The sequence below is a fragment of the Pseudomonas sp. PSB11 genome (assembly GCF_014596605.1).
GTDB classification, from domain to species: Bacteria; Pseudomonadota; Gammaproteobacteria; order Pseudomonadales; family Pseudomonadaceae; genus Aquipseudomonas; species Aquipseudomonas umsongensis.
The window spans coordinates 1-57,671 of record NZ_NOIO01000021.1 but is presented as its reverse complement, the minus strand read 5'-3'; the positions used below and the strand labels follow the sequence as shown (position 1 = coordinate 57,671).

43 protein-coding genes and 2 pseudogenes (1 of these 45 running past the window's edge) are annotated in these 57,671 nt (G+C 59.3%); 17 read left to right on the top strand and 28 right to left on the bottom strand.

Going from position 1 to position 57,671, the window contains the following annotated elements; all coding sequences use genetic code 11:
- The 3 genes in view from CGA21_RS21670 to CGA21_RS21660 are tightly spaced (at most 15 nt apart) and all read right to left on the bottom strand, a layout consistent with a single transcriptional unit that may run on beyond the window.
- A protein-coding gene (locus CGA21_RS21670; protein WP_110754614.1) for an ABC transporter permease crosses the window boundary here: on the bottom strand, positions 1-10 show its 5' portion. The gene continues 833 nt to the left of window position 1, outside the view; only the first 10 of its 843 coding nucleotides appear in the window; its start codon is at positions 8-10; the stop codon falls past the left edge of the window.
- Positions 7-1,074, bottom strand: coding sequence for an ABC transporter ATP-binding protein (locus CGA21_RS21665; protein ID WP_110754616.1), 1,068 nt, complete (start codon positions 1,072-1,074; stop codon positions 7-9). The genes CGA21_RS21670 and CGA21_RS21665 overlap by 4 nt, the downstream gene beginning before the upstream one ends.
- Before the next feature lie 15 nt (positions 1,075-1,089).
- Positions 1,090-2,139 carry an ABC transporter substrate-binding protein gene (locus CGA21_RS21660; protein WP_110754618.1) on the bottom strand — a complete coding sequence of 350 codons (1,050 nt, stop codon included), beginning with the start codon at positions 2,137-2,139 and terminating at the stop codon, positions 1,090-1,092.
- 117 nt (positions 2,140-2,256) lie between these two features.
- On the opposite strand from CGA21_RS21660, the gene CGA21_RS21655 reads away from it, so the two are divergent.
- The gene (locus tag CGA21_RS21655) at positions 2,257-3,288 is read left to right on the top strand and encodes a GlxA family transcriptional regulator (RefSeq protein WP_177411680.1); all 1,032 of its coding nucleotides are present in this window, start codon (positions 2,257-2,259) and stop codon (positions 3,286-3,288) included.
- A 25-nt stretch (positions 3,289-3,313) separates the two neighbouring features.
- On the opposite strand, the pseudogene CGA21_RS21650 reads toward CGA21_RS21655, so the two are convergent.
- From CGA21_RS21650 to CGA21_RS21620, 7 genes and pseudogenes are all read right to left on the bottom strand, one after another.
- Positions 3,314-3,562: pseudogene (locus CGA21_RS21650) on the bottom strand (GFA family protein); the annotation flags it as partial.
- Between the two features lie 183 nt (positions 3,563-3,745).
- Positions 3,746-4,981: a hypothetical protein gene (locus CGA21_RS30015; RefSeq protein ID WP_223194219.1), complete on the bottom strand. Its 1,236-nt coding sequence runs from the start codon at positions 4,979-4,981 to the stop codon at positions 3,746-3,748.
- A 117-nt stretch (positions 4,982-5,098) separates the two neighbouring features.
- Positions 5,099-6,892 carry an alpha/beta fold hydrolase gene (locus tag CGA21_RS21640; protein WP_188265004.1) on the bottom strand — a complete coding sequence of 598 codons (1,794 nt, stop codon included), beginning with the start codon at positions 6,890-6,892 and terminating at the stop codon, positions 5,099-5,101.
- 256 nt (positions 6,893-7,148) lie between these two features.
- Positions 7,149-7,751: a protocatechuate 3,4-dioxygenase subunit alpha gene (pcaG, locus tag CGA21_RS21635; RefSeq protein ID WP_033043919.1), complete on the bottom strand. Its 603-nt coding sequence runs from the start codon at positions 7,749-7,751 to the stop codon at positions 7,149-7,151.
- A gap of 12 nt (positions 7,752-7,763) precedes the next feature.
- Positions 7,764-8,483, bottom strand: coding sequence for a protocatechuate 3,4-dioxygenase subunit beta (pcaH, locus tag CGA21_RS21630; protein ID WP_020801257.1), 720 nt, complete (start codon positions 8,481-8,483; stop codon positions 7,764-7,766).
- A 121-nt stretch (positions 8,484-8,604) separates the two neighbouring features.
- A complete protein-coding gene (gene pcaQ, locus CGA21_RS21625; protein WP_110754625.1) occupies positions 8,605-9,534 on the bottom strand; it encodes a pca operon transcription factor PcaQ in 930 nt (309 codons plus the stop codon).
- A gap of 265 nt (positions 9,535-9,799) precedes the next feature.
- A complete protein-coding gene (locus tag CGA21_RS21620; RefSeq protein WP_188265003.1) occupies positions 9,800-11,137 on the bottom strand; it encodes an MFS transporter in 1,338 nt (445 codons plus the stop codon).
- Positions 11,138-11,381: 244 nt separating this feature from the next.
- Here CGA21_RS21620 and CGA21_RS21615 point away from each other — a divergent pair, with 244 nt between their 5' ends.
- Both CGA21_RS21615 and CGA21_RS21610 read left to right on the top strand, forming a co-directional pair.
- The gene (locus CGA21_RS21615) at positions 11,382-12,440 is read left to right on the top strand and encodes an aromatic ring-hydroxylating oxygenase subunit alpha (protein WP_020795364.1); all 1,059 of its coding nucleotides are present in this window, start codon (positions 11,382-11,384) and stop codon (positions 12,438-12,440) included.
- Positions 12,441-12,528: 88 nt separating this feature from the next.
- Complete coding sequence (locus CGA21_RS21610; RefSeq protein ID WP_188265002.1) at positions 12,529-13,479, top strand: PDR/VanB family oxidoreductase; 951 nt, start codon at positions 12,529-12,531, stop codon at positions 13,477-13,479.
- 9 nt (positions 13,480-13,488) lie between these two features.
- Here the strand turns inward: CGA21_RS21610 and CGA21_RS21605 are convergent, their stop codons facing one another.
- Together CGA21_RS21605 and CGA21_RS21600 are read right to left on the bottom strand one after the other, a co-directional pair.
- Positions 13,489-14,202 carry a GntR family transcriptional regulator gene (locus CGA21_RS21605; protein ID WP_110754631.1) on the bottom strand — a complete coding sequence of 238 codons (714 nt, stop codon included), beginning with the start codon at positions 14,200-14,202 and terminating at the stop codon, positions 13,489-13,491.
- Positions 14,203-14,287: 85 nt separating this feature from the next.
- On the bottom strand, positions 14,288-15,493 hold the full coding sequence (locus CGA21_RS21600; RefSeq protein ID WP_411157086.1) for an OprD family porin: 1,206 nt from the start codon (positions 15,491-15,493) through the stop codon (positions 14,288-14,290).
- A 290-nt stretch (positions 15,494-15,783) separates the two neighbouring features.
- Here CGA21_RS21600 and CGA21_RS21595 point away from each other — a divergent pair, with 290 nt between their 5' ends.
- The 4 genes from CGA21_RS21595 to gmtX are packed head-to-tail and all read left to right on the top strand — an operon-like array spanning position 15,784 to position 21,826.
- A complete protein-coding gene (locus CGA21_RS21595) occupies positions 15,784-16,650 on the top strand; it encodes a DNA/RNA non-specific endonuclease (protein WP_188265000.1) in 867 nt (288 codons plus the stop codon).
- 27 nt (positions 16,651-16,677) lie between these two features.
- Positions 16,678-18,060 (top strand): gamma-mobile-trio recombinase GmtY, encoded by a 1,383-nt coding sequence (gmtY, locus tag CGA21_RS21590; protein WP_160388723.1) that lies wholly within the window; start codon positions 16,678-16,680, stop codon positions 18,058-18,060.
- Positions 18,057-21,143 (top strand): VPA1269 family protein, encoded by a 3,087-nt coding sequence (locus CGA21_RS21585; protein WP_160388724.1) that lies wholly within the window; start codon positions 18,057-18,059, stop codon positions 21,141-21,143. Before gmtY ends, CGA21_RS21585 begins: the two co-directional genes overlap by 4 nt.
- On the top strand, positions 21,143-21,826 hold the full coding sequence (gene gmtX, locus CGA21_RS21580) for a gamma-mobile-trio protein GmtX (RefSeq protein WP_160388725.1): 684 nt from the start codon (positions 21,143-21,145) through the stop codon (positions 21,824-21,826). The genes CGA21_RS21585 and gmtX overlap by 1 nt, the downstream gene beginning before the upstream one ends.
- A gap of 282 nt (positions 21,827-22,108) precedes the next feature.
- Here gmtX and CGA21_RS21575 read toward each other — a convergent pair whose 3' ends face one another.
- The 5 genes from CGA21_RS21575 to CGA21_RS21555 all read right to left on the bottom strand — a co-directional run bounded on the left by CGA21_RS21575 (position 22,109) and on the right by CGA21_RS21555 (position 31,829).
- Complete coding sequence (locus CGA21_RS21575) at positions 22,109-25,981, bottom strand: hypothetical protein (RefSeq protein WP_188264999.1); 3,873 nt, start codon at positions 25,979-25,981, stop codon at positions 22,109-22,111.
- A 605-nt stretch (positions 25,982-26,586) separates the two neighbouring features.
- Complete coding sequence (locus CGA21_RS21570; RefSeq protein ID WP_160388728.1) at positions 26,587-27,597, bottom strand: YeiH family protein; 1,011 nt, start codon at positions 27,595-27,597, stop codon at positions 26,587-26,589.
- 58 nt (positions 27,598-27,655) lie between these two features.
- Positions 27,656-28,972, bottom strand: a complete 1,317-nt coding sequence (locus CGA21_RS21565) for an MFS transporter (protein WP_160388729.1) — start codon at positions 28,970-28,972, stop codon at positions 27,656-27,658.
- A 141-nt stretch (positions 28,973-29,113) separates the two neighbouring features.
- Positions 29,114-30,769 carry a 3-(methylthio)propionyl-CoA ligase gene (locus tag CGA21_RS21560; RefSeq protein ID WP_305989803.1) on the bottom strand — a complete coding sequence of 552 codons (1,656 nt, stop codon included), beginning with the start codon at positions 30,767-30,769 and terminating at the stop codon, positions 29,114-29,116.
- Between the two features lie 37 nt (positions 30,770-30,806).
- On the bottom strand, positions 30,807-31,829 hold the full coding sequence (locus CGA21_RS21555; protein ID WP_223194218.1) for an alpha/beta fold hydrolase: 1,023 nt from the start codon (positions 31,827-31,829) through the stop codon (positions 30,807-30,809).
- A 107-nt stretch (positions 31,830-31,936) separates the two neighbouring features.
- On the opposite strand from CGA21_RS21555, the gene CGA21_RS21550 reads away from it, so the two are divergent.
- The 9 genes from CGA21_RS21550 (at position 31,937) to CGA21_RS21510 (ending at position 46,055) form a co-directional block, all read left to right on the top strand.
- Entirely contained in the window at positions 31,937-32,989 is a 1,053-nt protein-coding gene (locus CGA21_RS21550; protein WP_160388730.1) for an AraC family transcriptional regulator, read from the top strand.
- 271 nt (positions 32,990-33,260) lie between these two features.
- Positions 33,261-34,130 carry a TauD/TfdA dioxygenase family protein gene (locus CGA21_RS21545; RefSeq protein WP_223524318.1) on the top strand — a complete coding sequence of 290 codons (870 nt, stop codon included), beginning with the start codon at positions 33,261-33,263 and terminating at the stop codon, positions 34,128-34,130.
- Between the two features lie 114 nt (positions 34,131-34,244).
- Entirely contained in the window at positions 34,245-34,721 is a 477-nt protein-coding gene (locus CGA21_RS21540; RefSeq protein WP_095964963.1) for a 2,4'-dihydroxyacetophenone dioxygenase family protein, read from the top strand.
- Between the two features lie 250 nt (positions 34,722-34,971).
- Positions 34,972-36,978, top strand: coding sequence for a DUF1302 domain-containing protein (locus CGA21_RS21535; protein WP_160388732.1), 2,007 nt, complete (start codon positions 34,972-34,974; stop codon positions 36,976-36,978).
- Between the two features lie 36 nt (positions 36,979-37,014).
- Positions 37,015-38,373, top strand: a complete 1,359-nt coding sequence (locus tag CGA21_RS21530) for a DUF1329 domain-containing protein (protein ID WP_160388733.1) — start codon at positions 37,015-37,017, stop codon at positions 38,371-38,373.
- 108 nt (positions 38,374-38,481) lie between these two features.
- Complete coding sequence (locus tag CGA21_RS21525) at positions 38,482-39,555, top strand: WD40/YVTN/BNR-like repeat-containing protein (RefSeq protein WP_160388734.1); 1,074 nt, start codon at positions 38,482-38,484, stop codon at positions 39,553-39,555.
- Positions 39,556-39,583: 28 nt separating this feature from the next.
- On the top strand, positions 39,584-42,076 hold the full coding sequence (locus CGA21_RS21520) for an efflux RND transporter permease subunit (RefSeq protein WP_160388735.1): 2,493 nt from the start codon (positions 39,584-39,586) through the stop codon (positions 42,074-42,076).
- 7 nt (positions 42,077-42,083) lie between these two features.
- On the top strand, positions 42,084-43,862 hold the full coding sequence (locus CGA21_RS21515; protein ID WP_160388736.1) for an acyl-CoA dehydrogenase C-terminal domain-containing protein: 1,779 nt from the start codon (positions 42,084-42,086) through the stop codon (positions 43,860-43,862).
- A 72-nt stretch (positions 43,863-43,934) separates the two neighbouring features.
- A complete protein-coding gene (locus tag CGA21_RS21510) occupies positions 43,935-46,055 on the top strand; it encodes a 3-hydroxyacyl-CoA dehydrogenase NAD-binding domain-containing protein (RefSeq protein ID WP_160388737.1) in 2,121 nt (706 codons plus the stop codon).
- Between the two features lie 327 nt (positions 46,056-46,382).
- Here CGA21_RS21510 and CGA21_RS21505 read toward each other — a convergent pair whose 3' ends face one another.
- From CGA21_RS21505 to CGA21_RS21495, 3 genes are all read right to left on the bottom strand, one after another.
- On the bottom strand, positions 46,383-47,729 hold the full coding sequence (locus CGA21_RS21505; RefSeq protein WP_411157084.1) for an MFS transporter: 1,347 nt from the start codon (positions 47,727-47,729) through the stop codon (positions 46,383-46,385).
- 367 nt (positions 47,730-48,096) lie between these two features.
- Positions 48,097-48,378: a hypothetical protein gene (locus CGA21_RS21500; RefSeq protein ID WP_110754637.1), complete on the bottom strand. Its 282-nt coding sequence runs from the start codon at positions 48,376-48,378 to the stop codon at positions 48,097-48,099.
- A 125-nt stretch (positions 48,379-48,503) separates the two neighbouring features.
- Positions 48,504-48,959, bottom strand: a complete 456-nt coding sequence (locus CGA21_RS21495; RefSeq protein WP_110754639.1) for a DUF4157 domain-containing protein — start codon at positions 48,957-48,959, stop codon at positions 48,504-48,506.
- Between the two features lie 391 nt (positions 48,960-49,350).
- Here CGA21_RS21495 and CGA21_RS21490 point away from each other — a divergent pair, with 391 nt between their 5' ends.
- Positions 49,351-51,477 carry a TonB-dependent siderophore receptor gene (locus CGA21_RS21490; RefSeq protein ID WP_110754642.1) on the top strand — a complete coding sequence of 709 codons (2,127 nt, stop codon included), beginning with the start codon at positions 49,351-49,353 and terminating at the stop codon, positions 51,475-51,477.
- Positions 51,478-51,540: 63 nt separating this feature from the next.
- On the opposite strand, the gene CGA21_RS21485 is transcribed toward CGA21_RS21490, so the two are convergent.
- From CGA21_RS21485 to CGA21_RS21455, 8 genes and pseudogenes are all read right to left on the bottom strand, one after another.
- Positions 51,541-51,720 (bottom strand): DUF1289 domain-containing protein, encoded by a 180-nt coding sequence (locus tag CGA21_RS21485; protein WP_110754644.1) that lies wholly within the window; start codon positions 51,718-51,720, stop codon positions 51,541-51,543.
- A gap of 2 nt (positions 51,721-51,722) precedes the next feature.
- The gene (locus tag CGA21_RS21480; RefSeq protein WP_110754646.1) at positions 51,723-52,082 is read right to left on the bottom strand and encodes a hypothetical protein; all 360 of its coding nucleotides are present in this window, start codon (positions 52,080-52,082) and stop codon (positions 51,723-51,725) included.
- 46 nt (positions 52,083-52,128) lie between these two features.
- Positions 52,129-53,070, bottom strand: a complete 942-nt coding sequence (dmeF, locus tag CGA21_RS21475; RefSeq protein ID WP_188264998.1) for a CDF family Co(II)/Ni(II) efflux transporter DmeF — start codon at positions 53,068-53,070, stop codon at positions 52,129-52,131.
- A 19-nt stretch (positions 53,071-53,089) separates the two neighbouring features.
- On the bottom strand, positions 53,090-53,365 hold the full coding sequence (locus CGA21_RS21470; protein ID WP_188264997.1) for a metal/formaldehyde-sensitive transcriptional repressor: 276 nt from the start codon (positions 53,363-53,365) through the stop codon (positions 53,090-53,092).
- Between the two features lie 110 nt (positions 53,366-53,475).
- Positions 53,476-55,431 (bottom strand): acetate--CoA ligase, encoded by a 1,956-nt coding sequence (acs, locus tag CGA21_RS21465; RefSeq protein WP_188264996.1) that lies wholly within the window; start codon positions 55,429-55,431, stop codon positions 53,476-53,478.
- Positions 55,432-55,489: 58 nt separating this feature from the next.
- Entirely contained in the window at positions 55,490-56,245 is a 756-nt protein-coding gene (locus CGA21_RS30460) for a methyl-accepting chemotaxis protein (protein WP_411157085.1), read from the bottom strand.
- Positions 56,246-56,347: 102 nt separating this feature from the next.
- Positions 56,348-57,373: pseudogene (locus CGA21_RS30455) on the bottom strand (cache domain-containing protein); the annotation flags it as partial.
- A gap of 169 nt (positions 57,374-57,542) precedes the next feature.
- The coding region (locus CGA21_RS21455; RefSeq protein WP_073664670.1) for an aldehyde dehydrogenase family protein at positions 57,543-57,671 on the bottom strand (129 nt) is incomplete at its 5' end.

Genomic DNA, 57,671 nt, shown 5'->3' with positions numbered 1-57,671 from the left:
TGCGTTTCATACCGGCTCTCCGATCAGGTGCAGGTGCTCGGGATTGAAGCCCAGGCGCACGGATTTTCCGGCAATCAGGTCGGCCCGAGGCAAGCCCATGGTGCGGGCCACGATGGGCTGCCCGTCGATCAAGGAGTGGACCAGGGTGTGGCTGCCGACGCTGACGACATCGGTCACTGTGCCGTGGATTTCATGGCAACCGGCCGTTGCCGGGGTCGATGCATCAAGCACCAGCACATGCTCGGGGCGCAGCACGGCCACTCCCCGTGGCAGCAGGTTTTTTTCCGTGCGTGAGATCGGTTCCTGCCGGATCGCCAGGCGAATCTCGCCGCTATCGCTGGCCTGATAGCCGATCAGGTTGGCCTCGCCGATGAAGTCCGCGACAAAGCGCGACGCGGGCTTGCTGTAGATCTCGCTGCTGTTTCCGACCTGTTCGATGCGTCCGGCATTCATCACCACGATGCGATCGGCGATGGTCATCGCTTCTTCCTGGTCGTGGGTGACAAAGATGAACGCGATACCCAGCTTGGCCTGAAGGTGCTTGAGTTCAAGCTGCATGCGTTTGCGCAGTTTCATGTCCAGCGCCGAAAGGGGCTCGTCGAGCAACAGCAGTTTCGGTTGGTTGACGATGGCGCGGGCCAGGGCCACGCGCTGCTGCTGTCCACCTGACATGCCACGGGGATAGCGGTCTTCCAGGGCTTCGAGGCCGACCATCGCCAAGGCTTCCCGGGCCTTGAGCCGTGACTCGCTGCGATTGACACCCTGGCGTCGCGGTCCGTAGGCAACGTTTTCCAGTACGGTCATGTGGGGAAACAGCGCATAGTTCTGGAACACGGTATTGAGCGGGCGACGGTAAGGCGGCAAACGACTCACATCCTGGCCGTCGATGGCGATGGTGCCGGAATCGGGCTGCATGAAACCGGCGATCGAGCGCAGCAAGGTGGTCTTGCCACAACCGCTGGGCCCGAGCAGGACGATGAACTCGCCTTGCTCGATGTTCAGGTGAATGTTGTCCAGCGCCTGGAACGACCCGAAGTGTTTACAGACGCTGTCGATGCTCAACAAAACTGACATTGCAGACCTCTTGAGCTAGTTGGCGGTGACTTTTCGGTTCCAGTCGTTGGTGACACTGGCGCGTTGCGCGTTGATCTGGCTCCAGTCGAACAGGCGCAGGCTATCGATCGAACCACCCGCGCCCCATGGCAGTTTGCGGGCCACCTCTTCAGCAACCTCGACACCTTTGACCGCCGGACCCAGGTACAGCTTGGCGGCGAGGCAGGACGCGGCTTCCTGGGTCAGCGCGGTGTTGATGAACTGTTCGCCGGCCTTGCTGTTTTTCGCCCCCTTGATCAGGTGCAGGCGCGCATCGGTGGCCCAGGCACCTTCCTTGGGAATGGTGAAACCGATGGGCGCGCCTTTGTCGATCAGGTCCCAGGCACCCACATTGAAATGCGCGCCGATGATGGCTTCGCCGCTCTGGAAGGCGTTGGTGGCGGCGCCCGAGCTGTCGAAGAACAGCGCGGTGTCCAGTGCGCCCAGCTTGGCGTAGACCTGCTCCAGGTTGGCGCGGTCGATGCCCCAGACATCCGCCATGAAAAACACGAACGGCACACCGGAAGAGTTGGCGGGCGAGGGCAGGGCGATGGCGCCGGCGTAGTCAGGCTTCCACAGGTCTTTCCAGCTGGCGGGCACCTCTTTGATTTCCTTGGTGTTGTAGGTCAGGCCCAGGGAATAGAAGCCGCTGCTGACAGCAAAGGTATGGCCATCTTGGGTGTATACGGCTTTTTCCTGCACGTTCTTGAGGTTCGTAATGGCCGCAGGATCAAGATCGGCGACAACCCCGGCGGCATAGGCCATTTCACTGATGCCGCCGTCCATCCAGGCTACATCGATGGTCGGGCTGGACTTCTGTTGCTGGAGTTTGGCCAGGGTGGTGGTCGAGGTGCCGACCTCGGGTGCAACGGCGATCCCGGTCGCTTGCGTGAAAGGTTCTGCAACACATTTGAGGAAGGCTTCACCCCAATTACCGCCATACAACGCAACGGTCAGCTTTTGCTGTTCAGCCAGGGCGGCCTGTGAGGATATGCAGCCGGTAACTAAAAGAGCGACGGTGATCTTCTTACCTGTCTTCAGTTTCATCGTGTGTCCTCTGGGGCGTTGTTGGACTTGTTCCCCTTGCCTGCATCTTGCTCGTATCGTTGAGGCGAGCGCTTGCACTTCGGGGTCTTAAAGTTGAATAGTTAGGTCATGCCAAAAATGACTCAGCTAAATCGAGATTGCCATCTGCCTGACGCCCTCGACCCCGGGGCGGGAAACCGTCCGCAGCTGTCGGTGGGGCTGGTCCTTCTGGATCAATTCACACTGGCGGCGTTTTCAGGGTTTATCGATGTGTTGCGCTTGTCCGCCGACCTGGGGGGTGGCAGCCGGCAGATCCATACGGCGTGGCGTGTGATGAGTGTCGACGGCTTGCCGCGCACCTCCAGTGCCGGGATCGCCCTGGAAGTGTCCTCGGGACTGGCGCAAGACTTGGACGCGTTCGACTACGTGGCTATCTGCGGTGGCAACGATTATCTCAACACCCATCTGCCGGCCCATTTTCGCGACTGGCTGCAGCGCGTAGCGAAGAGTCGTACGCGGTTGCTGGGCATCTGCACCGGCACGTTCGCCCTGGCGCAGGCGGGCGTGGTCGGCAATCGCTCGGTGTGCGTGCACTGGAATGTGCTGGATGCCTTTCGTGCACGATTTCCCAAGACCCCGGCGGCGGTGGATCACCTGTTCATCGATGAGGGCGACCTGATCACCTGCGCCGGTTCGACGGCAGCCATCGACCTGGGTTTGTACCTGGTGGCCCGGCATTGCGGACGGGAGAAAGCCCAGCAGGCGGTGCGGCACATGATGCTGCAGGGAATACGCCAGGGGCGGCAACCCCAGGCGCATTTCTATGCCAACCTGGCGGACATCAAGGATGAGCGCGTGCGCCAGGCTGCGCACTATATCGAGCAACGCATGGACAGCCTGCCCACCCTGGATGCCATTGCGCGTTATGTCGGGCTCGGGCGGCGCCAGCTGACGCGTGCGTTCCAGCAGGCGCTGGGGCTTTCACCCATGGAATTCCAACGCTCGCTGCGGGTCGAGTACGGTGCCTGGCTGTTGCTCAACAGCCAGAGCAGCATCACGCAGATCGCCATGGATTGTGGCTTCTCCGACGGTGCTCATTTCTCCCGTGAGTTTCGTGCGAGGTTTGGAGTATGTCCGCGGCAGTATCAGCGTCAGGAAGGGGCGGGCTGATTTAAGGGTGAAGCGTAAACCTCGCTCAAGACTGGGGCCACCGATCCTGAATTTCAAACCAGGACGCCTTGGACGCCACTTCGAGATGCCGCTGTTTTTCAGACGTGAAGCACGTGTCCAGGGTACCCAGCGCAATGGAGATCCAGTCAGCGTATTGGCTTTTTGACCAGAACAACGACGAGCCGCATTGGCTGCAAAACTGACGAAGTACGGAGTCGCAGGAGCTGTAGGTCGTGATTTGCCCTGCACCTTCGATGAGATGCAAATCGGCGCGGTGTCGACCGCGCCTGGCCGGTTACTGACTGAAAGACGTATTTACCGTTGTAGGAGCAGGCTCGCTCCCCCGAGGGCAGCCTTACCGCGCCATGGCACAGGTGCCAGGGACAGGGCAGAGGGGCAGGGGGTTGCCCGAGCGCTGCCCAACCCATTGATGTTATAAGCCAACTGCGTAAGAGGGTTACCGTTGGTGTTTGAGCGGAACACCGATTGCGGGGTAAGTTACCGTTGCTCGATTGGATTTGTTGTCGCTAGGGTCTTTAGCCGTCACACCGAAGGTATACCGTTGACCTGAGTCCAGGCCGGTAATAGCAAATTCTACCTCTTTCGTGGTGCCCAGATAATCGCCATCTTGATCGACATCATAAAAAACTTGTCCAGCACTGTCGTAAGACTCATCCCACTTCAGAGTCAAGGTAAGGTGCGAAGTTGACAGATTAGTCGGGTCAGTGGGTGCGGTAAAGTCATCAAAATCCACGGTGTGAGTAATCTTTTCAGAAAGATTAGACTGATCATCCATGGTTTGAACGGAGTAGACATGCGAGCAGCCCTGTTGAGGCGTTGTGTCGATATAGGGAGGCCGATCTTTTATGCCAAGTAGCTTTCCGTCTCTTTCTATTCGATAGCGGGGGGTCCCCCCATCGACACCTCCGCTATTCCAATACAAGGATACCCGATCAGACGACTGATCATAGGCTTCAAGAAAGGTAGGGGGGGTCGGCAGGTCCCTGGGAATAGTAAAAGTAAAATCGTTCCATTCCGATTGGGTCTCGAGCCTGAGCTTGCACTTGACCATTTGGCCCGGTTCGAGTGACTGAATGACTTTGTAAGCGGGTAAACTATGAGTCGTTTGTATCCCGTCAACGTCTACTAGAACTCTCTTCCCATCAGCATCCCAATTCAACTTGAATGATGTTTTGGTGACCTCGGTCTCCCAGATCGGAAATGTAGTACTTCTTGTTTTGATCGTAAGCGTGGGCCCGTTTTCGCTCCATTGATCATTGTGCCTCATCCCTGCAATATAAAATCTATACGTCGTATCAGGTTGCAATCCAGTTATGGTTGTCTCGCGTGCAGATGTTTTAAAAGGCCAGCCTGGGGCTCCATGAAACTGATATCGTTTGAATTCGTCAGCGCCTGGCCAGGCAACATGTATGGCATAAGGCTCTGCCCAGCTTTCGTGAAGAGTAAGTGCTGTCTCATCACTTTTTAAATCATTCGTGCAGCTGTTCATCTTCCACTCCTGAATAATTAAAAAGATAAAGTGATCGCAGTTATTTCGTTCACTTGAAATGCACGGGTATTCACGCACATGCCAGAAGAAAAATACACTATCAGATCTGATAGTGGTTTTATCGCGATGATTAAAGCAAAATAACAACGCCAAAATAAAGATATAAGAAGTTGTGCGACTCATTTCTCATTCAGACGGCCCGTATAACCGTTGACGCCCATCGCGAGCAGGCTCGCTCCCACAAGGGGCAGGCTGAAACCCACGGTGTCGTGGGCTCAGCTCAAGGCCAAAAAGGCAGCCTCAACGCTCCATGACATAGGTGCCAGGTGCGGGGCAGAGGGGCGGGTATTTGCGCGAGCCGGGCTTCTTCGGCGCCGGCCGGCTTTCGCCCGAGCGCTGGCCGATCCATTCGCGCCAATGTGGCCACCAGCTGCCTTGCTGGCGCTCACCGGCGTTCTGCAGCCAGGTTTCCGGGGTCTCGGCGGCGGCCGGTGCGGCGTAGTAGAACGACTTCGGGTTGCCCGGCGGGTTCACCAGGCTTTGCAGGTGACCGGCGTTGGACAGTACGTAGGTGGCGTCCTCGCCAAACAGCCGGGCGGTGCCGTAGCAGCCCTGCCAGGGCGTGATGTGGTCGGTGGTGCCGCCGATCACATAGGCGCCGACCTTCACCTGGGTCATGTCGATCGACTCGCCGGCAATCTCCAGGGTGCCCGGGTTGCTGTAGGGGTTCAGCTGGACCAGGTCGAGGTAGTCCGCGTGCAGTTGGGCGGGTAGTCGCGTGGTGTCGTTGTTCCAGGCCAGGATGTCGAAGGCCGGCGGCTTGTTGCCCAGCAGGTAGTTGTTGACCCAGTAGTTCCAGATCAGGTCGTTGGGCCGCATCCAGGCGAACATGCGGGCCATGCCCTGGCCGCTCAGCACGCCCTTGCGCCGGGAACTGGCCTTGGCCGCGCGCAGGGCGGACGCAGTGGTGAACAGTCCCAGGGTGGTGTCGTCCAGTGCCGAAGGCATGTCCAGTACGCACACGGCCCAGCTGGTGTTGGCCACCTTGTGGCCTTCGCCACGGGCCGCCAGCCAGCCCAGATACGCCGCCAGGGTGATGCCGCCCGAACAGGAGCCCCACATGTTCACGTCCGGGCTGCCGGTGATCTGGCGTGCCACGTCCACGGCCTGGTCGAGACACAGCGCGTACTCGGCCAAGCCCCAGTCGCGGTGCTCGCGGGTGGGGTTGCGCCAGCTGATGACGAAGAGTGTCACGCCGCTGTCCTGGATCCACTTGATCAGGCTTTTCTCCGGCGACAGGTCGATGGCGTAGTACTTGTTGATCTGCGGCGGCGACATCACCAAGGGTCGGGCATGGACATTTTCGGTGGTGGGGGCGAACTGCAGAAGCTCGAACATCTCGTTGCGAAACACCACTTGGCCCTTGGCCGTGGCGATGTTTTCGCCAACCGTGAACGGCGTGCTGTCGACCTGTCTTGGGAGCCCACGGTTGTTCAGCATGTCATCGCCGAACTGGCGGAGGCCCCTGGCCAGGCTCATGCCCCCGGTGTCCACCAGCTTGCGCAGTGCCGCCGGATTGGTCAGCGGCGAATTACTCGGTGCCACTGCATCGGCCAGCAGTTCCGCGACGAATCGGGCGCGGCTCTTTTCAAGTGGGGCAAGGTCGGTGGATTCGATGAAGCGGGTCAGCTCGCTTTGGCCGGCCAGGTAGCTTTGCAGCAGCGCGCGCAGGAAGGCGTTGGATTGCCAGGCTGGATCGGCAAAGCGCTTGTCCTTGGGATTCGGCGCGATGCTGGAATTGCCGCCGACGATGCCGCGCAGCTCCTTCAGGTAGCCACCCAGATGAGCGCCAGCCTTGAGCGGCGACAAGCCCACGGCCTTGAGCAGGTAACCGGCCGAGCTGGCCAGGTCCGCCGTGCGCACGCTGACCAGTGGATTGGCTGCCAGGGTCTGGTTGGAAGCCGTTCCGATCAGCTCCTGTTGCTGGGTGTCGCCCGGTAAATCGCCTTCCTTGCGGATGCGACGTTTACGGCCGGTTGCCGGGAGATGCTGGGTGGGGGTGGCGGAATCGCTCGTTCGGGTGGATCTGCTCATGTCGGCTCTCTTGTATCCGGGTGCTGACCCGGTTGTTATTTTGCTCCGACTCTAGGGTGTAGCAGGGGGCGGCCACCTCGCATTGCACGACAGCGAATTTTCATTTCATGACACGGGGAGCGCAGGCCGATGAGTTGAACGGTGAGCGCCTGCAGGTACGCATAGCGGAACTGGAAGTGGGTTTTACCCAGCGCGCTTGAAGCGCGCCGGTACTGATTTCAGGGTTGTGGGCAGCCTGGTGTCTGCCCACGCCGCGTCAGAAGTCGAAGAACACCGTTTCCGCTTCGCCTTGAAGATGAATATCGAAGCGGTACGCCAGCTTGCCATCCACGGTGCAGCGCCTGGCGACCAGGGATTCGCGCCGATGGGGCTGTTCGATCAGGTTCAACACCGGATCCACGGCATTCGCCTCGGGCTCGTCGTCGAAATACAGGCGGGTCTGCAGGTGAATGTTGATGCCCCGGGCAAACAACGCCACGTTGATATGCGCAGCCATGGTAACGCCCGAGGCGTTTTTCAGCCTGCCGGGCTTGACGGTCTTGATCGTCCATTCACCGGCATCGGTGGTCGCGGTACGGCCAAAACAATTGAAGGGTTTTTCCAGGTCGAAAGCGCTGTCGTAGACGCCGTCGTGATTGGCCTGCCAGCACTCGAGGAAGGCGTCGCGAATCAAGTGGCCATTACCGTCATACACGTGGCCCACCACTAGAATATGCTCGCCTGGCGCGCCAGGCCTGGCCATCTCGTTCCAGATTTCCTGCTCGCGCGGCGCGTTGCCGGCGGCCTCCAGCGCCAGGCCGATGTGTACATAAGGGCCGGCGGTTTGCGACGGGGTTTCAGGCAGAAGTTGAACGGGCATTCGCAGGCCTCCTCAGCAGTTTTCGAAGTGGGTCTTGCGCTGGCCGCGCAGGACGATATCAAAACGATAAGCCAGGCAATCCATGGGATTGGCCATGCCCATGTCCAGGCGGGCGATCAAGCTCTGCACCGCGTCCGGGTTGGCGATCGACTTGACGATCGGGCACATCGGGATGAGCGGATCACCTTCGAAATACAGCTGGGTAATCAGGCGCGTGGCAATCGAGGGGCCACTGATGGAGACATGGATATGCGCAGGACGCCAATCATTGGGGCCGTTGCGCCATGGGTAGGGGCCGGGCTTGACGGTGCGGAAACTGTAGTTGCCATCGCGGTCGGTCAACGCACGGCCAACGCCGCCGAAATTGGGGTCGAGGGGGGCCAGGTAACTGTCTTTCTTGTGCCGGTAACGACCACCGGCATTGGCTTGCCACATTTCCACCAGGGTGTGGGGAATCGGCTTGCCGTACTGATCGCAAACCCGGCCCGCGACGATGATGCGTTCGCCGATGGGCAGGCCGCCGTGATTGAAATTCAACAGCAGGTCGTTATCGTGGCGCCCCATCTGCAGATGGGAAAAATCCGGGCCGCTGGTTTCGGATACAGACTGGGGAATGCTCACCAGTGCCTGGCGAGGGGAGCGCAGGATCGAGGTCTTGTAGTCAGGCGTCAGGGCCTTGGGATGCCAATTACGGTCACGAATGACGAAGCGGCTGTCGTGCGCATCAGACATGTCGTTTTTCCTATTGTTATGGTGGGACGGAGGCACTGCGTGGCAGCGACTGGTGGCCCAGTGTCGTCTTGTTCGGCCCAGCGCAACATTGAAAAAATCGACCTTATGCATATCCAGATGGTTATGGATACTGGCCTTCGCGATACTCCTGGCCGACCTCGCGCAGTGCCTCCACGCACCACTGCGCCGCTGGCGATACCGGTAACGCGGGATTGGTGCACAGCCCCACGGAGCCACCCGGCTCACGCATTCCCAGGTCCAGCTCGACCAACTCGCCCTGTCGCAAATCCTGCCTGACAGCGTCCAGAGGGGCGACCCAGATGGCCTGGCTGCACAACACGTAGCGCCGACTCAGGGCCACCGACAAGGTTTCCAGGCGTTGGCGCGATGGTGTGATCCCGTGCTGGACGAACAGGCTGTCGGCGAACTTGCGGATCGTCGTCCCCGCCGACGGCAATACCAGCGGATAGTCTTCGAGGTTTTTCTGTCCCGACGGATCGGTAAGCACTGGATGGCCGCTGCGGACCACCAGGGTCATGGATTCGCTGTACAAGTGCTCGAACGCGAGCCCTTGTATCAGTGGGCTATCGGTCATCCGGCCCACCACCAGGTCCAGCTCACCGACCCGCAGTCGGGACAGCAAATAGGCACTTGGGCCAGTCACGACACTGACCACCAGCGCCGGGTGACGGTCGTGCAGGCGGCAGACTACTTCCGGTACCAACAGGCTTTCGACCGTGGAGAGCACGCCGAGCTGTACGGTAATGGGCTCATGCGCGCCCGAGCGTAAACTGTTGACCCCGTCGCGCAGCGCTTGCACGCTCGGCCCTGCGTATCGCAGGAAGGCCACGCCGGCCTCGGTCAGCGTCGAGCCCTTTTTACCCCGTTCAAACAGCCTGGCATCGAGCAGGGTTTCCAGTTCCTTCAAGGTTTTGGAAAGCGCTGGCTGGCTGATCGCCAATTTGTCGCAGGCACGTGCCAGGCTGCCCTGGCGCGCCACCTCGAGAAAACACAGCAGATGCCGGAATTTGATTCGGTTATCGATGTTCAAGCGGGGGGGCTCTGCTTTTAGGGTTTGGCCTCTATTATTGTTGGATTTGCAGTGGTTGTGTGGTTGTCCCGGCCATTTTTTGGGGGGCATATCCATTGCTGCGGTAACGGCGGCTTATGGTTTCGCCCTTACGGCGAGTCACTTGTAGGAGCGAGCATGCTCGCGATGGACGTCAACGATAGCGCGCCTGTCTGGATGAGCACGTTGTCAGGACGTTCATCGCGAACAGGCTCGCTCCTACAATTGGATCGGGGCAAATCTGCGATCAGGCCACAGCCCGCACACCTGCACCTTTCCCCTCCGCCGGCACATCATGCAGGGAAATCCGTGACGTCTCCGGCAACGCGAGCCCGCCCGCCAGCGCCAGCAATGCAATCGCAATCAGGTAGAACGCCGGCGACAAATTGCTGCCAGTGGTGCTGATCAGCCACGTCGCCACCAACGGGGCCGTTCCGCCGAAAATCGTATACGCCATGTTGTACGTGATGGCCGAGGCGGTGTAGCGAGTTCGGGTGGGGAAGGTTTCCGAGAGCAAGGCCGCGGTGACCACGCCACACAACACCGCGCCAACGGCCAGGAGCATGACGCCTGCGACCGACGCTGCGAACGAGCCGGAGCTGGCCATCAGGAACGATGGATACACGGCCACGATCAATAAGGCGCACGCCGTCATCACCGTCATCCGGCGCCCGACCCGGTCCGAATACAGTCCGGCCAACGGGCAGATTGCCGCCGCGAACAGCAAGGCAATCAGTGACACCAGCAATGCTGTGGCGCGACTCAAGCCACCGGCGACTTGCAGGTAGGTCGCGAAGTAGGTGGTGAACATATAGAACGACAGCGCCGTGAGCGACACGAAGGCGCCCAGGCAGCAGATGGCCGCGCCATGGTTGCGCAAGGTTTCCTTGAGTGGGGAATGGGCGACCGCATGTTCCTGGGTCACCGCCTGGAATGCCGGTGTCTCATCGAGCTTCCAGCGCAGGTAAAGACCCACCAGGCCCAGCGGTGCGGCAATCAGGAACGGCAGGCGCCAGCCCCAACTGCCCATCGCTTCAGCCGATAACGATGCCTCGAGCGCGTAGGCCACCACGGCGGCGGCGGCGAAGGCGGAAAATGTCGACACTGGAATGAAGCTGCCGTACCAAGCGCGTTTATCACTCGGCGCATGCTCCATCAGGTAAGCACAGGCACCTGCGTATTCCCCGCCGGCGGAGAAACCCTGGGCGCAACGGATCAGCGAAAGAAGGATCGGCGCCGTGACCCCGATGGCGGCATAAGTGGGCAACACACCGATCAAGGTCGTCGCACCGGCCATCAGCAGAATCGTCATCGCCAGGGTGCGCTTGCGGCCGATCCGGTCACCCAGCATGCCGAAGAAAATCCCCCCAAGGGGCCGGAACGCAAACGCCACGGCGAATACCGCAAAGGTCTTGAGCAGCGCGGCACTGGCATCGCCGCTGGGGAAAAACTGCTGGGCGATGGTCGTGGCCAGGAAGCCGTAGACGGCGAAGTCGAACCACTCCACGAAATTGCCGATGCCGGCAGCCACGATCACTCTTCTCAGTGTTTTCGGGCTGACTTGTTCCGTTGTTGTGCTCGTCATGCTTGACCTCGACAGTTCGTCAGTAAGCTATCGATTATCGAGGCAGGCGCTGAAGCTGTTCACTTCAAAAGTGTCATCCACGTAGTCAGTACCGACTTCGCCCGGATCAAATGTTCGAAAGGTTGGGCATCGCTGCTTGAGATAAATGGATCCATTAATGTGCATTAATCCGTAAAAAGCTTGACTGTAGTCAGTTTTATTCGCTTCAATGGATCCATAACAACAAGCCTGTCCCGGAGATCCCATGTATCCCAAAAACACCTGGTACGTCGCCTGCACCCCCGACGAGATTGCTTCCAAGCCCCTGGGGCGGCAAATATGCGGTGAGAAAATCGTCTTCTATCGCGGTCATGAAGGGCGCGTTGCTGCCGTCGAGGATTTTTGCCCCCATCGTGGCGCCCCTCTTTCGCTGGGCTACGTCGAGAATGGCAACCTGGTCTGTGGCTACCACGGCCTGGTGATGGGCTGTGACGGCAAGACTGTCGAAATGCCAGGCCAGCGCGTACGGGGCTTTCCGTGCAACAAGACTTACGCGGTGCAAGAGCGCTACGGTTTCATCTGGGTCTGGCCCGGGGAGCAGGACAAGGCTGATCCTGCGTTGATCCATCATCTGGAGTGGGCGGTCAGCGATGAGTGGGCCTACGGCGGCGGGCTGTTCCACATCAATTGCGACTATCGACTGATGATCGATAACCTGATGGACCTCACCCACGAAACCTACGTGCACGCCTCGAGCATCGGCCAGAAAGAGATCGATGAAGCGGCACCGGTCACCACCGTCCAGGGTGACGAGGTGGTCACTGCGCGGCACATGGAAAACATCATGGCGCCGCCGTTCTGGCGCATGGCCCTGCGTGGCAATAACCTGGCCGACGACGTGCCGGTAGACCGTTGGCAGATCTGCCGCTTCACTCCGCCCAGTCACGTCTTGATCGAGGTCGGCGTGGCCCACGCCGGCAAGGGGGGGTACGACGCCGAGCCGCAACACAAGGCCGCGAGCATCGTGGTCGACTTCATTACGCCGGAAACCGAGACGTCGATCTGGTACTTCTGGGGCATGGCGCGCAATTTCAATCCCCACGACGAAGCCTTGACCGCCACCATCCGCGAGGGCCAGGGCAAGATTTTCAGCGAAGACCTCGACATGCTCGAACAGCAGCAGAAAAACCTGCTGGCCAATCCCGAGCGCAACTTGCTCAAGCTCAATATCGATGCCGGTGGCGTGCAATCCAGGCGCGTGCTGGAACGCCTCATTGCTCGTGAGCGAGCGCCGGCTGCCGAGCTGATTGCCGCGGTCAAATAGCCAAGGGCAGCGCCCCTGGGCGCTACGCCAGTCCACCCCCATAGATCCTGTTCGCGGCCACTGCGGTGGCCGGTCTTGAAGGTGCGCCATGATTGAAGTCGTCGTGACATCCCGCAACAACGAAGCCCTGGATATCTGCAGCTACGAGTTGGTCTGCGCGCAAGGCGGGGCATTGCCCGGCTTCAGTGCCGGGGCCCATATCGACGTGCACCTGCCCGGCGGATTGATTCGTCAGTATTCGCTGTGCAATCACCCGCAAGAGCGCCATCGCTACCTGATCGGCGTGCTCAAGGATGTCGGCTCGCGCGGTGGTTCCCGGAGCCTGCATGAGCAAATCAACCGTGGCGATCGGCTGTTCATCAGTGAACCGCGCAACCTGTTTGCGCTGGTGGTCGAGGGGCGGCGCAGCCTGTTGTTCGCGGGGGGCATCGGCATCACCCCGATTCTGTGCATGGCCGAGGAACTGGCCCACAGCGGCGCCGATTTCGAGCTGCATTACTGTGCCCGCTCCAGTGAACGTGCGGCTTTTGTCGAGCGACTCAAAGGCGCTTCCTTTGCCGATCGCGTGCATCTGCATTTCGATGAACAGGCCGATTCGCGCCTGGACGCCGCCAGGGTCCTGGCCAATCCGGGGCCTGACGTGCACCTGTATGTGTGCGGCCCTTCAGGTTTCATGCAACATGTGCTCGACAGCGCCAGGGGCCAGGGCTGGAGCGAGGGGCAATTGCACCGTGAATACTTCGCCGCAGCGCCGGTGAACACCGCTGCCGATGGGGCATTCCAGGTCAAGCTGGGCAGTAGCGGGCAGGTATTCGACATTCCGGCGGACAAGACGGTGGTCCAGGTGCTGGAGAGCCACGGTGTCGAGATTGCGCTTTCCTGTGAGCAGGGCATCTGCGGAACCTGCCTGACCCGTGTGCTCGAAGGGGTGCCCGATCACCGCGACCTGTTCCTGACCGAGGAAGAGCAGGCGGCCAATGACCAGTTCACGCCTTGCTGTTCGAGGTCTCGGTCGGCGCTGTTGGTGCTGGATCTCTAAGCGAGCCGATCATTCGCCTCGCGAGATCACTTTCACCCGCTCGCCATGGCTGATTGCGCCGAAGACCTCGGCGTAACGCAGCGTCGCATTGGCGTGTTCACGCATGATGGCTTCGGCGCGTGCGCCCTGGCGACTGACCAGTGCGTCGAACACCGAGTGGTGTTGCATGTGCGCAAAGTTGAAGCGCCGGTATTCGCGGGCCATGTCTTGACGATCGATCGCCAGCGCCGACACTGAAGCGAAGGGGCGATGGTCGTTGCGCGCCAGGGCTTCGGCAATGGCCGGGTTGGCGCTGCTTTCGACGATGACCTGGTGAAAACGCATGTTGAGGTCATGGAACGCCTCAAGGTCTTCTTCTGTCACGTAGCCTTTGTCGAACAGTGCATCGCCTTGCACCAGGCATTCGCGCAGCGCCGCCTGCGCCTGTTCGCTCAAGCCGCGTTCGGCGCTCTGGCGCGCCGCCAGGCCCTCCAGCACCCCGCGCACCTCCACGGCACCGGCGATATCGTCGGCACTGACCGAGCGTACCTGATAGCCCCGTCCGCCATGGCGCACCAGCAAGCCTTCCTGTTCAAGGGTCACGAAGGCCATGCGCACCGGCATCCGCGAGACGCCGAAACGTTCCGCCGTCGGAATCTCCATCAGCCGTTCGCCGGCCGCCAGTTCGCCCGAAGCGATCATTTTGCGCAGTGCGACCAGCACCATTTGACCCGGTTTGCTCATGCAGGCGACTTCCAGAGGTTGGTTCGCCATAGTAACGCAAGGAGGGGGCGGATGCAGGGGCGACAAGCGCCCCTGGGGGGAGGGGTCAGAGGGACAGTGGGTAGCTGACGATCACGCGGGTCTGATCGAAATCACTGTTGAAACTGCGACGGTTGGTGGCGTTGTTGACCCGCACGCTGAGGTTTTTCAGTGGGCCACTTTGCAGGGTGTAGCTGACCTCGGTGTCGCGTTCCCATTCCTTGCCGTTGCTGCCGGCCTTGGTGGTGGCGTTCTCGCCGTGGCCGTAGCGGGTCATGAGCAATAGGCCGGGAATGCCGACGGCGACGAAGTTGTAGTCATAGCGCGCCTGCCAGGAACGCTCATCGGCGTTACTGAAGTTGCCATTGAACATGTCATTGCCCAGGGTGCGGCCACTGCTGCCATACACGGACATCCAGGCGGTATCGCCGCTGACCTTTTGCAGCCCAAGATACAGGGTATGACCACCCAGGTTGGCCGAGAACAGCCCGTAGGCGGTATGGCTTTGCACGTTACCGATCAGGGCGCTGCCGTCATCCTTGTCGACGAAATAGCCCAGGTTCGCGCCGAGGGTCCAGTCACCGAATTTCTGTTTATGCAGCAGGTTCAGGTAGCTTTGCTGGTAGATGTCTTCGAGTTGCGAATGCCAGGCGCCGATCAGGGTCTGTTGTTCGTTGAAGCGGTATTCGGCGCCGGCATAGTTGAAACCGTCCGACATGACGGTAGGTGCCGCCCAGGCTGAAAGGTCCTGCATGTTCGACGAATTGCGCAGGCTCACGGCGGTGTATCGACCTGCCTGCAGGTTCAGGCCAGAAAGCTCGCGGGACACCAGCATGCTGCCCTGGAAGGTCTGTGGCAGCAGGCGACCGTCATCGTAGCGCAGCAGCGGAACGTCGGGCATCAGTTCGCCCAGCATCAGCTCCGTCTCGGACAAACGCATCTTTGCAGCCACCCCGGCGCGGCCGTAGTTGTCGGCGGAGTGACCATCGTCGTGCACCGGCAGCAGCTCCGAACCGCTGCGCTGAGGGCCGCTGTCGAGCTTGACGCCAAGCATCGCGATACCGTCCAGGCCAAAGCCGATAACGCCAGGGGTGTAGCCGGAACTGAACTTGAGGATCGCGCCCTGGGCCCATTCTTCGATCTTGCTCTTGCTGGCGCCGGGATCGTTGAAGTCACGATTGAAGTAGTAATTTCGCAGCGTCAGGCTGGTCTTGGAATCTTCGAAAAAGCCGCCGCTCTCGGCTTGTGCCGGAGGTAAAAGGGCAAGCGCCATTGCACCGCCGAGCAAAGCCCGGGGAGGGAGAGAAAGGTAAGTCATTATTGTTATTTTCCTGGAGGTGTAGTCGGCAGCGAGGGCAGGGCCTCGCTACCTCTTTTTTGTATCGGCTCAGGCCTGGCTGAGTGCGCTGCCCGGTTGCGCCCGGACCTTGGGCCGCAGTTGCAGCAACACGACGGCGGCCATCAACAATACCCGGTCAAAACCATACTCAACACCTAACCATGCGGCTTACGCTTGAGTATCTGTACTCAATGCGATATACGCATCACAATTCGAGGATTTTAATGAAAATGACTAAGTACCTCGCCGCTCTCGTTGCCGTATTTTCCCTCTCAGTGGGGGTTGCTGATGCGCGGGGTCTGCTGGACTTTGCGCTGCCGCACCATGCCGAGAAAAAGGAATACCACTCGAGTAGCCTGGGGGCCGACGAAGCGCTTGCACTTTATACGGCAAAGCAGCGTCAGAACTCCTTCGAGGCATGTGCTGACCAGTTTCCTGGCAATAAGCCCCTTAACCTTGCCAGCGTGCCAGTGGGCATGAAGCCGATGGCCTTGTGCTCGAACGGTTTTGCGGTCCTCTATTCCCAGACCAGTAAGACCCCGGTGGTGGTGGTGGAACGACTCTCAGCTGCACGGCTGCGGGACGCCAAGGGCGAGGAGCGCACCAACGAGTTCTTTGTTGACCCCCGCATCCCCACCAGTGGTCGCGCCGAGTTGAGTGACTACCGTAGCCAGCAACCCGCCGTGGATAGAGGGCACCTTAGCCCGGCAGCCGATTCCGCCGACCAGCATGCCATGGCACAGTCTTTCGCGCTCTCCAATATGGTGCCGCAGGACCCTTCTTCCAACAGAAAAACGTGGAATAAGGCAGAGCAGGACACCCGCAAGTACGCGCTCCGCGCTTCGGGCAATGTGTTCGTGTTCTCCGGTCCCATTTTTGATGAAGGTCACGAGACCGTAGGGAAGAACAACGTCTGGAAGCCCACACGCCTCTTCAAGCTAGTTTATGACGAAGCGACGGGGCGCGCCTGGGCTTTCGTGTTGCCTAACGCAGAATCCCCCCTGACTCGCCCCATGGATTACGCCACCTTCGTTAAGATGACTGGCATGCGGCTACTTGAGGGCCAACGCGTTACCGGCTCAATTTCATAGCAGGTCAAAGAGGATGCTGTCTCCCTGATGATTTATACGGAAAGGGTCCTGGTTCAGGACAAGATTCGTGCTTTCGCGCCCACGGTGCTTCTTATCGTGGGCGTTTCTCCGCTTGAGCAGCTGCTTGAGTTCTTCCGGGAGAAGCTAGTTTCCCTGTCCATGGAACGCACCTACGCCCAAGCGACGGGGCGGTTCATTGAATGGCTGTCCGTGCGCGCCCATGAGTTCACGGACACCCCCAAGCGCAGCCTGCTGTACACGGCGTTTCTCCATGACCTGCGGTTCGGCACGTACCAAGCGGGCGTCGATGCCTACGGGCTTAACTGGACAGCGACTTCACAGCAAAATGCCAAGCGCCTTACCCGAGCCTTGTTGGAGTTCAGTGATTGGCTGAATCAGCGCCATGGGGCCACGATGCTGAATCCGATTCATCACCAAGCCTCTCCGGCGGACCAGCTTATCTTCTGGCGCAAGTGGAACAAGCAGAAGGCGGCCTCGCTCCTCGCGCATACGAAGCGTCGTACTCGGGCGGAGGAATCTTCTCACCGGGGGCGACAAGCGCGATTGCCCCGAGACCGCAATGGCTTTTTGGCAGAAGCCAAGGCCTTCCCGGCGGAGCGTCTCGATGACTTGATATGGCAAGGGTTTATCAACCCAGGCCGGAAAGCGGATACGCGCCCCTGGGTGAAGTACAACCTACGCGACATACTGATTACGCTTCTCTGTACGTATGGAGGTTGTCGGCCTTCGGAGCCTCTGCACCTATGGGTTGATGACGTATACACCGACCCGGATGACCCCTCGATTGCGCTTGTGCTGGTCCATGAGCCCACGGATGGGCTAGTGGATTATATCAACCCGATAACCGGCAGTAAGCGCAAGACCAATCGAGCCGATTTTCTTCAGCGTTTTTGTGGCGGCAGAAAGCCCCTCACGCAGGAAACAGGCCGCCGCCATTCCGGGTGGAAAGGGTGCTTGCTGACCCATCGGGAGCGCAAGGCCTACCAGGTGTTCTGGATTGATAAGAACGCGGGCCGCTTGTTCCTGACCCTCTGGCGCATGTATATCCAGTATGTGCGCCCGGTGACGCCGCAGGTGCCCTGGGCATTTCTGACCCGAGATGGCCAACCTCTCGGCGTCGAGGGCTTCGACGACTCTTTTAAAGCCGCAGTACGCCGAATCGGCTTGCTCCCTGCCAAATGGGCCGGCACCACGAGCCACGGCCTTCGGCATCGCTACGGCCAATGGCTCAATGACCTGGGGCTCGGCGACAAAGAGGGGCAAGTGGCGATGCACCATCTGAACGCCAAGAGCCAGGAAGTCTATCGGCAGGTGGGCCTGGCCAAGGTGGTGGCTGCCATCGGAAAACTCACAGTGACAGCACTCCCTTCGTTTAAGGACACGGAATGATCTCGATTTGCCATCTCGACGACTACACCACGACGGTCAGTTCGCTAACCGGGCGCACCGTCTATGTGAACAATGATTTGAATCGATACCTAGTGAATCCGCACTGGGCCCCGGCTCCGCTGCCTGGCATTATCGAATCTTGGTTTGTCCGATTGTCTATCGTAGCGAGGGTTGGGCGCCGTCCGCCAGAATCTTTGCAGAATGCAGCTCGGGCACTTTCACATTGCGTTACGCGTGAATCCTTTGCGGAAGCCCTCGATAACCTGCTGGTGAGCGAGCATAAACGTCATGCCGAAATTAAGCCCGCGAAATATTCCCAGCACATCTTGGTCGAATTGCTGGTGCAGCTATGGCATGCGGGGCTCATTGCGTGGCCTGGCCGCAATCAAGAGCCGTTCAACATGCCTATCATCCATATATCAAATGCTGGATTCGGCAACGCACCCCCGGCGTATCTGACAACAATTCATTCATATTTAAGCCGCGACCTTGAAAGCAAAGACGCCAATTTTGGGGACACTGCAAAGTTTCGGTTCCTGTTGGACAACCTGCTTAGCCGGTGTGGAATCGAAGATATTGGCGACATTACTCCCGAAACCTTTCAGCTTACGGTTGAGCGCAGTCGATTGGGTAAGCTGCACTCCGTAGCGATACAGCCTGTCCTGGGCATGCTGCGTGAGCAATATCCTGATGTGGCCATCAACTGGACTCCCGACGATTTTGGCTTCTTCAAGAACAAGATGGGCCATTTGGCTCGGGACGACAACTTCAACTGGCTGCTTGCCAAAGAGCCTGAAATGGCCGATTGGGTCCGGCTGGCCATTGAGCACCTAGAAGCGAACCCGGCCAACTTCAAGAAGCGCAAGTCGTCGGTCAACAACTTCTTGAAGCATTACCACGAACATCCGGAGTTGCCTCGAAACCCCGCCGCTTATTTTGACATCCGCCGGAGGCCCACTGAGCTTTATGTGGTGCCTGGCAAGAAGGGCCGGCAAACCATGACGGTCCTTCATGAATTTCACAATGAGGTGCTGTTTAAGGTCTGTGCCCAGCCCGATGATAATGAGGTCCCTATTCTGAGGCCGGGCTTTGCGAACCCCTTGCCCAAAGGCACCTATAAGAACGTGAATCAAGGGGAGACTCATCGGGAAGCCATGCCTACGCGGCTCATTAGTCTTGCCAAGCATATCCTGACCGAAAACGACTTTGCCTGGGCGAAGGAGGCTGGACGAATCAAGGATACCTTCCGGTGGCTTAACCCGGTAACGGGGCAATACGAGACCGTATGGAGCCCGGTGCGCGCGTACACGCTTCTTATCAAGCTTCTGCTGCCGGCACGGACTTATCAGGTGCGCATGCTGGACAGTGGAGAGGGCGATACCTATCGCTACGGCAAGGATGGCCTTTGGGACACGAACCTAGGGCTTCACCATCCCAAAGCCGGTGGCGAGCCCGTAGAACGCGGGGTATTCAGAAAATACAAGCGAAAAGATGGAACCGATGGCTCCGTCTTTTACTTCAACACGAACAAGACCGGTGATGCCGACAAGGAGGTCAAGGGCTACGTGATGCCCTGGGAGAAGCATGATGCGCTGACCCTTTTGTCTGAGTTTCGGGACTGGCAGGAAAAATACAATCCCGTGAAGGGCCCCACCCCTTGGACCGACATCCTCGAGCTCAAAAAGGTCAAGCACGTGGAGGACTTGGAGAAGATGGGCGCGAATTACTTCCTGTTCCGCGACCCTGCGAACCAAACCCGGCCCGACATGCCCGTGACCGACGTGCGTATCCGAAATCTGTGGCTCAAGCTGATGGACGAGATGGAACGCCGGCTGGCCGATGCCGGGGATACTTTGAGCAACGGGGACCCCATTCGCTTGGTGCTGACCCGGGATAAGAAAACGGGCCAACCCTCCACAGCCACCTTTGACCTCCATAGCCTTCGGGTCTCCCTTATTACGGCCATGTACGAGGAGGGCGTGCCGCCCGAGTACCTGATGAAGATTGTGGGACATGCGACGGTGCTCATGACCCTCTACTACACCAAGCTCCACGTGGAAACTTTGACGCTTCGCATGGACGAGGCGCTCCTGGAGCGGCAACGCAAATCCCAAGCTGAAATGGCGGGATTCATCAAGTGTGCAAGCCGTCAGGAACTGGAGCAGGCGGTGGCCTACCGGCATCCCTCCGCCCTCGATGCGGCAAGCGGCGGCACAGGGGTAGGCCTATTGGTGATGGACCATGGCATTTGCCCTGTCGCGGCCAAGCGCTGCCACGAAGGCTTGGTGGTCCAAGACCTCACCAGTAATGTCACCCGCTTTCAGGCGGTGCCCGGCGGTGCATCTAATTGTGCACGGTGCCGGTTTTTCATGACAGGCCCGGCCTTCCTATTTGGACTGGAGGCCCACGTCAATGACTTGTCGTATCGGCTGAAGAAGGCATCGCTCACCTTCGAAAAAGCCCAGGAACGGTTTGATTCCTTGTCGGATGCTCACGCTGACGCCTTGAGTGGAGGCGCCCCCTTCCATAAACAACGCGAGCTGGAGATTGCAGAGACCGCCTTTGAGTCCTCTACGGCTGAGGTGGACGAAATCGCCTTAAGCCTACAAGCCGCGTATGCGCTTACCGAGCAGTGCATCCGCATTGCAGCCCAAGACAAGGGTGATGGTTTGGCCCTGGTCGTGGCGGGTGGCACTGGTCAGCTTGAAGCGGTCTTGTCGGAAGGCCATGAGTTCGAGCAGCTGAATCGAATCTGCGTTAATGCCACCCTTTACGACGGGCTGAACATCAATTGGCGGCAACCCAACCTGGAGCGCGCTCGCCTGTTTGACCGAATGCTGCGAAATTCTGGCCATGAGCCCCGGTTTTCCTTGCTGGATGACGAAGACGCCTTGCACGTGGCCAATGCCATGGGGCAATTCCTCTATGCTCGGCTGGAGGCCAACACAGTGCATGCCTTGGTAGATGGGCGAACGACTTTGAGCGCCGTGGGGCTGGACAAGGCTTTCGCTACCCAATTGGACTTCATGAAGCCCAAGACCTTCGGCTTTGCGCAATCGGCAAATTTGTTGGAGCAAGTATGATGAGCAACGGCCTCCCCCTCACTGCCCCGGATATTCTGAAGGACGCGCGACAGCTATATCAGGCCCACCGGGCTGCCGCCAGCAAGTCCTCGAAGGTTGAGAACCTTGATAAAGTCTGGGAGGCGCTGAACGCGATACGGGACGATGGCGACCGCGACTATTCGCTGGCCGAAGTGGGTCGGCGCCTGGAGTCCATCGGCGGGCCCAAGACGCAAAGCCTGCGCAATACCCAAGGCGCGTACTATCGGGAAATCATCACGGCCTTCGCCAGTGCCGTCAGCGGCTCCACCCGATATGTGGCCAAGAGCAAGTCAAACGTCGAACAGGCCCTGGAGCTGATAACCGACCCCAGCATCCGAGCAACCCTCCGGGTCGCACTGGACGAGGCCAAGCGGCTCAAGGTGACCAACGACAACCTTCACGCGGCCTTTAAGGGGCTTCAGGTCGGAGCTTCTATTACGCCGACATCGCCCGAGGCCCCCGCTGCCTTACCCGCTCCGGTCGCGGCATCTCCCGAATTGTCGCCCCGCCTGCGAAATGCGCTTAGCAAAGGTATTGACCCTTCCCGCTTGGCGCAACAAGGCCTCAGCATCACGGATGATGGTGGTATTCAAAATGAACATGGAGACAAGGTGTTCCCGCCTGCCTTTGTGCTTGCCATTCAAACAATTCTGCAAAACTAGGTGCGTAATTGCACTGACTTGACCACTCATTTGCATTGCCACTGACAAGCCAATTGCATCCGTGCTGACCAACCGTTTGCATTCGACTTGATCAGCACACACCGTACTGACGACGGGCAGAGAACTGCGGATCTCTGCCCGTCGTGGAGGGCAGATGTCGACCCATAGCAGCCGGAGAGCAACGGAAGAGTTCGGCCAGAAGCAGCAGGCAACGCTCACACGAGGCGTGTCTTAGCCGCGAGAACCGACCAAGCCTTGACCTCCTGAAGCGACACATCGGCCTCAATACTCGCTTTCCCGGAGTTCCCGCTCTACCTCCTGTTCAATGAAGTGTTCAAGCTGTTCACGATGTTCCTTTAGCCACATGCGGACGTTGTCGTTGGTTTCGATGTCGAAGTGGGCGTCCAGAGCTGCGAGCTTTTGGCGGTAATGATCGCTAGCTGGCCCGCTCCAGGCCCCAGTGAAATTGTTGGCGTGTAAGCCACGCCGAACCTGCTCAATTGCACCGTAACGCTCAAGAATTTTTCGCGCGAAGTTGGCCGGCTCATCCGGTCTAGCGATGATCGGTGGGCAACGCTCGGCAAGAAGCCCTGCGCGATGTATGGCGTCGACATCCACCCATTCAAAGACTAAGGACTCCGGTATGGCCTCAAGGGCTGACCCGTCGGCCTCACTTATCGATAGGCCACCTCGAAGCCAGCTCAACAGATGCCAAGTCCCTACATCTTTTCGTTGCATTTCTAGCCGCAGCGCAATTGCTCTCCAGATGATGGAGGGCTTTGCCTGCGCTGCCCTAGACAGGAACTTCCACGAATCTGGGCGGTAGCCATCGGTAATGCTGTTGACATTAGCGAAATTAGCAATGCAGCTCACCGCTAGCCTCGCCCCAGCATCGGGATTGAAGTCAAGCAGTCGGTTCGCGAGCTCCTTCCAGCGGAACTGCAGCATGGTGTTCGAATGCTCCCTCGGCGCCCCTTCAACGAACACTGCCGAACTCAACACTCGCTCGATGCGGGTCGAAAGGGCGCTGAATTCGTTGGCGTGACCTCGCAGCCGTGAATCAAGAAAATCCAGCGCTGCATCGAGCGCATTCGGGTCATCGCTCTCCAGTAGCAGATCGACAATGCTTTCAAATACATCTCGTGGCAGTTGGTTGACGATACCGCCATAGACGAATAAGCGAAAAGCCGTCGGGTCGATATCGCCTTGTTGCCCCATTGCCAGGAGGAACCTAGCTATGCGGTCGCTCATCCCCGAGCGCCAGATGAGACCAAGCGCGGAACTGCGAAGCTCAGCGTTCTCAAACAGCTTTTCGACGGTGTGTTCCCACCAGTCAATGTTCTTGACGTGACATGCGGAGAGATAGCCACCAATGAAGAAGTCGGATCGCTGTTCGCCAGCTTTGATCCATGCCGAAACAATGGAGGGCCATAATTGAAGGTCATCGGTTTGACCGAGAAGCTGCCCAAATTGGAATCCGTTCTTTGCCTTGTCCGTGATAAGCCATGCCAGCTCGGGAACCAACAACTCCGGGTTTGCTACAACGTCGGCGGCAAGCTGCATCAGCTCCGCCCCCGCTGCATCAGAGTACTCGCCCTCAGAGTCGAAGTTGTCTTCGATCAGCTTCATACCTGCATGGCGGTGAAGTTTGTTCGAGAAAGAAGACTCAGTAAGGTCAGCCCGGATAGCGTGGAGTTCAGATCTAACCGCTTCAGACAAAGCTTTGCCTTCGTAGTGAAGGGTGGCCACGATGGTCTCGATGCAATGCTCGCGCAAGCCTGGTATCACTGCGGCTCGGCGCAGAAAGACGAGGATCGTTTCGGTCAGCGGGACGATCAAGATAAGGCTTCTGACGTGGTTCAAGATCGCCGTCGCTGCCCCAGTTGCTTCTGCAGCTGGCAGGTAGTCGACAGCTTCTTCCAGTAGCCTCACATGGGCAGCATACGCGTCGTATAGCTCGCCGTAGGTCTCCGGCGTCCAGCGGTCGGGCAGACGCCTCAATCCGATCACTTCCTCGATGCAAATCCGACTCATGAATGGGTCAAGGCTTTTGCCCAAGGCCTGAACGGCAATATCCCTTCGGAACGGCACCTCGCTGTGCAGCAACTTGCGCAAGTAGTCGATCTTGTCGACGGGCGACAGTTCAGAAGCGGCAACAGTGCCATGTCCAAGGCTAAACAGTGAGATGAACACGCCGGTCGAGTTGTTAGACCAACTCTCGTTTTCGGACTCGGCCAGCAGCAGCAAGCATTCCGCGGCTTCAAAGAACGTTTCAGCGGGGATTGTAAGTTGCTCGAGCCGGTGGACGGCGGTGCGTCGCGCATCTCCGATGAACTTACGGCGACTCTCAACTGTTTCAGAACCCAAGGCAGCAGCAAAACGGCGCAGGGCTACCTTGGGTTTAGCCTGCGCTATCGCGAAAAAAAGACTGGCGCCACTGGCGGTTTTGTAGCCCGAAAGAGACTTAAATACTCCGTCCTCTCCCATCAGACGATCCGCCCATGCTGTCGCTGCCTTTGACTCCCTGGCGAACTCAAGCATTGCATCGAAATGCTGCTGCATACGGACCTCGAGTCCCTCTCGAAGTTGCAGGACATCTACCATGTGGGCGTACTGCTCAAACCAACTCTTCCACATGGCAACGTGGAGGAGTTTCGGAGATATCAGCAGCGTTCGTGGCCCCTGTAGCACCCGTCGTTTTCGCAGCGCGAAGACAGAGAGTGACAGCCTGTGCTGAGAAAAACTCGGGTCTATATACTTCAACGAGGCCAACACCGCAGTCTGTACCGCCGGCCCTTCTGCAGTATCCCATGCAACCTGCCGGAACAGCGCCAGCGTCCGGATCACTGCCAGCTTGTCTTGGCCCTCAGATGAATCGATGTTGTGGGGCGCACACACAATACGGTCCCAGAGTCGATCCAGGTGAGCCAGTTGCTGAGCTGGATGCTGGTCAGGGTTGTTCTGAATATATTGGCCAAGCCGGTGAGCCGCCCGAGGCGAACCCTCGCACAAGCTTGCTAACCAGCTTGCGCTGTCCAGAGGAATTCCATAGCCCAGGAAAATATCTGCGACCACAGGTTGTTCGAGTCGCGGCACATCGATGACCTGCGTGTTCACATGAGCACTGGCAGGCTCAGCCACATTGTCTGCTGTTACGAGTAGCATCTTGATCGCCAGCTTCTTGAATAACGCCGTCAACCCTTCTGCAGTTTCTAGGTCGCATTCATCTGCGACCAAGATGATGGTGGTATTCCGTGCCATCTGCCGTAATGCCATCATCGGCCCGCTATCCAGGGCCCCCTCTGGATCCCGGCAGTACAGGACACAGCCACTGAGTTGCGAAGCACTGAGCGCACGATACATAAGGTGTGTCTTTCCGGCTCCTGCGTCTCCCAGCACACGCACGTGCTCGAATCCATTAACACTGTCGGCAGCTCGCTTTATTTGCTCAGCCGCTCTGTCAAGTTCCTCCGTCGGCTGGTAAACGTTGATCTCGAGGTCGCAGGAGTCAGCCATGAACGACAGGTCATGGAAGACGGCGTCGTCGAAGCCCTGAACGCTGTTCAGTCGCATTGCAATACCGGGTGCCAGTACTTTGATCGCCGAGCATAGCTGGTTCGCCCGGATAATCCGCACTGCGACATGCGCGAACGACGGATCAATTGCCGTCATGAACTCGCTGACTTGAGTCGCCCCGTGATCATCTGCGGCGCCGACCAGATCGGAGCCGAAAAGCACCACGATAAAGGTCCCGCCGTTCTCGAAACAGCTAAGCACTCGTGGCTGGAGTTCCTCCTTTGTACGCTGGTGGTCGCCTTTGGCGAACTTAGGCTGGACGAGCAGCGATCGAATATCAGAGGGCGTCGATGCAGAGAAGCTTCCAGTCTTGATTTGGTAGCGGGTCAGACCTTCGGAAATTAGGCCTGCTGGTAGCAAAGCTCCGGACAGGCCAGCGACGGCGACTTCGGCGTCGATTCCGCCATCGGCAATGTTGATTGCTGCCGGTACATCGACGCCGGTGATAGGAATGCCGGCCTTGTTGGCCTCGATTACAAGAAGTTGTCGGAACAGTTCGACGGCTTGGCCAGCCTCGATCTGGATCAGGTCATCAGTCCTGACGTCAAACGGTCCTAGTGTGTCGGTCGGTAGAGCCATCGCTGATCCTCAGGTGAGGCATAAAGTATCCCACATGGCCTTGTACGCTGCACCCGCGGCATTTGATTCCGAAACGGCCCCTAGGTCTTCTCCTCGTCGGAGATTTGTAGCTCGTTCTCCGCTGGTCATTTCGTAGGCGTCACTTTCATGCCTTTGCGCATACGAATGTAATGCTCTGTCACGCCCACAGTAGTGTTTCCAACTGATTGCAGTCACGTACATAGACCGGTGGATGCCTTGAAATTAGTGGAGCGGTGAAGGGAATCAAACCCTCGTTATCAGCTTGGGAAGCTTCTAGTGAGAGGAAGCATGGTGCGAGTTTGATAGGCCGCTAACGACCCATAGCGGACATTCGTAAGAGGGCGAGACGGCTATGCTGTGTCACGAAAAAACACTGCTGACACCGCCTGATGGCGTCATGTTTGTATGTAGGTGGTAACCGAGGCAACTACTCAAGCCTCCATAACTCTTCCTCACGGCAGGAAAGCTGGACCAAGCAAATTTCGATATAAAAAATGCCGCGTAACGGAGCAGCTGGTACACAGCTCCGACGCGGCAAAAAGCTCTGTTAGACCAGAGCGGCGATGACCCCGCAGGGGTTCGGTTTACATGGCCCAGTGCAGCATTGCCAACACCAGTGCGCCAAGGAATACGGTTTCTCCCACCATCAATAGAATGGGTTTGATCCCCACCGAGGCCAGCTCCTTGAGCTGCGTCTTCATGCCCAGTGCGCTGATGGCGATCACCAGGCACCAGCGTGACAGGCTGTTGCCGGCGTCCTGAACCATCTGTGGAATGACCCCGGTGCTGTTGACTGCGGCAAAGATTACAAATCCCACCGCGAACCACGGCAGCAGCGGTGGTCGCTTGCTGCCAGGTTCGACGCCGCGGGCGCGGGTGATCATGGCCGCACACAGAATTACCGGTAGCAGCATCGCCACGCGCATTAGCTTCACCACCGTGGCGCTGTCGCCGGTCTCGTGTGACATGCCGTAGCCGGCGCCAACTACCTGGGCGACATCGTGAATGGTCCCGCCGAGGAAAAAGCCTGCGTGGAGTGGGCTCAGGTTGAAGAATTGGGCGATCATTGGGTAAACGATCATTGCCATGGTGGACAGCGCCGAAACGCCAATGACCGTGAACAGCGTCGCTCGCTCTTTCTTCTCATGACTGGGCAGCGCTGCCGCCAGGGCAAGGGCCGCCGACGCGCCACAAATTGCGGTGGCGCCGCCGGTAAGCAGGCCGAACAAGGTGCTGAAGCCCATGGCGCGAGCCGCGACGATGGACACCAGGATCGTCACCACCACCAGCGTCACCACCATCACAACCGGCTGCCAGCCAAGGGCAACGATCTGCTCCAGGGTGATGCGAATGCCCAGCAACGCAACACCGACCCGGAGGATCTCGCGGGCTGTGAACTCGATGCCCGGCTTGCACACCCCGTCACCGGAAAGGAAATTCATCGCCATGCCCAGTAGAAGTGCGAAGAGCATCACCGGCGCGCCGTAGTGCTCGGAGAGGAATGTGGCCGCAGCGGCGACCATGGCGCTGACGATAAAGCCGGGCATCAGCAATTGGCTGCGTACCCCCAGCGAGGCAATGGTTGCGGAGCTCATGCAAGACTCTCCTGGGGCCAGGGCAGTGGTTGTGTCACGGGCAGTTTGATGGGGGCGTTCATGACATTCTTCCGGCCGGCGTCGCACCTGCGACTGTCGGCATCAGTTTCTGGATATCGCGTTGGTAGTGGCGCTTGCCGTAGCAGAACACGAGGGCTGCTGCGATGCTGATCAGTGGGATCATCTGGAAAGCACGATCAAGGCCAAAGGCGTCAGCCAGCAGGCCCGTGACATAGGGGCCGGGCCCTTGGCCAAGCAGGTTATTGGACAAGGCCAGAATGGCAAAGGCCGTGCCGTGCACCGAAGGGTGGGTCAAGTTGGCGATGGCGGCGCCGGCGGGGCCAAACGTGCCAGTGACCACCAGCATGGCCAGAGCGATGACTACCAGTTGGGCCACTCCGGGGGGCAACAGCATGGCCGCTGACAGCAATAGGCTAGTGATCAGGCAGTAGGCGACGGCCAGGGAAATCTTGCGCTCGGGAGCTTTGCGGCACAGGCGGTCGCTGAGGATGCCGCAGAGGATCATGCCGGCGCCACCCGCCAGGATCAGGGCGGCGGAGATCATGCCAGCCCGATCGGTGCCCATGTGGTAGTAACGGTTCAGGTAGCTGGGCAACCAGGCTATCAACGAGGCGCCGATGAACATCTGCAGGCCGCTGCCGATATAGGCACTGATGACCGAACGACTGGCAAACAGCGAACGTAGTGGACTCTTGCCGTTTGCTTCGGCGTGTTGGTTTGCGGTCTGAGTGCAGTTGTCCAGGCGCCGCTCTTTTACGACCACTGGATAGATGATGGCGAGCGTCAGACCGAATATCGCCATGACGATGAAAGCAGAGCGCCAGCCCAGGTGCGCGGCGATGATGCCACCAAGCGCCATGCCCAGTACGGAGCCAAACATGGCGCCAGCCATGAAGGTGCTGATGAGGGTCGCACGCATCTGCTTGGGAAAGACGGAAAGCACTACAGCTACGCCGACGCTGGCATAGGCTGCCTCGCCGATGCCGACCAACGACCTGGCGAGAAGCATGTGTTGGTAATTTTGTGCAAAGCCGGAGCCCAGTGTAGCCAAGCTCCAAATCGCGGCCATCAGCACCAGGCTGCGGACCCTGCCCCAGCGGTCGGCCATTAATGACATGGGTACGGTCAACAGGCCCACCATCAGACCGACGATGCCGCTCAGCAGGCCGAGCTGGGAGTCGCTCAGTGCCCACTCGGATTTGAGCAGCGGAAAGATTGCGTTGAGCACTTGTCGTGACATGTAGTCTGAAATCAGCAGACCGAAACTGAGTGCAAATACGCACCAGGCATACAGTCGGGGCGTGCTGGCGGTTGAAGTTTCGATAGTGTCAGCAAGGGCGTGGTGAACATTCATGGCGATTCCTTGTATCTGCGCTTCTTGTTGTTATTGGATTGTCTTGATCGGACTCGTGAACCGGGCCTTGAGTAGCGCCCGGCTCGGGCAAGCATGGGAACGTGTTACTACCCGCCCGAGCGCGTTGAGGGAGGCAGGCCCTCAGGCGGTGGGCAGTCGGTAGTCCTGGAACGTCTCGCGAAGCTTGTTCTTCAACATCTTGCCGGTCGCGCCGAGTGGGATGCTGTCGACGAATACCACATCATCCGGGGTCCACCATCTGGCGATCTTGCCTTCATAGAATCCAAGCAATTCGTCGCGCGAAAGTTCGCTGCCGGGTTTGCGGGTCACGACCAGGAGCGGGCGTTCATCCCATTTCGGGTGGTAGGCCGCAATACACGCAGCCATCGCAACCGCAGGGTGGGCCATGGCGATGTTTTCCAGATCAATGGAACCGATCCACTCACCTCCGGACTTGATGACATCTTTGCTGCGGTCGGTGATCTGCATGAAGCCCTCGGCATCGATGGTCGAGACATCGCCTGTCGGGAACCAGCCATCCACCAGCGAATCCCCGGCGTCGCTCTTGTAGTAGGAGGAGATGATCCAGGGACCGCGTACCATCAGTTCGCCCGAGGTTTTGCCGTCGCGGGGGAGTTCTTTGCCATCATCGCCGACGATCTTCATGTCGACGCCGTACACGACCCGGCCTTGTTTGGCCTGCAGGACGCGGCGGTCGGCGCTGTCCATGGCGAGGTGCCTGGCCTTGGGGGTGCAAACGGTCCCGAGCGGACTTAGCTCGGTCATGCCCCAGACGTGCAGCACCTGTACGTCATAGCGGTCCTCGAAGGCCGCCATCATGGCCGAAGGGCAGGCCGAGCCACCGATTATCGTCCGGCGCATGGTCGAGAATGTCTTGCCCGTTGCCTCGACATGGGCGAGCAGACCTTGCCAGACGGTGGGCACGCCGGCGGACAGGGTGACTTTCTCCGCCTCGAACAACTCGTAGAGCGATGCGCCGTCGAGCAACGGTCCGGGTAAAACAAGTTTGGCGCCGACCATGCAGGCCATGTATGGCAAACCCCAGGCGTTGACATGGAACATCGGCACCACCGGCAGGACGGTGTCGCGCGCCGAGCAGTTCAAGGCATCGGGGAGGGCGGCGGCATGGGTGTGCAGAAGCGTCGAGCGGTGGCTGTAGAGCACGCCTTTGGGATTGCCAGTAGTACCTGAGGTATAGCACAGCGACGATGCGCTGTTTTCGTCGAAGATTGGCCACACGAAGTCATCGGTGTGGGTTGCGATCAAATCTTCGTAGCACAGCAGATCGGGGATCGAGGTAACCGCCGGCATATGCGCTCGATCGGTCATGAGCACGAAGCGGGTGATAGTCGAGACTTTGTCGGCGATGGATTCGACCAGCGGCAGGAAGGTCAGATCGAAGAAGAGCACGCGGTCTTCGGCGTGGTCGGCAATCCACTGCACCTGGTCGGCATGCAGGCGTGGGTTCAACGTGTGCAGCACGGCACCCGAGCCGGATACAGCGTAGTACAGCTCCATGTGGCGGTAACCGTTCCAGGCGAGCGTTCCGACGCGGTCACCAAAGCTGACGCCGAGCGTGGCGAGCGCATTGGCCAGGCAGCGTGCGCGCTGCCCGAGGTCGCGATAGGTTTGCCGATGGATATCGCCTTCTACGCGGCGAGAGACGACTTCCTGGTCGCCGTGGTGGCGCTCGGCATGGGTGAGGAGCGTCGAAATAAGCAGCTCCTGTTGCTGCATCAGTCCATTCATGTTGGACACCGTCTTATTGTTGTTCATGTGAAATACCTTGGCGTATAGCCAACGAGGGACCGACTCAGTTGTCGTCCAGTTGTTCGAGGAACTCGAGAAGCAACGCGTTGATCTGCTCTGGCGCTTCTTCCGCCGCGGCGTGGCCCACACCGGCTAGCAGTGCCTTCCTGCGCAGCCCGACCAGGTAGGTTTCGAGCTGGTCATATAGCCCGCGAATCTGTGGCGGCTCGATGGAGGGGTCGTTGGCACCGCCGATGAACATGCTGGGCTGCTTTATCACTGCGCCATCGAGAAAAGCGGAGATCTCCCAGTTGCGGTCGCGGCAGCGGTAGTAGTTCAGGGGTCCGGTGAAACCGGCACGGGTGTACTCCTCCACGTAGTAGTCAATCGCTTGCGGGCTCAACCAGGCGGGGAACGCAACAGGGTCGGTGAAAGCATTGAGGATGGGCTCGTCCGGCTCGATGAACAGGCGCCAGCGCTCGGCACCGACCGCATCGCCCGAGACCGAGTAGAAGATGCTGCGCAAGGTCTTGCGCGTGTCGGCGGCCAGTTCACGGTCCGGCTTTTCCAGCTGCTGGAAGTACAGGTGGTGGTAGCCCTTGCCCTTGGCCATCGCCCGCAGCCCATCCGTGGGCCTGATCCGGCCGCGCGGAGGCACTGGCGTGTTCAGCATGACCAGTGCACGAAACAGCTCGGGGCGCAGCATGGCGCAGGCTTGGGCTACCCAGGCACCGAGGTCGTGGCCGACGACGATCGCCGAGGTTTCGCCCAGGGCCTCCATCAGGCAGACGATGTCACCCACCGCTTGGCTCATGTCATAGGCCTCTACCGCCGCTGGGCTATCGGACATGCCGAAACCTCGCAGGTCAGGCGCGACCACCCGATAACCAGCAGCTGCCAAGGCCGGGATCTGTCGCCGCCACATGTACCAGAGGTAGGGGAATCCATGTAGGAGGATGATCAGGGGGCCCTGGCCTTCCTCGACGTAGTGCATCCGGATGCCGTTGATCTCAACGAAGTGGTGAGCGAACGCGTCTGGAGCGTCAACGTCCCGCAGGGGCTGGTCCTGGAAATTTTCCAAATTCATCGCAGTACTCGTCATCTTGTTGTTGTACGAGAAGAGCTTGACGAGATAGGGGTGGTTGAGTTTGGCTATTCAGGACACCAACTTATCAAAACGGGACGGGTGATCGCATGTCCAGCCTGATTCGCAGTGCCTGTTTGACCGGCTATGCGTCCATCGCCCACGCAGTTGGGCTGGACCCGTTCCGGATGTTGCGGCTGGCCAAATTGCCCCCCCGCGTGCTTGACGATCCGAATCTTCTGATCAACGGCTATTCGGTTTGCTGGCTGCTGGAAGAGTCGGCACGGCTTTCCGGCCAGGAAGCCTTCGGCCTGTTGATGGCGGAGCGCCGAGACTTGGCCGACTTTGGCATGCTGGCCCTGATGATGCGTGAGGAGCCCACTCTGCGCGCGGCGATGGAGTCGTCTGCGCGCTATATGCGGCTTCATAACGCCGGTGTGCAGTTGCGCCTTGAAGACGCCGGAGATCTGGTGCTTCTACATGTGGATATCCAGCAGAAATACCCGGGGCTTTTGCGTCAGGTGGTCGAAATCTCAACAGGTATTATTTTTCGATCCTATCGGGCGCTCGCGCACGATGCTTTCAAACCGGTGAACATCTGTTTCAGCCACGAACGTCCAGCCAAGATGGACGTTCATCGCCGGGTGCTCGGAACGGCAATCGACTTTGGGCAGGAGTTCAACGGCATTGTCTGTCGGGCTCGCGACGTGGACCTGCCCATTGCCGCTGCCACACCCAAGCTCAATCGAGAAGTGAAGCGCTGGCTGGACATGCAGTTGACGGACCAGGGCGATGAGCCTCTGGATCAGGCGCGCCAGGTCATAAGGGTGTTGCTGCCCACCGGAACCTGTTCGATCGATCGTGTCGCCGAGCACTTGGGGTTGCATCGCCGCACACTCAATCGGCGCCTGGCGGAAGTTGGCGAGACGGGGCTTTCCGTGGTCAATGCGGTGCGCGTCGAACTCGCCGAAGAGTATCTGTTGACCAGCAAGCGCAAGCTCTACGAAATCGCGGGGCTGGTGGGTTTTTCATCCGGTGCGGATTTCTCTCGCTGGTTCCGTCACCAGTTCAGCATGTCCCCGTCGGAGTGGGCCACACAGCATCGTGCGCGGGCGGCAACCGGGACCACCCAAATCGCACCGAGCCCTCCCGGAAAGCCTTGACGAAGCCGGATACCCAGCTGCCCTCGTTGTCCGAAAATGCCAACAAGTTGTCCCGTCTTGCAAAAGCCGGGGCGACGGCAATCCCTAGCATCTCTCCAAGGAACCGAAACGGTGCCACTGGCTCGCTTTGATCCTGTCTGATTTGCCGGGCATGCGATTGCATGCCGGCGTACGCCAGAGACTGGAGATTTCAATGATAAAAAAAACAGCTTTCCAAAACAGTTCATCGCCATCCCCGGCGATTGTCCGTCCTTCGGCTCTTCGACATTCGATCAAGGTTGAACTGTGCACGCCGAACATCGGCGCCGAGATCAGCAACATCAGCCTGGCCGACGCTGCCCAAGACCCTGAAATGATCGCAGAGATCCGGGCGCTGTGGCTCAAACACAAAGTGCTGTTCTTTCGCGATCAGGACATCACTCCGATGGAGCAACAGAATTTCGCGGCGCAATTCGCCGAACTGGAAGCTCATCCCGTTGCGCCCAGCCATCCTGAGGCGGACAAGTTGCTGATGCTGTACCGCAATCTCGACCCCAACAAGCAGAATATGGTCGAAAAGATCAGCCGCGAAAACCTATGGCATGCCGATGTCACTTTCAAGAAGGCGCCGCCCCGCGGCGCGGTGTTGCGCTGTGAACTGGGTCCGGAGTCCGGCGGCGACACCATTTGGTCCAACATGGTGATGGCCTATGAAAGCCTGCCTGAGGCCATCAAACAACGAATCGATGGCATGTACGCCAAGCACGATGCCGAGCACGCCTTTTTCGCCCAGATGCCGATCGCTGATCGTCACGCGATGGCCGCGAAGAACCCCGTCGCTGAGCACCCGGTTGTGCTTATCCATCCTGAGACGGGCGAAAAGGTGTTGTTCGTCAACTCGGCGTTCACCACCCATTTCTCGAACTTTTACACCTTCAAGGACGTCCGTTGCGGCCAGGACTTCAAGCCAGAAGCCAATACTCTGTTGAATTACCTGATTTCCCAGGCCGCGATTCCGGAATACCAGGTGCGTCTGAAGTGGCGACCCAACACGGTCGCGATGTGGGACAACCTGCTGTGCCAGCACTACGCAGTAGCCGATTACGGCAATGCACCGCGCAAGATGCTGCGCGCGACATTGACCGGTACCCCTCTTAACTGATTCACCCAATTCCCAGAGGTCTTCGCCTCGTGCTGGATCAGTCGAGCGCGTGCATCGCCGTCGGTCAAACCGCGCGGTCAGCTTCTGGAAAAAACAATAGAAACGGAGATAGTTATGCTTTTTCAACAAGTTGAAACAGCCGTCATGCACGGCGAGTCGCTGCCTTGGGTTCCCTTCACCCCTTTTGCAGACAACGTCCTGCTGAAGTACTTCAAGCTCGACCCAATTCGCGGCGAGATCATTGTGATGATGAAGGCGCCCATCGACATGGTCCTGCCCAAGCACCATCACTCTGGCACCGTCATCGTCTACACCATCGAAGGCCACTGGAAGTACAAAGAGCACGACTGGATTGCGGGTCCGGGCAGCGTTGTCTACGAGACCGCCGCATCCACTCACCAGCCGGAAGTGGTCAGCACTGAAGACGGTGACTACATGGTGACGCTGGTGATCGTGAGCGGCGACCTCATCTTCGTCGATGAAAACGACAAGGTCCTGGCCATCGAGAACTGGAAAACCTCGCTTCAGCGCTACATGAATTACTGCGAGGCGAACGGGATCGAACCACAGGATCTTACCGCCTTCCACTAAGACTAAAGGGCCCTCGACACCGATAGCTATCCACGAAGCTGGTGTTGGGGCCGCCCGCCATAACCGAGCAGTTCAACTAACTGTTCGGGTGTCAGGTTACTACGTCCTTTCTGCTGCTTGCCGGTAACAGGTGACAGGTTCAACGACAGCGATCTCTGGTGTCGACCCGTCAGCTCCTGTTTGTCAGGCCGTGGGCGGGATTTCGTTGATCCAAGCATCCCTAACAATAATAAAAAGTGGAGCTAGCCATATGAAACACAGTCAGCCCTTCACCTTGCGTCGCAGTCCGCTGGCCATTGCTGTTGTCGTTGCAATCATGCCGGTCGCCGGCCACGCGTTCGAGTTCGATACCGGTAGCCCGGATTGGTCTGTGCGCCTGGACAACACCGTCAAGTACAACTACGGCGTACGCACGGAAAGCGCCGACAAGCGCATGCTCGGCTCGCCGAACAACAATGATGGTGATTACAACTTCCGCAAGTCCGGGACCAACATCACCAACCGTGTCGACCTGTTGACCGAGATGGATGTTGTTTATAAACAGAACATGGGCTTTCGTGTCAGCGCCGCCAGTTGGTACGACAAAGCCTATGAGAACACCGGTTCCAACTCCAACCCGTTCGTCAACGGCAATGATGCACGCTCTGGCCTGGTCGCCAACGACCCGCGCCTGGCCGGTGTCACCAACGACAACGTCGGCAATGGCAGTCCGCACCTGAGCAACTACGCCCAGCGTTACTACACCGGTCCGTCCGGGGAAATCCTCGATGCCTTCGTGTTCTACAGCACCGAAGTGGGCGAGGAGTCGATGCTGAGTGTCAAGGCCGGCCAGCACAACGTGTTCTGGGGTGAGACCATTCTCAACCCGGTGCATTCGGTCAGCTACGGCCAGTCCGGCCTCGATCTCGCCAAGCTCGCCGCATCGCCGGGTACTGAAGCCAAGGAGCTGTTCGTTCCGCGTAACCAGCTGTCGATGTCGTTCACTGTCAATCCCGAGTTGACCGTGGGGGCCCAGTATTTCCTGAAATGGGATGCTGCGCGTCTGCCGGAAGCGGGCACCTACTATGGCGGTTCCGACCTGGTGGGCTTCGGCGCGCAGTCGTTCCTGCTGGGCAACACCAACTCCATCACGCCGGGCAGCCCGCTCGGTTGCGGCGTCGCCCCCTGCAACGCATTGACCAACGTGGTTCGTGGTCATGACCTGAACCCTGGCAATCAAGGCGACTGGGGCGTAATGGCCAAGTGGTCACCGGAGTGGCTGGACGGCACCCTCGGCGTCTACTACCGCAAGACCTCGGACATCCTGCCGCAGGCCTGGCTCGACACTCGCGGGGTCACCTCGGCCAACCCCAATGGCACGCGTCCAGCGGGCCAGGTGCCGGCTGTTGTCAACACGCTGAACTCGTTGAGCACCGCCACTTATCAACTGGCGTACTCCGACGATATCGATATCTACGGTTTGAGCCTGTCCAAGGATTTCGGCGGCATCAGTGTTGGCAGCGACCTGAACATTCGCGAAAACATGCCGCTGGCCAGTATCCCGGCCATCGTCAGTTCCACCAGCCCGCTGGGCTTCGGGCAAGGTCTTGGCCTGTTGCCAGCACGTACCGCGGCCACTGGCGTCATCTACGACGTCCCGCACAACGGCGACAGCATGAGCGCCACTGGCGAAACGCTGCACTGGACGCTCAACGGTTTGATGACCCTGCCCAAGACGCCGGTGTACGACCAGGCCGTGCTGCTCGCCGAACTGTATTACAGCAACCTGCTCAAGCTCGATGACAAGAACTCGGCACTCTACAAAGGCAAGAGCACTTACCGCGGTATCGATGCGCCGACCCGCGACAACTGGGGTATCGCCGTCAACTTCACACCGACCTGGTACCAGGTGTTCCCGGGCGTGGACTTGAACACGCCGATGTCCGTGAACGTTGGCCTCGATGGTGTTTCCCCTGTGGTCGGCGGTGGCGCCAAGGACACTGGCACCTACGCCGCTGGCATCGGCGCAATCGTTTACAACAAATACTTTGTCGACCTCAAGTATGTGGATTCCTTTGGCAAGACTGACAAGTGCAACGTCAGCGGCAACAGCACCGGTGCAGCCAACGCCGGAGGTGGCGATGGATCGACCCCGAACGCCTTCAGTGGCAACGAAAACTATGCCTGCTACGCCGGTGGCTATTCGGCCTTCTCGGGAGGCGGCGCAACCACAGAAGACCGTGGCGCTGTGTACCTGACGCTGAAAACCACCTTCTGATACACCCATTGCTTAGATACTAAGCAGGAGAACAACATGAAATTCGTCAAAACTTTACTGGCCGCTTCCCTGGCCATGACGTTGGGCGCACATGCGCAGGCGGCCGTGACCGCCGAGGAAGCTGCCAAGCTCGGCACCAGCCTGACGATGGTCGGCGCTGAAAAAGCCGCCAACGCCGATGGATCGATTCCGGCCTACGCCGGTGGCCTGACCACCGCGCCGGCCAGCTTCAAATCGGGCGACACCATGCGTCCGGACCCCTTTGCCAGCGAGAAGCCGCTGCTGGTGATCGATGGCAAGAACGTCGACAAATACAAGGGCATGCTCACTGCCACCACGGCTGAGCTGGCCAAGCGTTTTCCCACGTTTCGTGTTGATGTCTACCCGACTCACCGCACCGTTGCGTTGCCTCAGAATGTGCTGGACAACAGCGTGAAAAACGCCAGCGGCGCCAAGTCCCTGCAAGGCGGCCTGGCCATCGATAACGTTCTGCCTGGTGTGCCGTTCCCGGTCCCGCACAATGGTGCCGAAGCGATGTGGAACTTCCTGCTGCGTTACCAGGGCGTCAACATCACCACCAAGTATGATTCCTGGAACGTTGACTCGGCGGGGGTGCCAAGCCTGGCCACTACCGGACAGACGTTCATCAACTACCCAATCTACGAGAACATGTCGCAGCCGATCAGCAGTGCCGACGTGTACTACCAGATCAAGGTGGCCTACACAGGTCCCGCACGTCGTGCCGGCGAGGCGCTGATGATCAAGGACGCCGCCGACCCGTTGCAACAACCACGCCGCGCCTGGCAGTACCTGCCGGGCCAGCGGCGAGTCAAGTTGGCTCCCAGCCTGGCCTATGACACGCCTAACCCAGGTACCTCCGGTGCCGGGACCTTCGATGACGGGTTTGTGTTCAACGGCGCGCTGGACCGCTACGACTGGACGCTGGTGGGCAAGCAGGAAATGATCCTGCCTTACAACACCTACAAGCTGACCTACGTTGCAGACCCCAAGTCGCTGACCACCCCTAACCACCTGTCACCCGACTTCGTGCGTTGGGAGAAACACCGTGTGTGGGTCGTTGAAGGCAATCTCAAGCCAGGTGCTCGTCACATCTACCAGAAGCGTCGCTTCTACTTGGATGAAGACAGCTGGACAGCTTTGGCTTCCGACCAGTACGACGCACATGGTCAGCTCTACCGTGGTTCCTTCGCTTTCCTCAGCCAGAGCTATGACAAACAGGTGCCGGACTCTACGCCGTTCATGATCTACGACCTGGTCGGCGGGTCCTACAACATCAATGGTGTGGTAGGTCCCTACGGCGGCATCAAGTACATCGAGCCGCTCTCCAAGGCGCAGTGGTCAGCTGAGTCCCTGGCCGGTGCAGGCATCCGCTAAGCATCCCGCGATAAAGCGCCCAGATGATTCACACCCTAACTGGGCGCCTGACTCCAGCGCCGGGTGCGCCTTGCGCGCCCCAGCGCAGTTTTCTCAAGAGGATGCAGTATGGGTTCTTACAAAAAGTGCCTGTTGCTGGCACTGGGCGCCTCACTGGTTCTGTCACAGGGAATCGCCCAGGCCACCAACTTCATTGACGTGCTGGACCAGCCAGCCAGGCTCAGTACCCTGGCCGTGCGCAGCCCTTTGCTGGCCACGGCCCGCGCGGGTGATCGGCTGGTCGCTGTTGGGCAGCGTGGTCACATTCTCTACTCCGACGACTCCGGCAAGAACTGGCTTCAGGCCAGTGTGCCGGTCAGTGCTGACCTCAATGCCGTCTCGTTTCCTACGCCACAACAAGGTTGGTCCGTGGGTAGCGATGGTGTCGTGCTGCACAGCAGCGATGCCGGCGCAACCTGGAGCAAACAACTCGATGGCCGCCAGATCGGCGACTTGCTGGTCAAGCACTACAGCGCGCTGGCCCAGGCAGAACCTGGCAATGAACAATGGCCGCAGCTCGTCGAAGACGGCCAGCGGTTGACGAAAGAGGGCGCCGACAAGCCGCTGCTCGACGTCTGGTTCGCCAATGACCAACTCGGTTACGTGGTGGGTGTATTCAATCTGATCCTGCGCACTGAAGACGGTGGCAAGCACTGGACCCCGTTCCAGGACCGTATCGATAACCCGCAGGGTCTGCACCTCAATGCCATCGCCGCTGCCGGCGATGCGCTGTTCATCGCCGGCGAACAGGGCTTACTGCTCAAATTCGATGACACGCAGCAGCGTTTCCTGGCTCTGCCAACACCTTATCAAGGCAGCTTTTTCGGTGTGGTCGGCAAGCCTGGCGAAGTCCTGGTCTACGGGCTGCGCGGGCATGTGTTTCGCAGCACCGATGGCGGCGCCAACTGGACCCCACTCAATACGGGGCTGCAAGTGAACATCACCGCCGCCACCCTGGACACCGACGGCCATTACGAGCTGTTTACCCAGGCCGGGCAACGGTTGGTCAGCCAGGATGGCGGGCAAGGCTTGAAATTGATGGCTCAGCAAAACCCGTCACCGGTTGCCGGCGCCGTTCAGGCAGCCGACGGTACATTGGTGTTGGTCGGCAACCGTGGTGCGCGCGTGCTTTCACAAGAATAAGAACTGTATCAATTCGAGGTACCCAGACATGGGCAATATCCAACAAGACACGATGCCGGTGATTTGCAACTTGCAAGACTTCGATCGAAGTTCCGGAAACCGGCTGGAAAGGTGGGTCTTCAATCACCGCCCCCTGTTCATGTTGCTCATGGCAGTGATCACCCTGGTACTGGGTTACATGATGGCGACCCGTCTCGAGCTGCGTCCCAGCTTCGAGAAGATGATTCCGCAGAGCCAGCCGTACATTAAAAATTTCCTGGAGAACCGCAAGTCTTTGCGCGGCTTGGGCAGCTCGGTGCGGGTGGTGGTTGAAAACACCGAAGGAGACGTCTTCGACCCCGATTACCTGAACGTGCTCAAACAGGTTAACGACGAGCTGTTCCTCACCGAAGGCGTCGACCGCGCATGGATGAAGTCGCTGTGGAGCCCGTCGGTACGCTGGACCGAAGTCACCGAGGAAGGTTTCCAGGGTGGACCGGTGATGCCCGACACCTATCAGGGTACGCCTGCAGATATCGAACAACTGCGCGAGAACATCAACCGCTCCGGCATTGTCGGTAATCTGGTAGCCAGCGACTTCAAGTCCACCATGTTGATCGTGCCGTTGCTCGACACTGCTTCGGCAACCGGACACAGCGTCGACTACCACACATTCGCCAAGAAACTTGAAAGGCAAATGCATGACAAGGAGGGCTCCGGCAAATACAAGGTCCACGTGATCGGCTTCGCCAAGTTGGTCGGCGACCTGATTGACGGACTGATCCAGGTAATGATGTTTTTCGGCCTGGCCGTGGTCACCTCGCTGGTGATCATCTACGCCTACACCCGCTGCGTGCGCAGCACCCTGCTGGTAGTTGGCTGCTCGCTGATCGCAGTGGTCTGGCAGCTGGGCATCGTCGCCTGGCTGGGTTATGCGATAGACCCGTACTCGGTGCTGGTGCCGTTTTTGATCTTCGCCATCGGCGTGTCCCACGCCGCGCAGAAAATGAACGGCATCATGCAGGACATCGCCCGCGGCACCCATAAACTGATCGCCGCGCGCTACACCTTCCGCCGCCTGTTCATCGCCGGGGTCACTGCGCTGTTGGCCGATGCCGTGGGTTTTGCGGTGCTGATGCTGATCGACATCCCGGTGATCCAGGACCTGGCCATTACCGCCAGTATTGGTGTCGCGGTCCTGATCTTCACCTCTCTATTGCTGATGCCGGTCGCGCTGTCGTACGTCGGCGTTGGCAAGAAGGCCGCCGAGCGCGCCTTGAAGATCGACAGCCGCGCTGCAGCGCATCGTGGCTTCGGAAAATTGTGGGACTTGCTCGACCGCTTCACCACTCGCAACTGGGCTATCGGCACTGTACTAGGTGCCTTGGTGTTGGGTATTGCCGGTTTCGCCGTCAGTACGCATCTGAAGATCGGCGACCTCGACAGTGGTGCTCCGGAGCTGCGTGCCGACTCGCGCTACAACCGCGATAACGCCTACATCACTGGCCATTACGCGCTGTCCAGCGACCTGTTCGCAGTGATGATCAAGACTCCGCCAGAGGGCTGCCTGAATTATCAGACGCTGGTCCTGGCCGACCGCCTGGCCTGGGAACTGCAGCAATATCCGGGAGTGCAAGCGACCTCATCGCTGGTCAATGCGGTGCGCCAGATCACTGCCGGATCTTTCGAGGGCAACCCCAAGCTCAATAACATCCAGCGCAATCAGGACGTGTTGAACTACGGCGCGCAACAGGCCTCGGTCAATGCGCCGGAGCTGTTCAACAACAACTGTTCGGTCATGCCGGTCATTGCCTACCTCAAGGACCACAAGGCCGAAACCCTGGATGCGGTGGTCGCCATCGCCGACAAGTTCGCCAGGGAAAACAGCACCCCGGATCGCCAGTTCCTGCTGGCCGCCGGAACTGCGGGTATCGAGGCGGCAACCAATATCGTGGTGCGTGAAGCCAATCACACCATGCTGCTGTACGTGTACCTGGCGGTGACGCTGTTCTGCCTGATCACCTTCCGCAGCTGGCGCGCCACGCTGGTGGCGCTTTTGCCGCTGGTACTGACCTCGATCCTCTGCGAGGCCTTGATGGTCGCCATGGGCATCGGCGTGAAAGTCGCCACCTTGCCGGTTATTGCCCTGGGTGTGGGTATCGGTGTGGATTACGCGCTGTACCTGCTCAGCGTGCAGTTGCATTACCAACGCAGCGGTATGCCGCTGTCCGAAGCCTACCGCAACGCCGTGGCCTTCACCGGTCGGGTGGTCGGCCTGGTCGGCATCACGCTGGCTGCCGGTGTGGTGAGCTGGGCCTGGTCACCGATCAAGTTTCAGGCCGACATGGGCATCCTGCTGACCTTCATGTTCCTGTGGAACATGCTCGGCGCGCTGATCCTGATTCCGGCCCTGTCCTACTTCCTGTTGCGTGGGCCCTCGCTGAACCGTCGTATTGCGTCGGCTGAATCGGGGAGACAAAGCAGTGATAGCGACAATTCCAACAAACCGGGCGTGCCACATGCCCTCACAATGTCCGAGTAAGCCAATCATGTCTGTTTACAAAGCCCCCCTGCGCGACATGCGCTTCGTTCTCAATGAAGTTTTCGAGGTGTCCAGACTTTGGGCTCAATTGCCCGGGTTGGCCGAGGTGATCGACGAAGAGACGGCAGCCGCGATCCTTGAAGAGGCCGGCAACATCTGCACAGATATCATCGCTCCGCTGTTGCGCAGTGGCGACGAGCAAGGCTGCACCTGGAACGACGGTGAAGTGTCCACGCCGGACGGTTTCCCGGCAGCCTATCGTGCCTTTGCCGAAGGTGGCTGGGGCGGTGTCGGTGGCGATCCTGAGTTTGGCGGCATGGGCATGCCCAAGGCGATCTCCGCCCAGATTGAGGAAATGGTCAACTCGGCCAATCTGTCGTTCGGTCTGTACCCAATGCTGACGGCGGGTGCCTGCCTGGCACTCAAGGCCCACGCCAGCCAAGAACTCAAGGAACGCTATCTGCCAAACATGTACGCCGGCACATGGACCGGTTCGATGTGCCTGACCGAGGCCCACGCCGGCACCGATCTGGGGTTGATCCGCACCAAGGCCGAGCCCCAGGCTGATGGCAGCTACACAATCCGCGGCAGCAAGATTTTCATCAGCGGTGGCGAACACGATCTGAGCGAAAATATCATCCACCTGGTACTGGCCAAACTGCCGGGTGCTCCCGCCGGGGCAAAAGGCATTTCGCTGTTTTTGGTGCCGAAGGTGCTGGTCAATGGTGACGGCTCGCTGGGCGATCGTAACGCGCTGTCCTGCGGCTCCATCGAGCACAAGATGGGCATCAAGGCCTCGGCCACTTGCGTGATGAACTTTGACGGCGCCACCGGCTGGATCGTCGACGCGCCGAACAAGGGGCTGGCGGCGATGTTCACCATGATGAACTACGAGCGTCTGGGCGTCGGTATTCAGGGTCTGGCACAAGGCGAGCGCTCCTATCAGAACGCCGTCGAGTATGCCCGCGAGCGTATTCAGAGCCGTGCCCCGACGGGTCCGCAGGAGAGTGAAAAAGCCGCTGATCCGATCATCGTGCACCCGGACGTGCGCCGTATGTTGCTGACCATGAAGGCCTTGAATGAAGGCGGCCGTGCGTTCTCCAGCTACGTGGCCCTGCAACTCGACACGGCCAAGTACAGCGAAGACGAAACCGCCCGCGCACGCGCACAGGAACTGGTCGCGTTGTTGACACCGGTGGCCAAGGCGTTTCTCACCGACATGGGCCTGGAAACCACGTTGCACGGTCAGATGATCTTTGGCGGCCACGGCTACATCCGCGAATGGGGCCAGGAACAACTGGTGCGCGACGTGCGCATCACCCAGATCTACGAAGGCACCAACGGCATCCAGTCGCTGGACCTGGCCGGACGCAAGATCGTCGGCAGCGGCGGGGCGCTTTACCGCTTGTTCGCTTCGGAAATCCGTCACTTCACCGCCAATGCCTGTGCCGATCTCGGCGAGTTTACTCAGCCGCTGAACGCAGCTGTCGATACCCTCGATGAGCTGACTGCCTGGTTGCTGGATCGGGCGCAAAACACCCCGAATGAAATCGGCGCCGCTTCGGTCGAGTATCTGCACGTGTTCGGCTACACCGCGTACGCCTATATGTGGGCGCGCATGGCCAAGGCGGCCATGGGCAAACAGGCCGAGGATGATTTCTACGCCAGCAAGATGGGTACGGCACGCTTCTATTTCGCTCGCGTGCTACCCCGTATCCACTCGCTCAGCGCCTCGGTCAAGGCCGGCAGTGACAGCCTCTATTTGCTGGATGCCGCACAGTTCTGAACATGATCAGTTTCAGGAAGAACCAACTGGGTGAAGACAGCTTGTTTGCTTCATCCGCCAGAGAGATCACCTATGAATAGCTTAATCAATTATCGCTGCGAAGGACCGCTGGCCTTGATCGGCCTTGCCAGTGCTCCCGTTAACGCTCTCGGCCAGGCGTTGCGCGAACAATTGCTGGAGGCCTGTGAACGCGCCGCCGCGGACGCCAGCGTGAAAGCGATTATTCTCCACGGCGAAGGTTCTGTGTTTAGCGCCGGCGCTGACATTTCCGAGTTTGGTAGCCCGGCGTCCTTCGCAAAGCCGGACCTGCCAAGTTTGCTGACCCGTCTGACCGAGTTAGACAAACCGTTAATCGCCGCTATCGGTGGGCTGGCATTGGGCGGGGGGCTTGAGCTCGCCATGGCCTGCGGCTACCGGGTGGCTGAAGCCGGCGCGCGTATGGGCCTGCCGGAAATCAAGCTTGGCTTGCTTCCCGGTGCTGGTGGTACGCAACGTTTGCCGCGTCTGATTGGCGCTGCGGCAGCGCTGAAATATATTTTGTCCGGCGAGCCGATCGGCACCCATCGAGCACTGCTGCTGGGGCTGCTGGATTGGGTGGCACCGACCGCGGATAGTTTGCTCGAAACGGCCAAGACACTGGCATTGGCACTGATTCACAGACAGGCGCCGGGCCGCCCGTGCCGCCCGAACTGGCCGCACCCAACCCCGGGTACAGCCTTGCTGCCGGGTTATTTCGCCGACTATCGCGCGGCGAATCAGTCGCGCTGGAAAGGCCAGAGCGCGCCGCAACGGGTGGTGGCGGCGATTGAAGCAGCCTGCAATCTGCCGCTGGCCGAGGGCCTGGCCCGCGAGGGCGAGCTGTTCAAAGAGGCCGAGGCTTCCACCGAGTCCGAGGCCCTGCGCCATGTGTTCTTCGCCGAGCGTGAAGTCGGCAAATTGCCGGGGTTGGACACCGGCACGTCGATCCGTCCGGTCAACCGGGTCGCGGTCATTGGTGCTGGCACCATGGGCGGCGGGATTGCCATGAACTTCGCCAACGCGGGCATGGCGGTGACACTATTGGAACTCAGGGCCGATGCCCTGGAGCGCGGTCTGGCGCTGATCCGCAAGAACTACGAAACAAGTGTCGAGCGCGGCAAGCTCAACTCCGAGCAGATGGAGCAGCGACTGGCGCTGATCCACGGCACTCTGGATTATGCCAATATCGCCGACGCTGATCTGGTCATCGAGGCTGTGTTCGAGGACCTGGCAACCAAGCAGCAGGTGTTTCGTACCCTGGACGAGGTGTGCAAGGTCGGCGCGATTCTCGCCAGCAATACCTCGACCCTGGATGTCGACGCAATTGCCGCTGTTACGCGCCGTCCACAGGACGTCGTCGGTCTGCATTTCTTCAGTCCGGCCAATGTCATGCGCCTGCTTGAAGTAGTGCGCGGCGCAGCCACGGCCGCCGATGTCCTGGCCACGACGCTGAAAGTGGCCAAGCGCATTGGCAAGATCCCGGTGGTTTCCGGAGTGTGCTTCGGCTTCATCGGCAACCGCATGCTCGAACCTTACTCACGCGAGGCGCACCGTCTGCTTCTGGAGGGTGCCACGCCTGCGCAGGTTGACAATGTGCTCACCCGTCTTGGCATGGCGATGGGCGTCTTTGCCATGCACGATCTGGCGGGTATCGATGTCAGCTTCCTGGTGCGCGAGTCGCGCCGCGAGGTCATTGCCCACGACCCTGACTACTGCAAACTCGCCGATGCGCTTTACGCACTGGGCCGTTTTGGTCAGAAGACCCACCGCGGCTATTACATCTACGAAGGCCGCGAGCGCAGGGATGACCCTGAAGTGATCGCTTTGGCCGAGCGCATCGCAGGCGAACTGGGCATCCAGCGTCGCACTATCAGCGATCAGGAAATCCATGACCGTTGTGTGTTGATGCTGGTTAACGAAGGTATCCAGCTTCTTGATGAAGGCATCGCCCAGCGCAGCAGCGACATTGATCTGGTCTGGATTAATGGCTACGGCTTCCCGGCCTGGCGCGGTGGCCCAATGCACTACGCCGAAGGGTTGGGACTTGCACATGTGCTGGAGCGTATCGGTCATTACCGAGAGGTACTGGGTGCCTATGGAGCCATGTGGTTCGAGCCAGCACATTTGCTGGAGCGCCTGGTCGCATCTGGCAAGACCGGCGTCGAACGTATGTGATCTTTGCGGCCATTGGCGGCCATCGCAAATTGGCTGCCATTCGCGCTGATCGTCCGTATTGTTACCCGTAGAGGTTCCGTTAGTCCCTACTAGTAGCGCTAAATCAGATGCAAGCCTCGGGCCTGTCTTAGCCGACTCGCTTGGCGATTTGAACGTCTGCTTTTGGCCGGTTGTTGCCCGTCGCCACCGGCAGCAAGCGAGAGCTCTCTGCCGATCATAGTTACTAAGTGTGCTGGTCAAATCTGATGCAATCGGTGGTCAGATCGAATGCAAACTCCTGGTCAAGTGCAATGCAAACGAGTGGTCAGCGCCGATGCAATCAGGTGTTCAGTGGAGTGCAATTTCGCAGCTAGGCTCATGAATAGGTAAGAACAACAGCAAACATTGAGTATGAACTCCTGCCGGGTATTTCATCACGAACACCACGGCAAACACCCCATACAGGTGCAGTGGCTGCCAACCGCTGTCGAGCAACAGGCCGGCCACAGTCGGCGAAAGGATGGCGCCGATGCGGCCGATACCGATGCCCCAACCGACCCCTGTGGTTCGCACCGAAGCGTCGTAGACAATCGGTGACAGTGCGTACAAACCTGCCACGCAACCGTTGGCGAACAGCCCGATCAACAGACCCAGGCCGAGTGCCATCGATACCGATGAAGCGGAGCCGACGAACAGCACCAAAAGCCCTGCGGTGATCAGCATGAACAGCGACAGCACCCGGGTTAGCCGCCAGCGCGAGGCCAGGCCGCCAATCAGCGCGGCGCCGAAGATGCCGCCGACGCTCAACAGCACGCCGCCGCTGATGCCTTGTTGTGCCGATAGACCTGCCGAGACCAGCAGCTTCGGCGTCCAGCTCATCACGAAGTAGAAGCCGAACATCACCAGGAAGAACAGCAGCCAGATCAGCAGGGTGGTGCGCCGTGAATCAGGCGAGAGCAACTGCGCGAGGCGCCCTCTGCCTGAAATCGGCGCAGAGAGGGCGTCAGGTAGTTCGTTCAGTGCTGGCTGGCCGAGGCGAGCGGCCAGTCGGTTGATGCGCACCAACGCGTTTGCCGGGCGGCGGGCAATCAGGAAGTCCAGCGATTCTGGCAAGTACAGCAGCACCAGGGGAATCACCGCCAGGGTCACGGCGCCCCCGAACAGGAACACCGAACGCCAGCCAAAGTGCGTCAGCAACCACACCGACAACAGCCCGCCCAAGGTCGCACCCAAGGCATACCCGGTCGATTGCAGGCTCACCGCCAGCCCGCGCCAGCGCTTGTTGGCGTATTCACTGGCAATCACGTTGCTGCTGGCCAGGATCCCGCCGATACCCAGGCCGGTCAGCCCACGCAACAGCGCCAGTTGCAGCGGCGTCTGGCTCAGGGCCGACAGCAGCATGCCAGCCCCCGAGAGCAGCAGGCACAGCAGAATCAGTGGCCGGCGACCATAGCGATCAGCCCATGGCGCGATGAACAGAGAACCTGCTGCCATGCCAAACAGTCCGGCACTCAACAACAGCCCGATCTGCGCGCCGTTCAACGCCCATTCGGCGGACACGGAAGAGGCCGTGAAGGCCATCACCAGCACGTCGAACCCATCGATCATGTTCAGGACAATACAGATGCCCACGGCCAACCATTGGAAGTGCGCCATGGGGCGCTCATCCACCACGCGCTTGAGATCGATACTCATGGCTGCCCCTCGAGGAGAGGCTGGGTAAAGGCAAGGCGAGTAAGGCTCGCGTTGGTGGGTGCAAGCCGAAGCTTGAGCCCGATTGAGAAGTCATTCATCCCGACACCCTTGTTATTTTTATGAGCGGGCAGGCGCTGTACCTGACACCGTGCAGTGTCAGTCAATCAAGATATGGATCCATTGAAAAGTGGGTTTGACTGGATTTTTATCGATATGTTTTTATTTTTTTAATAAATCACATAAAAATCAATGAGTTAGTTTGATTTATAAAGTGTTCGATTATCGGCCGTCTTCATTGGCTTTTATTAAGGGATCCAATGATGGCGGATGCGAAGCTGTCGGACGCAGAGCGTATCCGGCACAACAGCTATTTCTCCTGCGACTTCATTTCCGTTCTTATTTGCGTCTCAGGCCCGAAAAACTGATTGGGATCATCGGCTTTCTCCAGGTCAACCCAGGCTCGGCAAATGCAATGGGAAAATTGTTCGCGCACCTTCTCGGGGTCTTGCCAGGCCATGGGGGATGATTGGGTTTTCTGTCCCTCGACCGTTTTATAGCAAACGCAGTTGTCGAGTCGGGTGACGCCGTTATCGCTCTGGCAAGCGGTGGTAAGCAAAGCGATCGCGATGAGCATGACGATGCGTTTCATTGGCTCCTCTCCGAGGCTGTTGTGAAGGGGCGGACCTGAATGGACCGCCCCACAGTTAGAAGAAGCTTAGCTGTCATTTTCCATCGCTCCATCCACTGCCAGCCTTTGGTAGCGGCCCCTTTAACTCACGGATTTCGAGGAAGCTCTGGCGAGGCTACGCTGGCTCTCAGCGCCTTCGCTACCTGGGTTTGAATCTCGTAGGCAGGTGCCTCCACGGCGGAGTAGTCACGGGTGTAGCGAGTGGCAAACTCGCCGACGCCCCATTGCTGGTATTGCTGCACGTGCTTCAACTCGTGCGCCCATAGCGCGACGTTGTTCAGCGCATCGTCCTGACTGCGAAAGACGATGATGTCGACAAGGGTGACGGCATTGACATCGGGGTTCTGCAGCATGGTGTTCGCGGCGTTGAACTCTTCATCATCGCCGATCTTGTAGCGGGCCGAATCGAGCACCTGGAGGTCGTAGTAGGGTTCAAGCTGGGCGCGAATATTCAGCGGGATGGTTTGAACATCGCCGGCTGCCGCGGTGTTGCGCGATTGAACGATCCAGCTCTGTAATCCTGCGGCCGCTATCTGGTTCATGTTTTCGAAGAGTTCCCCGGTGTCCTCCCTGGAGCCTGGGGCACAAAAACAGGTGACCACACACACCTGGTACTGACCTTGGGGGCAGGCGAAAGCAGAAGACGAAGTGCCAACGCACAAGAGTGGAATCGCCAGGCGCAAGGCTTGACGTAGAAAGACGGCTGACAATGGGGACTCCCGCAGGCAGTTATTTGGGCAGGAGCATGCTGTCCTGCCACGGATTCGACCATTGTTACTGCGTTCGATTCCCCGTACCCACGGTTTTCAGACCACTACCCGCAAAAATACGAATGAGAACGCCTATCAAAAGCTATTGATACGGTATACCATGCGCCGCGAAATTATTGGCATGTATGCCGTCCCATTTGGCTATTCTCTCAAGGCTTCCTAGATGCGTCGTACCCTGCTGTCTATCTGTGTGCTTCAGGCATTCTCCACTTCCTCCTGGGCTGAGCCAGCGACAACCGCTGCAACCGGTCTGGAGTTGCAAGCGACGGACATCGTTGGCACAGCGGACCTTGAAACCGCCACGGGGCCAGTGGAAGGCTATCGCGCCACCCGTTCTGCCAGCGCAACCCGTACCGACACGGCGATCCACGAAACCCCGCAGTCCATCAGCGTAGTACCCAGGGATGTCGTCGAGGACATCAGCGCCACAAGGCTGCAGGACGCGCTCGATTACGCCGGCGGCGTGGGACGGGCCAACAATTTCGGTGGCCAGGGGCTGACCACCTTCACCGTGCGTGGCTTTACCACCGGTGAGTTCTATCGCAACGGCTTCCCGATCAACCGTGGTTACCCGAACATGCCGGATGCGAACACCATCGAGCGGCTTGAAGTATTGCGCGGCCCGGCGACCACGCTTTACGGCCGGGGCGATCCCGGCGGTACGTTCAACGTGGTCTCCAAGCAACCGCTGGCCGAACGCACCGTCACGCTGGGCAGCCAGCTCGATGATCAGGGAATGAAGCGTGGCACCCTGGACGCCTCGGGCCCGCTCGACGAAGAGGGTCGCCTGGCCTATCGCCTGAACGTGGTGGGCGAGGGCGGCGATACCTTCCGCGATCACGTGGAAACCGAACGTTATGGCGTGACCCCCGTTATTTCGTGGCAGGCCAACGACGACACCAAGGTGATCTTCGAAGGTGATTTCATGCGCAACAATCACCCCCTGGATCGTGGCCTGACGCGCTATCCGAATCAGATTGGCACCGCGTCGCGCGACACGTTCTTCGGTGAAAAAGACGTTGGCAAGTTGCACAACGACAACAACATGGCCCAGTTGCGGTTCGAGCACTTCCTGAATGACGACTGGACATTGGGCGGTGGTTTCCAGTGGCTCGATGGCACCTTGCAGGGCAATGCCGTTGAAGCCAATGGCGTGGCGGCCGATGGACGCACCCTGGGGCGCAACTTCAACTACCGCAAGCTTGAGTGGACAGACAAGGACACCCAACTCAATCTCACCGGGCATTTCACCGCGCTCGGTTTCGATCACACCTTGCTGACTGGCGTCGAATACGAGGATTACGACTACAAGTCGATCATCCAGCGCTCCAGCGGTGCAGTGAGTGCCTACCCGATCGATATCTTCGATCCGGTGTATGGCCAGCCTCGCCCGGCCCTGACCCGTACGCCGACCGACGACAAGGAAAACCTCAAGACCTACGCCGCCTTCGTCCAGGATCAGGTGGCGTTGACCGAGCGCTTGAAGGTGTTGGCGGGCGCCCGTTTCGAGCGCTTCGAGCATGACTACGAAACCTTCGTGCCGGGTGGCAGGAGCTGGGAAGCGAGCGATAACGCGGTGACGCCACGTCTCGGCGTGCTGTATGACCTGACCGACACCGTGGCGGTGTACGCCAATACCGCGCGCTCATTCAAGCCCAATAGCGGCGCCAGCCGAGAGGGGGGTGGTTTTGACCCGGAGAAGGGCAAGTCCTATGAGATGGGCATCAAGTGGGAAGCGCTGGATCGCCAACTGAGTGTGGACGCGGCGATCTACCAGATTGAAAAACGCAATGTCCTGACCACCGACCCCGTGGACTCAACCTTCAGTGTGGCGGCCGGCGAAGTACGCAGCCGTGGCTTTGACCTGAACGTGGCTGGCAATGTCACCCCTGAATGGCGGGTGATTGGCGGCTATGCCTATGTCGACGCCGAGGTTACCCAGGACAACGTGATCGAGTCGGGCACCCGGTTGATGAATATTCCCAAGAACAGCTTAAGCCTGCTCAACGTCTACGAGTTCCAGGAGGGCGCGCTCGAGGGGCTGGGGCTGGGCACGGGGCTCAAGTACGTCGATGAGCGCGCAGGGCAGACGGCCAACACGGCGTTTTCGATGGGCAGCTACACCGTTGTCGATCTGCTGGGCTTCTACAAAATCAATGACAAGGTCCGGCTCAATCTCGATGTGAAGAACCTGTTCGACCGGGATTATGAAGAAGGCGCCTTTGGTAACGTCTATGCCTACCCGGGTGCGCCGAGGACGGTTCAGGTCGGTATTTCCTACACCTTGTAGCTCGATGGGATGTAGCTGTTCACTCATTCGCCCGCCGCGTCGCAGGACGAGTGAGTGAATGGCTCACGAGATCTTCTTCAGTCCCTTCAAACGTATAGTCGCCCTTTGCGCCGCGGCCATTTTTTCAGGCCGCTTCATGCGCTTCCACTTCCTGATGTCTTCCTTGCTACGCCCGCAGCTCACGCACAGATCGCCGCGCAGTTGGCATACGGAAATGCATGGGTTTTCGATGTCCTTGGCCATGGTCAATGGCCCCTCGATGCCAGGCGTTTTTGCCAATCGCCATCATGGGCGCGTTGGCATTCCTCCTCAGAGTCGAATCGGACAGTGTGATCCGAAGGCTCCAGGGCGATGCCTGCCTCATCCAGCGCGATGGCCGTCAACTCAAATACCCGCGCTTTCGCGCCAGCCTGGGCGAGTTTTTTATCGGCCAGGGTTTCGAACACCCAGGTCACCTTCAGCGTCTGGGCAACCGCGTTCATGTCAGCCGTGTGGGTGAGCCAGGTAAAGCCTTTGATTTCAGTTTTTGCCGTTTCGCAGGCGGCGGTCAGTGTTGCAATCAAACGGCGCTCGATTCGCGCAAGTTCACGTTTGCCCAAGGGCATGGCGGGCTCCTTTGTGAGAAGTCGTGGGGGGTTCCCTGTCGGATAATCAGACAGGTCGAAACTCGACAGTCAGATGGCTGATTTCGTGAACCGGCTTCAGGCGTTCACGAATGCTTTCGGCGTTTGCAGTGGCTTGACCAATGACGCTGACGATTGCTGCATGCGCTTGCGGCCCGATCCGCCAGACATGCAGGTCGGTGATGGTTGCATCGCCGGGCCGTTCAACCAACTCGCGAACTTCCTCTGCAACGTGCTCATCCGTTTGATCCAGCAGGACGCTCGCGGTGACACCCATCAAGGTCCATGCCCATCGCGCGATGACAACGGCACCCACGATGCCCATTGCAGGATCCAGCCATACCCATCCGAGGTAGCGGCCAGCGAGCAATGCCACAATGGCCAGGACGGACGTCAGCGCGTCCGCGATGACGTGGGCGTAGGCTGAGCGCAGGTTGTTATCGTTGCCGTGATGTTGGTGGTCATGATGATCGTGATCGTGATCGTGATCGTGATCGTGATCGTGGCCATGACTTTGACCGTGGCCAAGCAGCAGTGCGCTGACAATGTTGACGATCAAGCCGACAATCGCAATCAGCGTGGCGGTGCCGAACTGGACCGTTGTCGGCTGCAACAGCCGCATGACGGACTCTACGCCGATTGCCAGCGCAACCATGCCGAGAATGAGCGCTGAGGCAAACCCACCCAAGTCTCCAACCTTACCGGTACCGAAGCTGTAGCGCCGGCTGGACGCATGGCGTCGGGCGTATCCATACGCGGCCGCCGCGATGCCCAATGCACCGGCATGGGTTGCCATGTGAAAGCCATCGGCAAGCAGCGCCATCGAGCCGGTGATATAGCCGACGCTGATTTCGCCCACCATCATCACCAGGGTCAGCGCCACGACCCAAAGCGTGCGTTTGGCATTTTCTTCGTGTGCAGGCCCAAGGAATACGTGGTCGTGTACATGTTTGATGTGGGTGCTGCTCATGAGCCGGTACTCCTTGAGTTCACTTGGCGTAGCGGCGAATGGCTTCAAGCAGTTCTTCAACACCCTTGTTGCGTTCATCTTCACTGAGGGCAGGGTTCGCGACATGCTCGCGAGCGTGATCCTCGATGATTTCTTCCATCAAGCCATTGATAGCCCCGCGAGTGGCAGCGACAAGATGCAATGTTTTCGCGCAGTCGAGATCCGATTCCAGTGCACGCTCAACGGCCTGGATTTGTCCGGCGATGCGTTTAACACGCTTGAGAAGATCGTCTTTGTTGGCAGCAATATGACTCACGGGATACCCCCCTTACTTTCGTTTGGGGAGTATAGGTATACCCCCTATGCCTATACAAGCCTCTTTCGTCCTTGAAAGTGAATGCCGGCTTTCAGGAAGGGGGGCAGCTGTCAGGCCGCAGTAATGGTCTTGTGCGTATCAATCAAATGCTGCACCACCCCCGGATCGGCCAGGGTGGAGATATCGCCCAGGCCATCGTACTCAGCGGTCGCAATCTTGCGCAGGATGCGCCGCATGATCTTGCCCGAGCGGGTCTTCGGCAGCCCCGGCGCCCACTGGATCACATCCGGCGAAGCAATCGGGCCGATTTCCTTGCGCACCCAGTTCTTCAGTTCCAGGCGCAATTGCTCGCTGGTCTCTTCGCCCGCGTTCAGGGTGACGTAGACATAAATGCCCTGGCCCTTGATGTCGTGCGGTACACCGACCACCGCCGCTTCGGCGACTTTCGGATGCGCGACCATCGCGCTTTCGATCTCGGCGGTGCCCATGCGGTGGCCGGAGACGTTGAGCACGTCGTCGACGCGACCGGTGATCCAGTAGTAACCATCGGCATCGCGACGGGCGCCGTCACCGGTGAAGTACATGCCACGGAAGGTCTTGAAGTAGGTGTCGACGAAACGGTCGTGATCGCCATACAGCGTACGCGCCTGGCCTGGCCACGAATCGAGAATCACCAGGTTGCCCTCGGCCTCGCCCTCGATGATGTTGCCCAGGTTGTCCACCAAAGCCGGCACCACGCCGAAGAACGGCCGCGCCGCGGAACCCGGCTTCAAGGCATGGGCGCCGGGCAGCGGGCTCATCAGGGTGGCGCCGGTCTCGGTCTGCCACCAGGTGTCGACGATCGGGCAACGGGATTGGCCGACGTTCTTGTAGTACCAGTCCCAGGCCTCGGGGTTGATCGGCTCGCCCACCGAACCGAGCAGGCGCAGGCTGCTGCCATCGGCGCCTTCGACGGCAGCCGTGCCCGCCGCCATCATCGCGCGGATCGCGGTCGGGGCGGTGTAGAGGATGTTGACCTTATGCTTGTCGACGATCTTCGCCACCCGGGTGATGTCCGGGTAGTTCGGCACGCCTTCGAACAGCAGTGTGGTCGCGCCGTTGGCCAGCGGGCCGTAGACGATGTAGGTGTGGCCGGTGACCCAGCCGACGTCGGCGGTGCACCAGTAGATTTCACCCGGGCGGTAGTCGAACACCCGCTCGTGGGTCATGGCCGCGTACAACAGGTAGCCGCCGGTGGTGTGTTGCACGCCCTTGGGCTTGCCGGTGGAGCCGGAGGTGTAGAGGATGAACAGCGCTTCCTCGGCGCCCATCTCTTTCGGCGCGCACACGGTGCCCGCCACTTTCATCAGGTCTTCGTACCAGATGTCGCGATGCTGGTTCCACTTGATGTCGCCACCGGTGCGCTGGCACACGATGACTTTCTGGATGCTGCTGGTTTCCGGGTTGGTCAGGGCGTCGTCGACGTTGGCCTTGAGCGGGATCTTCTTGCCGGCACGGATGCCTTCGTCGGCGGTGATCACCACCTTGGATTTGCAGTCGATGATGCGACCGGCCAGGGCTTCCGGCGAGAAACCGCCGAACACCACCGAGTGAATCGCGCCGATGCGGGTGCAGGCCAGCATGGCGACCACGGCTTCGGGGATCATCGGCATGTAGATCGTCACCACGTCGCCGCGGTGCACGTCCTGGCCACGCAGGGCGTTGGCGAACTTGCAGACTTGTTCGTGCAGTTCGCGGTAGGTGATGTGGCGGCTTTCGGAAGGGTCATCGCCTTCCCAGATGATGGCGACCTGGTCACCGCGTTCGGCCAGGTGCCGATCGAGGCAGTTGTAGGAAACGTTGAGGGTGCCGTCGGCGAACCACTTGATGTCGACATGGTGATCGTCGAAGGACGTCTGCTTCACCGTGGTGAAAGGCTTGATCCAGTCGAGGCGCTTGGCTTGCTCGCGCCAGAAGCCGTCCGGGTTGACGACCGACTGCTGGTACATGGCCTTGTAGGTCGCCTCGTCGGTCAGGGTGTTGGCCAGAACCTCGGGACGAACGGGATACAGGGAAGCCGCACTCATCTTTCTTACCTCGGTGGAATAGTTGTGTTTGTGATCTGAAATTGTGTTGCTGCGCACTTCAAATCCTGAAGCGGCTGAGCAGTCTGTGCTGCTCGCCTACCTGTTCCCCCATCACGGAACACTGGCGGACCTGCTTGGCGGCACTGCCGGTGACTTCGAGGCTGATGTCGCGGATGTTGGACGTATTGCGATTGATTTCCTCGGTCGTGGCGCTCTGTTCTTCAGCCGCCGCGGCGATTTGCAGGTTCATGTCATTGATGCGGTAAATGGCTTCACGGATGCGTTCGAGGGTCTCATTGGCGGCGTTGGCATCCCCAGCCGTCTTGCTCGCGGTGTCGCGGCTTTTCTGCATGCGCACCTGAGCGTGTTTCACCCCCGTCTGCAGCTGATCAATCATCAGGCGTATTTCCTGAGTCGATTGCTGGGTACGCGAGGCCAGGGAGCGCACCTCATCGGCAACCACGGCAAAGCCGCGACCCGATTCGCCGGCACGGGCCGCCTCAATGGCCGCATTGAGCGCCAGAAGGTTGGTTTGATCGGCGATGCTGGTGATGACCGCGACAATCGATTCGATGCTTTGGCTGAGCAAGGACAGTTCATTGATGGCATTGCCCGTGTGGTCCATCTCGTCGGCCAGGCGCTGGATGGCCCCGGTCGAGCGGGACACCAGGGCGACACCGTCTGCGGCTTCCCCGGTGGCCACGATTGCCGCCTCGGCAGCCGCTTGGGCATTGCGCGCCACGTCTTCGGCGGTCGAGGCCATCTCGGTCATGGCGGTGGCGAGTTGATCCAGTTCCTGCAGCTGAATTTGCACGCGACTGGCGGCCTGGTTCGCTTCAGACGACGTTGTGGTGGTGCTCTCGCGGACGTGTTGCGCGCTGTTTTTCACATCGCCAATCAGCGATTTGAGGTTTTGCAGGAACTGGTTGAACTCCCTGGAGACCTGCGCAATTTCATCATTGCCAGACACGGGTAGTTGGTGGGTGAGGTCACCGTCTCCGCGGTTGATGTCTGCCAGTGACGCCTTGAGTCGATCCAGCGGCCAGAGTAGCCGCCGGACCAGCAAGCCCAGGACCAACAGGCTGAGCAGCACACCCAGGCCAGTACCGATTGCGGCTCGCCAGCTGAGGATACGGGCTGCGGCCATGACGATGCCCTGGTCCAGCACCACACCGATGTACCAATCCATGCCCTTGAGATCGGTGAGCGGAATGAAGGACACCAGGAGCGACTTTCCACCGCCGCTGGCTTCTTGAAGTTGACCGGTCAGCGGCAGGGCGCTACCGGCGAAAAGCTGGCTGTAGGGTTGACCATTCAGCCCGGCGTCCGGGTGAGAAATGATGCTGCCACTTTTACTCAGCAGGAACGCATAGCCGGCGCCGCCGAAATCCAGCGTGTTGATGGCATCGGCCACGGTGGTCAGGCGGATGTCACCACCGAATACCCCGAGCGGTTGACCCGCGTCGCTGATCCGGGCCACCGCCGAGATCAGGATTTCGCCGGTGGTGGAGTCCTTGTAGGGTTCGGTCAAGACCGCTTGGCTGACTGCTTTACCCGTCGCGTACCAAGGGCGGGTGCGACCGTCATAGTCGGGTTTTGGATTCCAGGGTGAAGCGTTCTTGATGGGTTTGCCGTCGGACTCAAGGGCGCCGAATACCAGCTTGAATTCGTCTTTCAAAATGGCTGAGTCGATGATCCTCTGGGTCGCTTGCGCGCTGTACTGACCGTCGATCGCCTGGGCGGCCAGGTCCATCAGATGAAGCTTGCCGTTCAGCCAGTTTTCGATCTGACGTGCCACGGCGTTACTCGATTCGCCAATGCTGGCCTCGACCTGGTTACGCAGAATCGTTCGTATCTGCCCTACCTGAACCAGCGACAGGAGGCTGGTCGTCACCAACAGCACAAAGGCAGCCACAAGGCTCACCTTGTAACGGATTTTCATCGAGGATTCACCTGCAGATACGGCGTGATGCTTGTAGGAGCGAGCATGCTCCGGGCGGCATTCCGACGATGGTCGTCAACGATGACGCGATTAGTCTGGCACCCCGTGGCGTGCTCAGGTTTTTCGCGAGCATGCTCGCTCCTACAAGGGGGTTGTTGTTTGTGCTAAATCAGAAGAAGCCCAGCGGATTGATGTCGTAGCTCACCAGCAGGTTCTTGGTCTGCTGATAGTGGTCGAGCATCATCTTGTGGGTTTCACGGCCGACGCCGGACTTCTTGTAGCCACCGAACGCGGCATG

Bases quoted from the DNA above. Each gene is read 5' to 3' on its own strand.
- CGA21_RS21505 (WP_411157084.1), bottom strand. From the start codon at position 47,729: ATGAGTATCGATCTCAAGCGCGTGGTGGATGAGCGCCCCATGGCGCAC.
- CGA21_RS21540 (WP_095964963.1), top strand. From the start codon at position 34,245: ATGCTTTTTCAACAAGTTGAAACAGCCGTCATGCACGGCGAGTCGCTG.
- dmeF (WP_188264998.1), bottom strand. From the start codon at position 53,070: ATGAGCAGCACCCACATCAAACATGTACACGACCACGTATTCCTTGGG.
- CGA21_RS21480 (WP_110754646.1), bottom strand. From the start codon at position 52,082: ATGCCCTTGGGCAAACGTGAACTTGCGCGAATCGAGCGCCGTTTGATT.
- CGA21_RS21570 (WP_160388728.1), bottom strand. From the start codon at position 27,597: ATGAGCTCCGCAACCATTGCCTCGCTGGGGGTACGCAGCCAATTGCTG.
- CGA21_RS21615 (WP_020795364.1), top strand. From the start codon at position 11,382: ATGTATCCCAAAAACACCTGGTACGTCGCCTGCACCCCCGACGAGATT.
- pcaH (WP_020801257.1), bottom strand. From the start codon at position 8,483: ATGTCTGATGCGCACGACAGCCGCTTCGTCATTCGTGACCGTAATTGG.
- CGA21_RS21575 (WP_188264999.1), bottom strand. From the start codon at position 25,981: ATGGCTCTACCGACCGACACACTAGGACCGTTTGACGTCAGGACTGAT.
- CGA21_RS21565 (WP_160388729.1), bottom strand. From the start codon at position 28,972: ATGAATGTTCACCACGCCCTTGCTGACACTATCGAAACTTCAACCGCC.
- CGA21_RS21595 (WP_188265000.1), top strand. From the start codon at position 15,784: ATGAAAATGACTAAGTACCTCGCCGCTCTCGTTGCCGTATTTTCCCTC.
- pcaG (WP_033043919.1), bottom strand. From the start codon at position 7,751: ATGCCCGTTCAACTTCTGCCTGAAACCCCGTCGCAAACCGCCGGCCCT.
- CGA21_RS21665 (WP_110754616.1), bottom strand. From the start codon at position 1,074: ATGTCAGTTTTGTTGAGCATCGACAGCGTCTGTAAACACTTCGGGTCG.
- CGA21_RS21550 (WP_160388730.1), top strand. From the start codon at position 31,937: ATGTCCAGCCTGATTCGCAGTGCCTGTTTGACCGGCTATGCGTCCATC.
- CGA21_RS21520 (WP_160388735.1), top strand. From the start codon at position 39,584: ATGGGCAATATCCAACAAGACACGATGCCGGTGATTTGCAACTTGCAA.
- CGA21_RS21600 (WP_411157086.1), bottom strand. From the start codon at position 15,493: ATGGCGCTTGCCCTTTTACCTCCGGCACAAGCCGAGAGCGGCGGCTTT.
- CGA21_RS21530 (WP_160388733.1), top strand. From the start codon at position 37,015: ATGAAATTCGTCAAAACTTTACTGGCCGCTTCCCTGGCCATGACGTTG.
- gmtY (WP_160388723.1), top strand. From the start codon at position 16,678: ATGATTTATACGGAAAGGGTCCTGGTTCAGGACAAGATTCGTGCTTTC.
- CGA21_RS21510 (WP_160388737.1), top strand. From the start codon at position 43,935: ATGAATAGCTTAATCAATTATCGCTGCGAAGGACCGCTGGCCTTGATC.
- CGA21_RS21560 (WP_305989803.1), bottom strand. From the start codon at position 30,769: ATGAACAACAATAAGACGGTGTCCAACATGAATGGACTGATGCAGCAA.
- CGA21_RS21640 (WP_188265004.1), bottom strand. From the start codon at position 6,892: ATGAGCAGATCCACCCGAACGAGCGATTCCGCCACCCCCACCCAGCAT.
- CGA21_RS21515 (WP_160388736.1), top strand. From the start codon at position 42,084: ATGTCTGTTTACAAAGCCCCCCTGCGCGACATGCGCTTCGTTCTCAAT.
- gmtX (WP_160388725.1), top strand. From the start codon at position 21,143: ATGAGCAACGGCCTCCCCCTCACTGCCCCGGATATTCTGAAGGACGCG.
- CGA21_RS21500 (WP_110754637.1), bottom strand. From the start codon at position 48,378: ATGAAACGCATCGTCATGCTCATCGCGATCGCTTTGCTTACCACCGCT.
- CGA21_RS21660 (WP_110754618.1), bottom strand. From the start codon at position 2,139: ATGAAACTGAAGACAGGTAAGAAGATCACCGTCGCTCTTTTAGTTACC.
- CGA21_RS21610 (WP_188265002.1), top strand. From the start codon at position 12,529: ATGATTGAAGTCGTCGTGACATCCCGCAACAACGAAGCCCTGGATATC.
- CGA21_RS30015 (WP_223194219.1), bottom strand. From the start codon at position 4,981: ATGAGTCGCACAACTTCTTATATCTTTATTTTGGCGTTGTTATTTTGC.
- CGA21_RS21585 (WP_160388724.1), top strand. From the start codon at position 18,057: ATGATCTCGATTTGCCATCTCGACGACTACACCACGACGGTCAGTTCG.
- CGA21_RS21525 (WP_160388734.1), top strand. From the start codon at position 38,482: ATGGGTTCTTACAAAAAGTGCCTGTTGCTGGCACTGGGCGCCTCACTG.
- CGA21_RS21535 (WP_160388732.1), top strand. From the start codon at position 34,972: ATGAAACACAGTCAGCCCTTCACCTTGCGTCGCAGTCCGCTGGCCATT.
- CGA21_RS21620 (WP_188265003.1), bottom strand. From the start codon at position 11,137: ATGACGAGCACAACAACGGAACAAGTCAGCCCGAAAACACTGAGAAGA.
- acs (WP_188264996.1), bottom strand. From the start codon at position 55,431: ATGAGTGCGGCTTCCCTGTATCCCGTTCGTCCCGAGGTTCTGGCCAAC.
- CGA21_RS21655 (WP_177411680.1), top strand. From the start codon at position 2,257: ATGACTCAGCTAAATCGAGATTGCCATCTGCCTGACGCCCTCGACCCC.
- CGA21_RS21490 (WP_110754642.1), top strand. From the start codon at position 49,351: ATGCGTCGTACCCTGCTGTCTATCTGTGTGCTTCAGGCATTCTCCACT.
- CGA21_RS21605 (WP_110754631.1), bottom strand. From the start codon at position 14,202: ATGAGCAAACCGGGTCAAATGGTGCTGGTCGCACTGCGCAAAATGATC.
- CGA21_RS21555 (WP_223194218.1), bottom strand. From the start codon at position 31,829: ATGAATTTGGAAAATTTCCAGGACCAGCCCCTGCGGGACGTTGACGCT.
- CGA21_RS21485 (WP_110754644.1), bottom strand. From the start codon at position 51,720: ATGGCCAAGGACATCGAAAACCCATGCATTTCCGTATGCCAACTGCGC.
- CGA21_RS21495 (WP_110754639.1), bottom strand. From the start codon at position 48,959: ATGAACCAGATAGCGGCCGCAGGATTACAGAGCTGGATCGTTCAATCG.